The following is a 57,671-nucleotide window of genomic DNA, read 5'->3' on the forward strand; positions in this document are numbered from 1 at the left end:
ACCGCGCTCAACGCGATGCTCCAGCAGATCGAGACGGCCGTCACCGAGAGCGAGCGGGCCACCGCCCAGTTGCGGCAGTTCATCGCGGACGCCTCGCACGAGCTGCGCACCCCGCTGGCGTCCGTGCGGGGCTATCTCCAGCTGTACGAGAGGGGCATGCTGCAGGCGGACGAGAAGGAGCGGGCGCTGAGCCGGGTCTCCTCGGAGGCCGAGCGGATGAGCCGGCTGGTCGACGAACTCCTCGCGCTGGCACGGCTCGACGACCGGCCCGCGCTCACCCGGGAGCCGGTCGACCTGTGCTGCCTGGTGCGGGAGGCGGCCGCGGACCTGTCGGCGCAGCAGCCCGAGCGGCCGCTGAGCCTGAGACTGCCGGAGCACGCGGGCGGCTGCCGGTACGTGCTCGGGGACGAGGCCGGGCTGCGGCAGGTCGTGGGCAACCTGCTGGGCAACGTGCGGGTGCACACCCCGGCGGAGTCGCCGGTGACGGTGGAGGTCGCCGAGGACGAGCGGGGCGAGACGGCGCTGCGGGTCAGCGACACGGGCCCCGGTCTCAGTGACGAGGACGCGGCACGGGCGTTCGACCGGTTCTTCCGCGCCGACCCGCAGCGCTCCCGGGACACAGGCGGGGCCGGGCTCGGCATGTCCATCGTGCAGGCCGTCGTCAAGGCGCACGGCGGTGCGGTCGCCCTGACGCCCACGGCGCCCGGCCGCGGCCTGACCGTCACCGTCCGCCTGCCGAGCGCGCGGCGGGAGCCGGTGCCGCGGTAGGGGAACGCGCGGGCTCCGAACGGGTGGACTCGCCCGTCCGCGAGCCCGCCGAGGGCCCGGGCGGGCGGTCGCGGTGGTGATGTTGCCCCGCTGCCCCCGACCGGAAGAGGTGCCCTGACATGCGAGGAATCTCCCGCCGCCGGCTGACGGCCGCCGCGCTCCTGGCGGCGTCCGTCCTGGTCCCGGCGACCGCGGCACCCGCGGCGCCCGCGGTTACGGCCACGGCCACGGCCGGGAGCGGCGCCGCCCTCCGTCCCGCCGCCCTCCGTCCCGCGGATGTACGTGCCGCGGACGTGCGTGCCGTTCACGTCGACCCGGGCGGGCGGTGCGCCGGGGACGACTGCCCGCACAGCAGCCTCGGCCCCGGGCTGACCGCCCGTCTGGACCAGGCGATCGCGGACGTCCTCGGGCAGGCGCACATCCCCGGCGCCGTCGTCGGGCTGTGGATGCCCGGCCGGGGCAGCTACGTCCGCGCGAGCGGGGCGGCCGACACGGCCACCGGCGCGCCGATGAGGGCCGACTCCTTCGTCCGGATCGGCAGCGAGACGAAGACCTTCACCGTCACCGCGCTGCTCCAGCTCGTCGACGAGCACCGGGTCCGGCTGGACGATCCGATCTCCGCGTACGTCGCGGGCGTGCCGGGCGGCCGCGTCATCACGCTGCGCGAACTCGCCGAGATGCGCAGCGGCCTGTTCCCGTACACCTCGGACCCGGACTTCATCCACACCCTGCTGAGCGACCCGCGGCGCACCTTCACCCCGCGCGAGGTGCTCGCGTACGGGTTCAGGCACGCCAACACGTTCGCGCCGGCCGCGCGGTTCCAGTACTCCAACACCAACCTCGTGCTGCTGGGCCTGGTGATCGAGAAGGTCACCGGCCGGCCGCTCGGCGACGTCATCCGCGACCGGGTGCTGCGCCCGGCCGGGCTGCCCGGCACGGAGTTCCCGCACTCGGCCGCGCTCCCCGACCCGCATCCGCACGGCTACACCGACCAGACGCTGACCGGCGCGACCGCCGACGCCACCGACTGGAACCCGAGCTGGGCCTGGGCGGCCGGGGCGATGATCTCGGACCTGCACGACCTGCGGCGCTGGGCGGTGACCGTCGCCACCGGACGCCTGCTGAGCCCCGCCACCCAGGCGCAGCGGCTCGCGATGCTGCCGACCGGCATCGCCGGCCTCGGCTACGGCCTCGGCCTCTTCGAGACCAACGGCTGGATCGGGCACAACGGATCCATCCCGGGCTACGAGACGGTGACGGTGTATCTGCCGGAGACGAGGGCCACCCTCGTCCTCATGATCAACACCGACACGCAGACCGGCGGCCAGGAGCCCTCCACGCTGCTCGCCCGCGCGATCACCGGGATCGTCACGCCGGACCACGTCTACGACAGCGCGATCAGTCCGCGGTAGGGCGTTGCCCGGGGGGTCGGCCAGGACGGATCTAGGACGGATCAAGGACGATCGGAGGGCCCGCGTGCGTAGCCTCTCCACGTCTGCCGGGTCCGCTCCCAGGCCATGAGCCGGGAGCGCGGCAACGTGTGAGCCCGGCAGATGCGGGCTCAACGGCCCCGGACGGGGCGGGCAGTCGGGCACGCGTCACGCCAACCCATCAACTCAGGGGGAGTCGACACCATGCACTCGATGAAAGCCCTTGTCGCGGCCACCGCGGCCTTCGCCGCCGCACTGGGCGGCGGCCTGGTCATGGCGACCAGCGCGAACGCCACGGCCCCCAACGTGTGCCGGTCGGACACGAAGGGTGACCTCGCTCCGATCGCGACCAACCTGAAGATCGACTCCTGCTACCGCGAATGGACGGACGGAACGGTCAGCAGCGTCTTCGGATTCGCCAACTCCACCGGCCTGACCGTCACCTACTGCGCACACGCCATCGACGCCCTCAACCCCGGCGGCCCCTGGGCCTGGGACTTCGGGTGCAGTACGCCGACTCCGGCCTCGAACGGCACCGCCAACCCGGGCACCTACTACGCGCCGCCCAACGGCGGCCAGACCTTCGCTCCGCCGACGGGCGACCCGTACGTGATCTCCGCCGGTGCCTGGGTGAACGGCACCTACGTCGGCGACGTGGAGAGCCCGCGGTTCTACTGAACCCCCCGCTGAGACGGTTCCGCCGCGGCCGGCGCCCCGTCCGCGGCCGGCACCGCGTCCTCGATCGGGCGGGCGCCGCGCACGCCCGGTGCCGCGGCCGTGCCCAGGCATGCGGCGGCGACGAGCGCCGCGCAGACGTACAGCGGGGCCGGGGTGCCCACGGCGTGCGCGGCGACCGGCGCGAGCGCGTACCCGAGAGGCATCGCGGCCAGCGACAGCAGCCAGTCGTAGGACGTGACACGGGCGAGGACACCGGGCGGGATGGACGCGTAGACGTACGTCTCCCAGACCGGGGTGAGGAAGCCGAGCGCGCCCAGCGCCACGCCGTAGGAGACGACGAGCAGCCAGCCGGGCGCGTCGGCGCCCAGCAGGAGCAGCGGCGCCGCGTAGGTGGCCAGGCCCAGGTTGGCGGTGAGGATGGGCCGCTTGAGGCGGGCGCGGGAGGCGAGCAGCGAGCCGAGCAGCAGGCCGACCGACCCCGCCTCCAGCACCGCGACCCACAGGCCGTCGCCGCCTCTGCGGCCGTGCACCACGAGCGGGCCGAGGGTGGCGAGCACGGCCGCCGTGCCGTTCCACACGCAGTGCGCGATCAGGCTGGACCAGTACCAGTCGCGGGTGCGCACCTCGCTCCAGCCCTCGACGAGGTCGGCGCGCAACGACCGCGGGGGGATCGGGGTGCGCGGCACGCGGATCACCGCGAGCATGCTCGCGCTGGCCGCGAACGAGGCCGCGTCGAGAACGAACGCCCAGCCGGGGCCCGCGGTGAAGATCAGCAGGCCGGCGACGGCCGGTCCGGCCAGCCGGGTGGCGCTGGCGGCCGAGGCCATCAGCGCGTTGGCCCGCAGCATCCCGTCGGCGGGCGCGGTGCCGCTGACCAGGGGGCCGGTCGTCGGCAGGGCGAACGCCGAGGCGATGCCGCCGACCGCCTCGGCGATCGCGATGTCGGCCAACCGCGGTGACCCGCCGATGAGTTCGGCGCCGACGAGCAGCTGGGCGGCGCACCGCACCAGGTCGGTGGCGAGCGCGACCTTGCGGGCGTCGAACCGGTCGGCGGCGACCCCGCCGAGGGGGAGCAGCAGCAGCCGGGGCACCATCGCGCAGCCCAGCACGAGGGCGAGCGCGAAGGCGGAGCCGTCGGCCCGGGTGATCGCGATGGCCAGCGCGGCGGGCACCACGGCGTCGCCGAGGGCGGACAGGGTGCGGCCGGTGAACAGGAGGCGGAAGGCGCGGACGCGCAGGGGATGCGGCACGCCCGCAGAGTATTTCGGCACCGAACTTTTCGTCAACGAATATTTCGCTGACGATGCGTAGGGTGCCCGCTGGCTAGAATCGGGTGCCATGAGCAGTTCCGAACCACTCGCGCGCGACTGGACCGACGATCATGTCGAGCGCTGGCTGCCGGTGCTGCCGGACCTCGACCCCGACGTCGAGGGCGCCACCACCCGCGCGAAGGTCCTCACCGACCACCTGCGCCGGGTCCGCGAACGGTCGCTGGCCGACTTCGACCTGCACAAGCACGAGTACGACACCCTCCACACCCTCGCCGGGCGCGGCGGCCGCGCCACCCCCTCGCAGCTCGCCGCCGACCTGCAGATGGCGCCCGCGTCCATCACCGGCCGCCTCGACGGCCTCGAACGCCGCGGCTACGTCCACCGCGCGCCCTCACCCGAGGACCGCCGCCGGGTCGACGTCGAACTCACCCCCGAGGGCCGCGCCGTCTGGTTCGGCGCCATGGACGTCGTCGGCCACGAGGAGAACCGCCTCCTGTCCGTCCTCACCCCCGCCGAACGCCGCACCCTCTCCGACCTCCTGCGCCGCGTCCTCCTCGAAGCCGAACGCTGACGCCCCGCCGGGCGGGCACGGCGGCCGGGGGTGCCGCTTGCGTTGGAGCGGACTCCACCTCGTAGCGTCGTGGGCATGACGCAGCACGGAGATCCCGCACCCCGGACCACCCCGACCGACGGCCGCTACGAGCGCGGCATGGCCGCCCTCGCACAGGTCACCGGGACCGAGCACCCCGCGGTCCTCGATCCGGTGGCGGAGATCGCGCCCGACCTGGCGCGGTTCACCGTGGAGTTCGGGTACGGGGACGTCTGGTCGCGGCCCGGTCTGAGCCCGCGGCAGCGGCAGATCGCCACCGTCGCGGCGCTCGCGGCGATGGGCAACGCGGCACCGCAGCTGCGCTTCCACATCGGCGGTGCGCTCAACGTGGGCTGCACCCGGCGGGAGATCGTCGAGACCTTCATCCACGCCACCGTGTACGCGGGGTTCCCCGCCGCGCTCAACGCGCTCTCCGCGGCCCGCGAGGTGTTCGCCGGCAGGCCCGAGGAGGAGAGCGGCGCGGACGGCGGCGACGACCTGCCGTCCGCGCCGGCCGGTGACGACCGGTACGCGCGGGGGCTGGAGACGCTGCGGGCCGTGGACGGGCCGGCCGGCGAGCACGTCGTGCACGCGCTCGACGACATCGCCCCGGACCTCGGCCGGTACCTCGTCGAGTACGTCTTCGGCGACGTGTACGCCCGCACCGGGCTCGACCTGCACACCCGCGAGCTGGCGTCCGTCGCGATGTGCACCGCCCTCGGCACGGCCGCGCCCCAACTCCGCGTCCACCTGCGGGCGTTCCTCAGGGCCGGCGGCACCCGCGAGGAGGTCGTCGAGCTGATGACGCAGATGGCCGGGTACGCCGGCTTCCCGGCCGCGCTCAACGGCCTCGCCGCGGCCCGCGAGATCTTCGCCGAGCAGGACGCCGGCTGACCTCCCCCGGGCACGCGGAAGGGCCCGCACCATCGGTGCGGGCCCCTGCGTGGTGCAGCGTGTGCGGCCTCAGAAGCGGCGGGTGATCAGCGCCCGCTTCACTTCCTGGATCGCCTTGGTGACCTCGATACCGCGCGGGCAGGCGTCCGTGCAGTTGAACGTGGTGCGGCACCGCCACACGCCGTCCTTGTCGTTGAGGATCTCCAGGCGCTGCTCGCCGCCCTCGTCGCGCGAGTCGAAGATGAAGCGGTGCGCGTTGACGATGGCGGCCGGACCGAAGTACTGGCCGTCGTTCCAGAAGACCGGGCAGGACGACGTGCACGCGGCGCACAGGATGCACTTGGTGGTGTCGTCGAACCGCTCACGGTCGGCCGCGGACTGCAGCCGCTCGCGGGTCGGCTCGTTGCCCTTGGTGATCAGGAAGGGCATCACGTCACGGTAGGCCTGGAAGAACGGCTCCATGTCGACCACGAGGTCCTTGAGCACGGTCAGGCCCTTGATGGGCTCGACGGTGATCGGCTTCTCGGGGTTGATGTCCTTGATCAGCGTCTTGCAGGCCAGCCGGTTCTTGCCGTTGATCCGCATCGCGTCGGAACCGCACACGCCGTGCGCGCACGAGCGGCGGAACGTCAGCGTGCCGTCGATCTCCCACTTGACCTTGTGGAGGGCGTCGAGCACGCGCTCCTTCGGGTCGATCGGAAGCTGGTAGTCGACCCAGTCGGCCTCCGCCGCGACCTCCGGGTTGAACCGGCGGATCCGCAGGGTGACGGTGATCAGGTGCGACGTTCCCTGCTCGGCCTCGTCCAGCGCGGACGAGTGCTCGTCGATCGTCGGGGTGCTCATCAGTACTTACGCTCCATCGGCTGGTAGCGGGTCTGCACGACCGGCTTGTAGTCGAGGCGGATCGACTCGGTGCCGTTGGCGTCCACCTCGCGGTAGGCCATCGTGTGCCGCATGAAGTTGACGTCGTCGCGGCTGGGGAAGTCCTCGCGGTAGTGGCCGCCGCGGGACTCCTTGCGCGCCAGGGCGGACACCGCCATGACCTCGGCCAGGTCCAGCAGGTTGCCCAGCTCGACGGCCTCCAGCAGGTCGGTGTTGAACCGCTTGCCCTTGTCCTGGATGGCGACGTTCCGGTAACGGTCGCGCAGCTCGCCGATCTTCTCGACCGCGGTCTTGATGGTCTGCTCGGTGCGGAACACCATCACGTTGGCGTCCATCGTCTCCTGCAGCTCGGTGCGGATGTCGGACACCCGCTCGCCGCCCGTGGAGTCACGCAGCCGCTCGATCATCTCGACGACCAGCGCCGCCGGGTTCTCCGGCAGCTCGACGAAGTCGTTGGCGTGCGCGTACTCGGCCGCCGCGATGCCCGACCGGCGCCCGAAGACGTTGATGTCGAGCAGCGAGTTGGTGCCGAGGCGGTTGGCGCCGTGCACCGAGACGCAGGCCACCTCGCCGGCCGCGTACAGGCCGGGCACCACCGTGGTGTTGTCCGACAGCACCTCGCCCTGGACGTTGGTGGGGATGCCGCCCATCGCGTAGTGCGCGGTCGGCTGGATCGGGATCGGGTCCGTGTACGGCTCGATGCCCAGGTACGTCCGCGCGAACTCGGTGATGTCCGGCAGCTTGGCGTCCAGCTGCTCCGGCGGCAGGTGCGTGAGGTCCAGGTACACGTGGTCGCCGTCGGGGCCGCAGCCGCGGCCCTCGCGGATCTCCGTGTAGATCGCCCGGGAGACGACGTCGCGGGAGGCGAGGTCCTTCATGACGGGCGCGTACTTCTCCATGAAGCGCTCGCCGTCCTTGTTGCGGAGGATGCCGCCCTCACCACGGGCGCCCTCCGTCAGCAGGATGCCCATCCGCCAGATGCCCGTCGGGTGGAACTGGAAGAACTCCATGTCCTCCAGCGGCAGTCCGCGCCGGTACACCGCGGCCTGGCCGTCGCCGGTCAGGGTGTGCGCGTTGGACGTCACCTTGAAGAACTTGCCGGTGCCGCCGGACGCGTAGATCACGGCCTTCGCCTGGAAGACGTGGATCTCGCCGGTGGCCAGCTCGTACGCGACCACGCCGGCCGACCGCTTGACGCCGTCGACCTCGGTGATCAGCTGGTCCAGGACGTAGAACTCGTTGAAGAACTCCACACCCTCCTTGACGCAGTTCTGGTACAGCGTCTGGAGGATCATGTGGCCGGTGCGGTCCGCGGCGTAGCAGGCGCGGCGCACCGCGGCCTCGCCGTGGTTGCGGGTGTGGCCGCCGAACCGGCGCTGGTCGATCCGGCCCTCGGGCGTCCGGTTGAACGGCAGGCCCATCTTCTCCAGGTCGAGGACCGCGTCGATGGCCTCCTTCGCCAGGATCTCGGCGGCGTCCTGGTCGACCAGGTAGTCACCGCCCTTGATCGTGTCGAAGGTGTGCCACTCCCAGTTGTCCTCCTCGACGTTCGCGAGGGCGGCGGCCATGCCGCCCTGCGCGGCGCCGGTGTGGGACCGGGTCGGGTAGAGCTTGGTCAGGACGGCGGTGCGGCTGCGCTTGGTGGCCTCGATGGCGGCGCGCATGCCGGCGCCACCCGCGCCGACGATGACGGTGTCGTACTTGTGGATCTGCATGGGGGTCGCTTCCCTGTCCGGCCCTGGCCTAGCGGATGTTCGGGTCGAAGGTGAAGATCACCAGCGAACCGAGCACGATGGTGAACGCCACAGCGGCGAACAGCAGTGTCTTCAGCCAGAAGCGGGTGTTCGCCTGCTCGGCGTAGTCGTTGATCACGGTGCGCAGGCCGTTGCCGCCGTGCAGCATCGCCAGCCACAGCATGACCAGGTCCCAGCCCTGCCAGAACGGCGAGGCCCAGCGGCCCGCGACGAACGCGAACCCGACCTTGGTGACACCGCCGTCCAGCACGAGCTGGATCAGCAGGTGGCCGATGACCAGCACCACGAGCACGACGCCGGACAGCCGCATGAACAGCCAGCCGTACAGCTCGAAGTTGGTGCGGGTGCTGCGCGGGGTGCGCTTGGTGCGGGCGCGCGGCGGCTCGATGACCGGAGCCGGGTTCTCGGGGCTGTAGGTGACGCTGGAGCCGGTCAGCTCCACCTCGTCAACCGGGGTGACTTCAGTGGCCATGGTCGATCAGCTCCCGAACAGGACTCGTGCGGCGTGGCCGAGGACCGGGTAGATCGCGCCGAGCATCAGCACGACCCACAGGCCCATGACCGTCCAGAACATCTGCTTCTGGTAGCGGGGACCCTGGGTCCAGTAGTCGACCGCGATGATCCGCAGGCCGTTCAGCGCGTGGAAGAGGATCGCGGCGACGAGGCCGTACTCCAGCAGGCTGACGATCGGTGTCTTGTAGGTCGCGACGACCTTGTCGTAGTCCTCGGGGGAGACGCGCACCAGCGCGGTGTCGAGGACGTGGACGAACAGGAAGAAGAAAATGAGGACACCGGTGACTCGATGAGCCACCCAGGACCACATGCCTTCCCGGCCGCGGTACAGCGTTCCAGCCGGCACGGAAAATACCCTCCGGGAGCGGGACGAGGGGTGCCGGCTGTTTCCTTGCCTAGTCGGTCACGCCCGGCCGGGTACGGTCCACCGGCCCCGGCCATCGTAGCGACGCGATGTCGGCTCGGTACCACGGGGTAGGCCAGGTGTGATCGATCCCGCACGGTCGGGTGAACGGGCGAGCCGGATCAAGCGGAGCCGGGCGGTCCGGCGGAGCTGTTCCGCGGTCGTCACCGCCTCCTCGTCCTCGTCGTGGCCGAGGCGCTGGCGCAGCGAGGCGAGGGTCTGGTCGAGGGCCCGGCCCGGGTCACCCGCTTCCCCGTCCTCGCCCTCGTCCAGGGCCAGCACGAACGCGTGCCCGAACTTCGCCTCGTAGGCGGCGTGCGCGGCGCGCAGCGCGGTGTGCACGGTGAGGCTGCCGCGGTCCGGCAGCGGGGTGGTGGCCTCGCCGGCCAGCGCCTCGGCCAGGTCACCGGAGGTCAGGTCGTAGGCCGCCTCGTCCGCGGCGGCCAGCAGTGCCTCCAGGGTCGGGTACGGGCGGTGCGCGGCCATCCGCCGGGCCCAGCGGTGCGAGCCGCAGCACGCGCGGAAGGCGTTCTCGGCGGCCACGGACGGCAACACGTTGAGCTGGCTCAGCCCCGGGGACGGGGTGTCGCTGGACAGCGGACTGCTCCTGGGGACGCGCGGGGACGGCGGGGGGATCAACCCGCGGGGGACGGACGGCGGGTCACTCAACTGTACGGGGCGGCACGGCGGATGGGGCCGCGGTGGCCGCTGTGGCGGCAGGGTTCACTCGTACGGGACTCAGAGGCGTGCGCGGGTTGACGTGCGGGGCGCGGGCGCGTTGAGCTGGTCCCCGAGCGGCGCCCGCGGCGGGCACTCCTGCCGGAGGGATGCCCGCGCGGGCCGAACGCCGCACGAGGTGCGGCGCTGAGCTGTGACGACGGCCGGGGTCCGCCTCCCCCCACAGGAGCGTCCCCGGCCGCCACTTGTACGGCGTACCGCCGTCCGAAAGTGTCACCGGCCGGCATGAGGCAGGATGGGACGGTGCACGAAGGGGTGGGGCCGGACGTGGATCTCGATACCGCGGTGAGCCGCGCGCAGGGCGGTGACGAGACCGCCTTCCGCGTCGTGTACCGGGCTGTGCAGCCGCAGTTGCTGCAGTACGTCCGGAGCCTGGTCGGGCCGGTGGACGCCGAGGACGTCGCGTCCGAGGCATGGCTGCAGATCGCCCGCGACCTCCCGTCGTTCCGCGGCGACGGCACGTCGATCCGCGGCTGGGCCGCGCGCATCGCCCGCAACCGGGCGCTGGACCACATCCGGGCCCGCAGCCGCCGCCCCGTCGCCGGTGGCGGCGTGGACGAACTCGTGCAGCTGCCGGACCGGGCCGACACCGCGGGCGAGGCGCTCGACGCGGTCGCCACCGACCGGGCCCTGGCCGCGATCGCCGCGCTGCCGCGCGAGCAGGCCGAGGCGGTCATGCTGCGCGTGGTGATGGGCCTGGACTCCACCAGCGCGGCCCGGGTGCTCGGCAAGCGGGCCGGATCGGTGCGGATGGCCACCCACCGCGGGCTGCGCAGGCTCGCCGAACTGCTGGAGCAGGAGGCGCAGGCCGAGCAGGAGCGGGCCGGCGCGGGAGTGCGGGCGCCCTCCGGTGAAGCAGCGGCCGCGCGCCGCTCCAGGGGCGCGCACGGTGCCGCGGACTCCACCGGCCCGGCGGACGCGGGCGGCGGCGCGGGGCCGGCCGGCGGCGCCCGGCAGAACCGCGGCGGCCAGCCGGCCGAGCGGGCGTGCGACACCCGGAAGGGGACCGCCCGGCGTGCCGATGTGACGTTTTCCGCGTCCCGGGCGCTGTGAGGAATTGACATGACCGACAACCCACGCCACGACGGCGCCCCACCGCTGCCCGGGCCCCGCTCGCAACGGGTCGCCCCCACGTCCCGGCCCGGGAACCGCCCCTCCCCGCGTACGGCCCGCGCCGACTGGCTCACCGGGCAGACGGCGGAACTGCTGCTGTCCGGCGGCCGCGTGCGGCCCGAGGACGTCACCGACGCCGCCGAGGCCGCCGCCGCGGACCGGCTGGCACGCCTGCTGTCCGCGGCCGCCGGCCGGCCCGCGCCCTACGCCGCGGAAGACCCGCTGGCCGGGCCCGGGTTCGTGCTGGACCCCGACCGCGAGGAGGCCGCCCTCGCGGCCTTCCGCGCCGCCCGCGCGACCGCCCCCGCCGCCGTGCCCGCGCGGCGCGACCGCACGCCCGGCCGGACGGCACGCCTGCGGCTGCCCGGCATGCGGTCGGTCCGCGTGGCGACCGCGGCGATGGCCGCGGTGCTCGCGCTCGGCGGGGTGGCCGCCGCGGTCGCGGCCGGCACCGGCCGGCTGCCGCTGCCCGGCGGCGGCTCGGGCGCGCCCGCGGTCAGCACCACGCCCGGCGCGGGCGGCCACGGCGGGGGCGAGGCGCCCGCCACCACCGCGCCGCCGCGGCGCGGCGCCGGCGGCGCGCACGGCACGTCCCCGTCCGCGCCGTCCCGGCGCTGCGCCACCGGGCCCCAGCAGGACACCGACCGCTGGTACGGGCGGCCGGGGCTCGGCGCGCCCTGCGCCGGCGACCGCTCCGGCAACGGCAACGGCAAGGACCGCTCGCAGGACGGGCGCGACAGCACGGGCCAGTCGAACGGCGAAGGCCAGGCCAACGGGCAGGCCAACGGCCAGGGCAACGGGCAGTCCAACGGCAAGGGCGGCAACGAGGGGAAGGGCGAGGGCAAGGCGAACGGCGAGAGCGACGGGAAGAGCGACGCCGCCGGCAACGGCGAGGTCAAGAGCGACGTCAAGAGCGCCGTCAAGGGATCGAGCGGCGCCACCGCGGACCCCGCCGCCCCCGACGGCGCGGCCGCCGCGGTGAAGGACGACGGCAAGGCGGCCGGCGGCCCGCACGGCGCCGGACCGGGCGGCTCCGCCCAGTCGTCCGGGACGGTCCGCCGGGGCGGCACGGGCGGCCCCCGCACCACCGCGGCCCGCCCCGGACACGGGAGAAAAGCGGGCACATCGGCACAGAAAGCCGCCCGGGGAACGGCAGTCGGGCCCGTCCCGCGGCCGAGCCCGGCACCGGCTCCCGCAACGTCCTGACAAGGCACGTCGGCCGCCGGGTGACACTTCCGGCGGCCGATGCGCTGTAGGTAGTGAACCGACTGGTCATCGGTTCGGTGGACGCCGGTTCTCCCCGTACCGGCGTCCACGTACAGAGAGCGCGGCCGGGCGCATTCCCCCTGCCCGGCCGCGCTCGTACGTCGGGCAGTGCGTCGTGACGGCGCCTTCGGTCCGCCGTCGGTGCGTCAGCGCCCCGCGGCGCCCGCGGACGTCACCAGTAGACGACGACCTTGTCGCCGACCTTCACCTCGTCGAAGAGCCGGGCGATCGCCGCCCGGTCCCTGACGTTGACGCAGCCGTGCGAGGCACCCGCGTAGCCGCGGGCCGCGAAGTCCGCGGAGTAGTGCACGGCTTCACCCCCGCTGAAGAACATCGCGTACGGCATCGCCGTGTGGTAGAGCGTCGACACGTGGTCGCGGCTCTTGAACGTGACGTGGAAGAGGCCCTCGCGGGTCGGCGTGTACTGCGAGCCGAACCGCACGTCCATGGTGGCCTGCACCTTGCCGTCGACGACCCAGGACAGCGTCCGGGTGGTCTTGCTGATGCACATCGCGTGGCCGGTCATGCAGCGCGGGTCGAGCTTGGCCACCGGCTTCGGCGCGACCGGCGGGTACATCTCCCGGTGGGTCGGCGGCCGCGTCAGCGAGCGCAGCCTCGTCCAGGTCGTCGACGTCACCGTGCCGCTCTCGCGCAGGCCGTGCCGCTCCTGGAAGTCGGTCACCGCGTGCACGGTGACGGTGCCGTAGTAGCCGGTCGGCGTGCGGCTGAACAGGTGCAGCTGGCCGAGCCTGGCCTGCAGTTCGCGCACCTGGGCGCTGGTGGTGCCGGAGGCCATCACCACGGGCTCGGCCGGCGGCCTGGTCGTGGGCGGTGCCGCCGGCTTCGTCGTGGCCGGCGTGGCGGCGGGCGTGGTCGTCGCCGCGGCCGTCGGATCACCGGACGGTGCGGCCGGGGCGCTGGTCGAGGGCGTCCCGGTGGCGGTGGCCGGCGCCGACGGCTTGCCGTCGGCGGCGTTCCCGGTCGGCCCGCAGGCCGTGAGGACGGCCGCGGACAGCGCGGCTGTCGCCGCCGCCATCGCCAGGGCCGCCGGAGGTCTTCTGCGCACGGCTGTCACCTTCCCCGCTCTTGCCGTGGTGCGTGGTCTGTCACCCCGTAGACACCGAATCCCGCCTGCGCGGTTGCGACCCGTTCGGGGAAGACTGTGAGGAAGGTCCCAGCCCGTCGCACTGCACGGCCAGCACGGCCGCCACTACAGTCCGTGGCTGATCCCACCCGTCAGTACTTCAGCGGAGGCGTGAGCATGGCGCGCGAGTCGGAATCCGGTCTGCCGATCGAACCGGTCTACGGTCCCGACGCCCTGGACGGGTGGGACCCCGACAGCAGACTCGGCGCGCCCGGCGGCTACCCGTTCACCCGCGGCGTCTACCCGTCGATGTACACCGGCCGGCCCTGGACGATGCGCCAGTACGCCGGGTTCGGCACCGCGACCGAGTCCAACGCCCGCTACCAGCAGCTCATCGCCAACGGCACCATGGGCCTGTCGGTCGCCTTCGACCTGCCGACGCAGATGGGCCACGACTCCGACGCGCCGATCGCGCACGGCGAGGTCGGCAAGGTCGGCGTGGCCATCGACTCGGTCGAGGACATGAAGGTGCTGTTCGGCGGCATCCCGCTGGACAAGGTCTCCACCTCGATGACCATCAACGCCCCCGCCGCGCTGCTGCTGCTCCTCTACCAGCTCGTCGGCGAGGAGCAGGGCGTGCCCGCCGACCAGCTCACCGGCACCATCCAGAACGACGTGCTGAAGGAGTACATCGCCCGCGGCACGTACATCTTCCCGCCCAAGCCCAGCCTGCGGCTGATCGCCGACATCTTCGCGTACTGCAGGGCCGAGATCCCCAAGTGGAACACCATCTCGATCTCCGGCTACCACATGGCGGAGGCCGGCGCCTCGCCCGCGCAGGAGATCGCGTTCACCCTGGCCGACGGCATCGAGTACGTGCGGACCGCGATCGCCGCGGGCATGGACGTGGACGACTTCGCGCCCCGGCTGTCGTTCTTCTTCGTCTCCCGCACCACGATCCTGGAGGAGGTCGCGAAGTTCCGCGCGGCCCGCCGGATCTGGGCACGGGTGATGCGCGACGAGTTCGGCGCGAAGAACCCCAAGTCGCAGATGCTGCGCTTCCACACCCAGACCGCGGGCGTGCAGCTGACGGCCCAGCAGCCCGAGGTCAACCTGGTGCGGGTCGCCGTCCAGGGCCTGGCCGCGGTGCTCGGCGGCACGCAGTCGCTGCACACCAACAGCTTCGACGAGGCCATCGCGCTGCCCACCGACAAGTCCGCGCGCCTGGCGCTGCGCACCCAGCAGGTGCTGGCCTACGAGACCGACGTCACCGCGACCGTCGACCCGTTCGCCGGGTCCTACGTGGTCGAGAAGATGACCGACGAGGTCGAGGCGGCCGCGCTGGAGCTGATGGCCAAGGTCGAGGAGCTCGGCGGCGCGGTCACCGCGATCGAGCACGGCTTCCAGAAGTCCGAGATCGAGCGGAACGCCTACCGCATCGCGCTGGAGACGGAGGCCGGCGACCGGACCGTGGTCGGCGTCAACCGCTTCAAGCTGGACGAGGAGGAGCCGTACGAGCCGCTGCGGGTCGACCCGGCGATCGAGGCGCAGCAGGCGCAGCGGCTCGCCGACCTGCGGGCCGGCCGCGACCAGGCCGCGGTCGACACGGCGCTCGACGCGCTGCGCAAGGCCGCCGAGGGCACGGACAACGTCCTGTACCCGATGAAGGACGCGCTGCGCGCCCGCGCGACCGTCGGCGAGGTGTGCAACGCGCTGCGCGAGGTGTGGGGGACGTACGTCCCGTCCGACGTGTTCTGAGCCGGGCGGCCGGGGGATCGGCGGCCGGTCCGGCGGGCGTCAGCGGGTGGCGTAGCCCAGGACGCGGTCGCTGAGCAGCGACTCCAGGGTGTCCAGGAGGGCGAGGGCCGCCTCGGCGATCGTGCCGGGCGCCTCACTCGCCGAGCTGCGGCGGCCGATCTCGCGGAACACCTCGCTCTGCACCCAGCCGAGCTGGGCGGCGACCAGACGCGGCGTCGGATCGCCGTCGGCGGCGCCGGTCTCCTCGGCGAGCACGGCGGCCAGCGCATCGACCATCTCCCGGGCTATCGCGTCCAGCCGCACCGCGAGCGCCGGCTCGGCCCGGGCCATCTCCAGGAACCGCCCGAACCCGTGGGTCAGCCCGGCCATCCGGTCGCGCTGCCGCATCTCGCCGCGCAGCGCGGCCAGCACCGCGGCGGCGGCGGACACGCCGGGAACCCGGTCGGCCACCATCTGGACCATCCGCTGCGCCGAGGCCTCCTCGGGGTAGCAGACGAGGTCCTCCTTGGACGGGAAGTAGGTGTAGACCGTGTTGACCGAGACCTCCGCGGTCCTCGCCACCTCCGCGATCGTCACCTGGGCGAAGCCGTGGTCGAGGAAGAGGCCGGTCGCGACCTCGGCGATGTGCCGCCGGGTCCGCCTCCTCTTCTCGTCGCGCAGCCCGACCGCGTGGATCTCCTCCGCGCGGGTCGGACGGCCGCGCACGCTGCCGTGGGTGATGTCGGTCACGCTTCCATCGTAAGGCAGCGTTGTCAGCGGCCGGAGCGCGCGCGGCGGCGCCACGACCGGCCCGGGCCCGCCCGCGACGCGGTGTGCGGCACCCGTCCCAAGACGGCCCGGAACGACGGGCGTTCACCCTGCCGCAGTCCAGGCTTCGCCTTCCGGCCCGGTCGGCGTCGTCCGGCTCCGCTGTGATGGGCCACCACCCGTGCGGTGCCACGCCCAACGGGTCACGCGCGTTCAGGCGCGGTACGCACCCCCTCCCGGAGGACCCGTGTCCCCAGCAGCCAAGGCCGCCCCCGACCAGGGCAACCCCGCGAGCACGGCAGGGGAGCAGCGGCCGCCGACCGGCGACGGGCGGACGCGAGGCCTCCAGGGCGCCGGCGCGTGGCTCCTGGCCCGCGCCCGGCACAGCGCCCCGGTGCACGCCGGACTGGCCGCCGCCGTGCTGGCCTGCGTCGTCTTCTGCCTCGGCGGCCTGCTGGCCGGCACCTACCCGCTCGGCTCGCACACCCGCAACATCGTGGACCTCGGCAACCAGTACCTGCCGTACCACGCCTACTGGCGCACGATGCTGCTCGGCCACGCCGACGGCGACCTGTTCGTGAACTGGAACTCCGGGTTCGGCTCGAACTTCCTCGGCGACTTCGGCACCTACCTGAGCAGCCCCTTCGACCTGCTGGTGGTGTTCTTCCCGGCCGACAAGGTCGAGCTGGCGCTGTACGTCATCACCACGCTGAAGATCACCGCGGCCGCCGCCGCGATGGCCGTGCTGCTGCTGCGGCTGCGCCGCGGGCCCTGGCAGGTCGCCGCGGTGCTGGGCACGGCGTACGCGCTGTCCGGCTGGACGCTCGACAACGGCGCCACGGTCCCGATGTGGCTCGACGGCCTGATCGCGTTCCCGCTGCTGTGCCTGGTGGGCGAGTGGGCCCGCACCGCCCGGCGCCCGGTGCTGGGGCCCCTGATCGTCGGCCTGGCCTGGACGGCCAACTTCTACACCGCCTACATGGCCACCATCGGCGCGGCCCTCGTGCTGCTGATCCGGCTGTTCACCGCGGACGAGACGGCCAGACGCCGGCTCGCCGGCCTGCTGCACGCCGCCCGCGGCGTGCTCATCGGCATCGGCCTGGCCACGCCGCTGGTGCTGGTGATCTTCAAGGCCACCAAGGTCGCCGACCCCACGCCCCTGGTGCACTTCCAGCCGGCCGCCTGGCAGGACTTCGCCGCCCGGCTGCTGCCCGCCACCACCAGCACGGCGACGCCCGCGCTCTTCATCGGCACCCCGGCGCTCGTGCTGGCCCTGACGCTGCCCTTCAACCGGGCGGTGGCCGCCCGTACCCGGGCCGTGTGGTCGGCCGCCCTGGTGCTGGTGGCGCTGTCGCTCAACTGGGAGCCCACGCACCTGATCTGGCACGCGGGCGCCTCGCCCAACGGCATCCCGTTCCGGCAGACGTTCGTGCTGTGCGGCCTGCTGGTCATCGCGGCGTGGCTGTCCACCGCCGACGGGCTGCCCGCCCTGCCCGCGCTCGGCGCCGGCGTGGTGCTGGTCCTGGCGCTGGGCGCGGCCGGCCACGGCCGCGAGGTCGTCGACCGGTGGTCCTACCCCGGCTTCGCCGTCGCACTGCTCGTCGGGCTGCTGGCCGCGGCCGCGCTGCTGCTCGCGAAACGCCGGGTCCCCGGCGCGCGGGCGCTGCCGGTGGTGGCGCTCGCGCTGTTCGTCCTCGCCCAGGGCGGCGAGACCGTGGTGACCGGGATGCGTACCGCCGAGCTGCAGCTGAAGGAAGTGTCCTGGTCGCCACGGCTCGGCCCGGCCCAGTACGACATGGCGAAGGCGGTCGCCGCCAAGGACGACTGGCCGCGGTCGCGCACCGACCCCGGCAACGTGCCCGGCGGCAACGACGAGATGGTCGTCGGCGGGCAGGGCGCGGAGTACTACAGCAGCCTGACCGCGGACGACATGTCGTGGATGCTGTCCGAACTGGGCTTCGGCTACTACGCCAAGGGACGGCACACCATGTCCCTCGACAACCCGGTGACCGACGCGATCTTCTCCATCGGCACCCGGATGCACTCCCAGCCGCTCGCCCCGCCGCAGACCGACCAGGTGCCGCGGGCCGTCACCACGTCGACCACCTCCGCGGTGCCGCCGCTGGTGACCGTGCGCAGCGGTCTCGACCTCGCGCACGCCCCGCAGCGCTGGGACGCCTCCGCGTTCGTCAACCAGGAGATGGTGCTGGGCGCCAGGGTCTACGACCCGGCCGCCCGGATCGTGCGGGCCAATCCCGCCAAGGGCGCCGCGGTCCTGACCACCACCTGCACCCCGGGCGCCCAGGTCTACTTCTGGGGACCGCAGTACACCGGCACCGCCACCCTGGACGGCGGCCGGCCGGTCGCCTTCGACGGCCACCTGCCCGCGGTCCGCGGCTCGATGCAGGCCGTCGGCACCGTCCCGGCGTCGGGCACCGTGAAGGTCGCGCTGAGCTTCTTCGGCCACCTGCGGCTGCCGCAGCAGTCGATCGGCTGCCTCGTCAGGAGCCGGCTGGACGCGGCGGTCAAGCAGCTGACCGCGACCGGCGCGACCGACGTGCGGGTCGGCGGGCACACCCTCAGCGCCGACCTGCCGGCCGGCAGCACCGGCACCGCCGTCGTCGCCGTGCCGCGGATCAGCGGCTGGCGGTGCTCGGCCGGTGACGGGCACGCCACGTCCGCCCGCACCTACCTCGGCCTGATCGCCGTGCCGCTCGACGGTAAGGCCACCTCGATCAGCTGCTCCTTCCAGCCGCCCGGGCTCACACTCGGCGGCGCGGTGGGCGTGGCCGCGCTCATCTGCCTGATCGCGACCGGCTGGTGGTACCGCAGGGCCGAGCGGCGGGCCGACGCGCGCGCGGAGGCCGCCGTCGCCTGACGGCACCCCAGCCCAGCCCAGCCCAGCCCCGTCCCTGCCCGGGCCCGCCGACCGACGGCGGCCCGGGCAGGTCCCGTTCTCTCTCCCGCCGTCCGACGACGCGTCCGGCCGTCCCCGCGCCTCCCGCCGCCTTTCGTGCGGAGCCCGAAACGGCGGAACGCCGGCCGGTGGAAGGCGCGTTCGCCTTCCACCGGCCGGCGTTCCGGGCCGCCGGCTTGCGGGCCCGCGGGCCCGCGGGCCTCAGCCGATCGTGGCCTTCTTCAGCGCGCGGGCCCGGCGCGCCACCCGGCGCACCGTGCGGTTGCGCGGCACGAACGCCAGGCGGGCCGGGATCGCGCCCGGCAGACCGAGCGTCGTCAGCCGGCGCTTCTTGAAGTACGGCCAGGTCTCCGCGGTCAGTTCGGTGCTCAGCCAGGCCACGGCCTCGTCGCGCAGCCCCGGGTACGCCTTGGACTGCATGCAGTACCCGACGGTGTGTAGCAGCGGCGTCAGGTCCGCCGCCACGCTCTGCGGCGACGGCGGCGTCCACGCGCGGACGGCGGCCGCGTCGTCGAGGTCCGGCAGCATCGCGTGGACGATCGTCACCGGGATCCGGTTGCTGTTCTGGTACGGCGCCAGGCGCTCCAGGAGCAGCCGGGTGCCGGTGCGCGCCACCGGGATGTCGTAGAGCACGGACGCGGTGAGCAGCGCGGTGGAGAAGCAGCCGACGACCAGCGCGGGACGCATCTTCTGGTAGACGACCTCCGCCAGCACCGGCGTGTTCAGCACCGTCAACTCGGCGCCCAGCCGCCGTGCTTCGACCTTGAGCGGCTCCAGCCAGTGCGCGGGCGCCGTGGGGTGCGGCTTGAAGACGATCTGCCGGTGCCCGAGCGCGACGGCGCCGCGCACCATGGACAGGTGGAGCCGCTCCTCCTCCTCGGCGCTGAGGATGTTCAGCGCCGACAGGTACTGGCCGAGCAGCAGCGCCGAGTCCCGCGGCATCTCCTGCAGGCCCTCGACCTCGGAGACGCCGGCGGCCGCGGCCACCTCGGCGAGCACCTTGGTGAACTCGGCGGTCGGCACGACCTCGGAGGGCACCCCGAACTCGCTGAGCAGCATGGGCTCCAGGCCCGGCACGAGGTCCAGGTGCAGCAGCTTGTCGATCCGGGTGTCGACCAGCAGGCCGAGCTTGTTGCGGGTCGGGCCGTACGACATCAGGCCGTCGGCGTAGACCGTGAGCGGGGCGTCGAGGAAGACCTGGGCGACCGACAGGGCCGGCGGCACCTGAAGGGACTCCACGATCAGCTGGACGTCGCTCTCGCCCAGGTGCCAGAGCATCCGCAGGTGCCGCTCCCACATGGGGATCTCGTTGGTCCGCGGGGTCCAGCCGCCGGGGTGCAGCGGGTGGATGACCTCGTTCCAGGACACCAGGCGGTCGAAGCGGCCGCGCAGGGGTTCGAAGCCCGGCGCCTGGTCCAGGCTCGGGCTGGTCTCCGGGACCGAGGCGTTGTTGCAGACCACCAGGATGCGGCGGTCCGCGGAGGGGATCGAGCCGGCGTCCATCGCGGCGGCCAGCGTGGCGGCGCCGTAGAGGGTGGACGCGAGGAAGATCTGAGTCGTGGCCATCAGGCGACCGCCGATCCGTTGTTGTCGCGGGCATCAGGGTCGTCGTCGTCCAGCGCGGCGGCGGCCGTGGCCGCGCCGGCGGCCTGCCGGGGCAGTTCGGCGGGGTCGGAGCCGTCGGGGCGGGCGCCGATGCGCCGGCGCAGCCGGCGGATCCGCGTGCTGCGCTCGATGTCCATCGAGTCGAGCACGTCGTTGAGCACGTCCTTGGGCACGCGGGAGAGCAGGGCGGCGCAGTTGGACTTCAGACGGCGGGCCATGGCCGGCTCGAACCGGTCGATCTGGTCCAGGTGGAAGACGACCAGCGCGCAGAACTGGCGGACGGCCTTCGGCAGGAAGCGGTCGCCGTCCCGGTCCTTGGCCAGCATGTCGAAGACCATCTCGCACGAGCGGATGAAGTCCAGCTGGCGTTCGTCGCCGATCTGCGTCAGGGACGTCGACACGCTGCGGCGGTAGTGCATGCCCATCAGCCCGACGACACCGACCGATTCGGCCTCCAGGTGCATCCGCCACGACCACAGCCGGTCCTCGGCGGTGCGCAGCGTCTCGGGCATGCGCATCAGACCGCGCTCCACCGCGCGCCGGTGGTACGCGCCGAACGGCAGGTTGGGGTAGTCGACGAGAGAAGGGCGGTCGGCGGGCAGAATGCACGCGCGCGGGTCGAGCGCGACATTGCGGCGGCCCTGCGGAACGCGGATGATCTCGCGCTGGGCGCCGGTGGCCTTGATGTGGTCGGTGCGCAGGAAATCGACGTCGAGGTCGTCCATCGCCTTGACCATCTGCGGCAGATAGCCCGGCGCCATCCAGTCGTCGCCGTCCATGAAGGTGAGGTATTCGCCTTCGGAGGCGTCCAGACCGGCGTTGCGCAGCCTGGACACCCCGGCGTGCTCCTGGAGCAGCACCCTGGCGCCCGGCAGCGTGCGCGCGCCCTCCTCCAGGAGGCGGGGCGTCTGGTCCGTCGACCCGTCGTCCATGAGCAGGAACTCGAAGTCCGAGCGGGCATTGGCCCGGAGGCTGCGGAGAGCGTCGGGAACGTATTGCTGCACGTTGTAGAACGTCACGATGACGGAGAGCTTGACCACTCGCAGAATCCTATGGTCTCGGCGGGCGGTCCGATTGGCGGGCGGGGAACGGTTGGGTTAACGGAGTATGGCCAGAAGATGGTCTACGCGAATTGGCGCCGCGTTGCGAACTGGCGGCATTTTGTTTACCTCTTGTTGGCCCAGGATTAGCCCCTCGAACCCAACTGCTTCCTACCGTCTCCATCGTGCCAAAACGCAAGTCCGACCCGCTGCGGGTCACGGTGATCGCCGATTCGGACACCCGGTGGAAGTGGGGTGCGCTGACCGCGCGCCGAATCGACCCCGAGGCCCGCGTCGACGCGCGCCTGCTGCGCGGCCGGGCCACTCCCACGGCACGGCAGCTCGCCGAACTGGGCATACCTGCCGACTCCATGGTCGAGGCGACCGCCGCCGAGATCCTCGCCGGGACGAACGACGACACCTGTGACGTCGTCGTCATCTCGTGCGTGGGCGGCACGGTCCAGGCCCTGCTGCACGGCTTCAACCGCGCGTGGGAGGGCCGCGCCGGCCGTCCCGTCGTCGTGGCCGGCTACGTCGGCGTCGTCTACGAGAAGCTCGCGGACGGCCTGCTGCTGCGGGCCGGCGCCGACGTCGTCCTCGCCAACAGCGCCGACGACGCACGGCGGTTCGCCGCGGTCTACGAGGGCGTCGGCCACCCGGTCGACGCGATCGTGGAGACCGCCCTGCCGTTCCTCGGCGGCGACCGCTACCGCCCGGACCCCGGCCGCCGGTTCACCGTGACGTTCGCCGTCCAGCCGTCCGCCCCCGAAGGGCGCGCCGACCGGATGCACCTGCTGCGCCGGACCGTCGAGCACGCCCGCCGGCACCCCGAGCGCGACGTGCTGGTGAAGCTGCGCAGCAAGCCGGGCGAGCACACCACGCACATCGAGGAGCACCCCTACCAGAAGCTGGTCTCCGGCCTGAACCCGCCGGACAACGTCAGCCTGGTCTACGGCAACATGGCCGAGGTCCTCGACCGCACCGACCTGCTGGTGACCGTCAGTTCCACCGCGGCGCTCGAGTCCCTGCACCGCGGCATCCCCACCGCCGTGCTCACCGACCTCGGCATCCGCGAGGCGCTCGGCAACCACCACTTCCTCGGCTCGGGCTGCTACGCCTCCTGGGACGAACTCGACGACGGCCACCTGCCGCAGGCCGACCCGGACTGGACGGCGTCGCACGGCGTCGCCAGCGCCGACCCCTACGCGGCGCTGCGCGCGCGGGTCGACGCCCTGCTCGCCGCCCCTCGACTGCCGCGGCTCGCGCCCTACTACACCCCGCGCACCGCACCCGGGTACCTGCCCGGCGTCCTCGCCCGGCACGGCCTGAACCTCAAGGGCGAGCCGGCCGCCGGACTCGCGACCGCCGAACCGGGCCCGGTCCGGCGCGCGGTGCGCGACCTCGTCCGCAACTCCGCGCGCACGGCCTACCGCCAGGGCGTGCAGCGCGTCGCCCCGGCCATCCGCCGCTGGGGCCAGCTGTGAGGCGCGCGCACCCCGACCTCCGCCGGTCCTCCGGCGGTGACAGCAACCGTCCCTCCGGGGCGGTGACGACCTGCGGCCCGCGCCGGACCGGTCGCGCCGGCGGCACGTCCCGGACGGAGTCCGGGGGACCCCGCGCCCGCCGCAGGACGCAGCCCGGCGCCGGAACGGCGACGCGAGAAGTGACAGGAGCCACCCCATGACCGACAAGCCGTCAGCGGCGAAACCCAGCGTTCTCGCCGTCATTCCCGCACGCGGGGGCTCCAAGGGCGTGCCCGGCAAGAACCTCGCGCCGGTGGGCGGTGTGCCGCTCGTCGCCCGCGCCATACAGGCGTGCACCGGCGCCCTGCGCGTGACCGCCGTCGTGGTGTCGACCGACGACCCGTCCATCGCCGAGGTCGCCCGCTCCGCCGGCGCCGAAGTGGTGCTGCGCCCCGCCGCGATCGCCGGCGACACCGCCACCAGCGAGGCCGCGGTGCTGCACGCCATGGACGCCCACGCGGCCATGTCCGGCACGCCCAGCGACGTCGTCGTGCTGGTGCAGTGCACCAGCCCGTTCATCACCAGCGAGGAGATCGACGGCGTGGTCGCCGCGGTCACCGAGGACGGCGCCGACACCGCGCACACCGTCGCGCCGTTCCACGGCTTCATCTGGCGCGAGACCGGCGAGGCCGGCGGCGGCGTGGGCGTCAACCACGACAAGGCCACCCGGCCGCGCCGTCAGGACCGCCCGCAGGACCTGCTGGAGACCGGCGCCGCCTACGCGATGCGCGCCGACGGCTTCCGCGCCGCCAGCCACCGCTTCTTCGGCCGCACCGCGCTGGTCCGCACCGACCCGGCCCGGGTGCTGGAGATCGACGAGCCCGCCGACCTCGACCGCGCCCGCGCCCTCGCACCGCTGCTCGACCCGCGCGCGGCCACCCCGACCGCCGACGACGTCGACGCGGTCGTCCTCGACTTCGACGGCACCCAGACCGACGACCGGGTGCTGATCGACTCGGACGGCCACGAGGCCGTCACCGTGCACCGCGGCGACGGGCTCGGGATCGCGGCCCTGCGCCGCGCGGGACTGCCCGTCCTGATCCTGTCCACCGAGACCAACCCGGTCGTCGCCGCACGCGCCCGCAAGCTGCAGGTCCCCGTGCTCCACGGCATCGACCGCAAGGACCTCGCACTCAAGCAGTGGTGCGAGGAGAACGGCATCACTCCGGAGCGGGTGCTCTACGCCGGCAACGACGTCAACGACCTGCCGTGCTTCGGCCTGGTCGGCTGGCCCGTCGCCGTCGCCGGCGCCCACGACGTGGTGCGCGCCGCCGCGCGCGCCGTCACCACGGCGCACGGCGGCCACGGCGCGATCCGCGAGATCGCGGCCTGGCTGCTCGGCCCGAACCTGGCCCGCTGACCATCCCCGTCGCTCCTCCCCTCTCTCTTCCCCCTCTGCCCGTCCCGGCTCTCACCGAGCAGTACACGTCCCGACCACGAAGGACCTCCCCCGTGACCTCTTCGCAGAACACCCTGCCTGCCAACCTCCGTCCGGTTGGCTCCCGCCACATCGGCAACGGCCAGCCCGTGTACATCACCGGCGAGATCGGCATCAACCACAACGGCGAGCTGGAGAACGCGTTCGCGCTGATCGACGCTGCGGTCGCCGCGGGCTGCGACGCGGTCAAGTTCCAGAAGCGCACCCCGGAGATCTGCACCCCGCGCGACCAGTGGGAGATCGAGCGCGACACCCCGTGGGGCCGCATGACCTACATCGACTACCGCCACCGCGTGGAGTTCGACGAGAACGGCTACCGGGCGATCGACGAGTACTGCCGCAAGCGGGGCATCGACTGGTTCGCGTCGCCGTGGGACGTCGAGTCCGTCGCGTTCCTGGAGAAGTTCGACGTGCCGGCCCACAAGGTGGCCTCCGCCTGCCTGACCGACGACGACCTGCTGCGCGCCCTGCGCGCCACCGGCCGCACGGTGATCCTGTCCACCGGCATGTCGACGCCGAGGCAGATCCGTCACGCGGTCGAGGTCCTCGGCAGCGACAACATCGTGCTGTGCCACGCCACGTCGACGTACCCGGCGAAGCACGAGGAGCTCAACCTCCGCATGATCAACACCCTGCAGTCCGAGTACCCGAACGTGCCGGTCGGCTACTCCGGTCACGAGGTCGGCCTGCAGACGACCCTCGCCGCGGTCGCGCTCGGCGCGGTCTTCGTCGAGCGCCACATCACCCTGGACCGCGCCATGTGGGGCTCGGACCAGGCCGCGTCGGTGGAGTCGCAGGGCCTGGAGCGCCTGGTCCGCGACATCCGCATCATCGAGACCTCCCTCGGTGACGGCGTCAAGCGCGTCTACGAGGGCGAGCTGGGCCCGATGAAGAAGCTGCGCCGCGTCCCCGGCATCGTCGCCGAGGCCGAGGCCGAGGCCGCCGCGGAGACCGCGGACGCGACCGCCGGCGTCTGATCCGCCACGCGGCGGCCGGCCGGGGAACCACCCGCCCGGCCGCCGCGGCCGCGCCACCGGCGGCGGCACCGACCAGCAGAACCGAGCACACCGCAGCAGCGCAGCACCGACCGGCTGCACCCGGCACGGCCCGCCCGGCGGGCGGACCGGCACGAAAACTTCACGGACGAGGAAACGGGGCCACCGATGACCGAGGGTGCCACGCCGCCGGCCGGCGGACGCCGGCCCGCACCGGGGGCCGCCGTCGCCCTGGTGGAGTCTCCCGTCCAGCTGCTCAACGTCCTGGAATGGGCGCACGTCCACCTGACGTCCGGCCCGGCGATCCCCGCGGCTCGCGCCGGCTCCGCGAGCGAGGCCGAACGGCCCGGGGCAGAGGCCGACGGGGCCGACGGATCCGCCCCGGCTCAGGTTCCCTGCCTGCCCGCCGCGGCCGAGCCCGCCGTGACCCCCGCGCCGCTGCCGCTCACCGTGGTGGTGCTCTCGCCGTCCGACCCGACGAGCCGCGGCCAGCTGCGCCGGATGACCGAACTCGCCCGCGACGAGGGCGCCACGGTCCGCTGGTTCGAGGCCCGCGGCGGACGTGGCGGACTGCTCCGCACCGCGCTGGCCCTGGCCCCGCAACTCCTGCGGGTGCGGCGGCTGGTGATCGGCGACCCGTTCTCCCGGCTGGTGCAGGTGCTGCTGCCGCTGTGCCGCTCGGTCAAGGACATCACCGTCGTCGACGACGGCACCGCCACCATGGAGTTCACCGAGATCCTCACCCGCGGCGGCCGTCTCGTGCGCTGGCACCGCAGCGGGCGCCGGATGTCCCCGGTGGACGTCGCGTTCGGCCTGTTCGCGTCCGCGGCCCGGCGCCGGCTGACGCCCGGCGGACGGCACCGCGTCGAGCTGTTCAGCGCGATGCCCGCGACCCCGCCGTCCGGCATGACGCTCCGCACCAACCGGTTCACCTGGACCCGCAGCCGCTTCGGGCCGCCGCGGACCCTGAGCGGCACCGACCTGATCGGCACCTCGCTGGTCGAGACCGGCGTCGTCGATCCCGAGCGCTACTTCGCGGTGGTCGGCTCGCTCGCCGAACGGCACGGTGCCAAGCGCTACTTCGCGCACCGCAGGGAGGCCGCCGACAAGCTGCACCGGCTGGCCGCGGAGACCGGCCTGGAGATCGTCCGCCCCGACCTGCCGCTCGAACTGGTCGCCCGGCGCGGCCCGATCGGCCGCTCGGTGCTGTCCTTCCCGTCGACCGTCGTGCACACCCTGCCCCTGGCGCTGGCCGGCACCGGCGTGCACATCGTCGTCTGCGACATCGACCAGGAGTGGCTGACGGCCTCCGCCTCGCCGCGTGCCCACACCTTCCTCACCGGGATCACGCACTCCGCCCGCGACCTGCACGGACTCAACGCGGCCGACGAGCCCAGCCCCGCCCAGCTCCTGCCGGACGCGGCCCGCCTGCCCGCACGCCCTCCCGGGCCGTAAGGGCGGAACGGTCGAAACACGGCCCCCTCAGGGGTAGTTCGCCGTCAGGCCAGGCATACTTAACCCTTTGATCAACTGCATAGGGTTGGGTACGGGAATGGCGGGGACTTTACGCGGCTCAGCGCGCGTGGCGGTCGTGTCGGGCGGAGTTCTCGACAGTGACTCACGCGCCCTGCGAGTGGCCGCTGCGGCTCGGGCGGCCGGCTACGAGGTGACACTGATCGGGCGCGCGCCGGCGACGGCGGTGCCCGAGGGCGTCGCGGTGCGCCGCGTGTCCGTGGCGGACGTGATCGGCAGCCACCGCAGGGTGCGCCCCCGGCCCGGCCTGCGCTGGCCGCTGGCCTACCGCAGCGCCGAGGCGTACACGCACCGCACCACCCTCATCGAGGCGCGCCGCGCGCTGCTCGCCACCCGGGGGGCCGAACTCGCCCTGGTGCACCGGCCGTTGCCGCTGCGCGCGATGGCCCGCTGCGGCTACGCGATGGACTGGATGCGGCACGGCGTGCGCGCCGCGTGGACCGGCGCGCGGGCGGCCCAGCACCGCGCCGCCGTCCACCGCAGGGAGCGCCCCGACGCCCGGCTGGACAACGTCGTGACCGAACTGGCCCGGCTGCTCCTGGGCCGCCGCGCCTGGCGCGTGCTGGAACCGGGCCTGCTCGACGAGGAGGTCGCGTACGGACCGGTGCTGGAGTCGGTGCGGCCGCACCTCATCCACGCGCTGGGCCACCGCACGCTGGGGGTGGCGATCCGCGCGGCCCTGCGCTCCGAGGCGGCCGGGCACCGTATCGAGGTGGTGTGGGACGCGCCGCCGCAGGTGCCCGCGGCCAGCCGCAGGTCCACCGTCGCCGCCGACGCCCACGCGCGGACGTTCGCCGCCGAGGCCGACGCGGTGGTGACCGTCGGCGATCGGCTGGCCCACGAACTGCGCGCCCGGCACGGCCTGTCGGCCACGCCGACGGTGTGCCGGAACGCCCCGCCGCTGACCGCCGCGCCCAGCCGTCCCGGGGGCGTCCGCACCGTCTGCCACCTGTCCGAGGACACGCCGCTGCTCGTCCACATCGGCAAGCTGCTGCCCGATCGCGGGCCGGCCACCGTCATCGAGGCGCTGCCCAAGCTGTACGACCTGCACGCGGCCTTCGTGGTGCCCGACGCCGACGACCCGTATCTGGCGGAACTCCGCGACCGGGCCGCCCAGTTGGGTGTCCATGCCCGGCTCCACGTGCTGCCGTACGTGCCGGTGGACGAGATCGCCGGCTTCCTGTCGTCCGCCGACATAGGCGTGCTGCCGGTCCACCAACTGCCGCACCACCAGGCGGTGCTGGCCTCGCGCTACTTCGAGTACGCGCACGCCCGGCTGCCGGTCGTGGTCAGCGACGTGCGGGCGATGGCCGCGGCCACCCTGGAGCTCGGCAACGGCGAGGTGTTCCGGGCCGGCGACACCGCCGACTTCGTCCGCGCCGTCGGCGCGGTGCTCACCAACCCCAAGCGCTACCGCAAGGCGTACGACCGCGACGACGTGCTGCGCCAGTGGTCCTGGCAGACCGAGTCGGCGCCGCTGCTCGACCTCTACGCCCGCCTGCTGGGCCCCCGGCACTGACGACGCGGCGGGGCCGCCGGGAGACGGTGCGCTCCCGGCGGCCCCGCGTGGGGTGCTCCCGTGGGGGGAGGTCAGGTCAGGAGTTCCAGACCTGGAACTCCGAGAGCTGGCCGGCCGGCCAGCCGCTGTTGGCGGTGAACGTCGCCCGGACGTAGCGCTCCGACGCCGCCGGGAAGGTGATCGTGACGGTGTTCTGGTTGGCGCTCGGGTCGAACGAGTAGGACGCGGACGCCTTCAGGGTGGTGAAGCTCGACCCGTCGGTGCTGCCCGACAGGCTGAGCGTCTGGCTGCGCGCGCCCCACGACGCGGGCAGCGTGAGCACGACCTTGGAGACGCTCTGCGCCGACCCGAGGTCCACCTGCACCCACTGCGGGAAGGCGTTGTTGGCGCTCTCCCAGTAGGTGTTCTGGTCCCCGTCGGTGACGTGCGACGACGGGTACACGTCGTTGTGGCTGGACTCGCTGGTGGCCTTGCCGGCCGCGAGGTTGGTGCTGGTCGAGCCGCTGCCGGTGCCGGTCAGGGCGATCGTCAGCGGGTTGTTGGACGCGTTGCCGCTGACCGTCAGGGTGCCCGTGCGGGTGCCGGCGGCGGTCGGCTTGAAGGTGACGCTGACCGTGCAGCTCGCGCCGGCCGCGATCGACGACCCGCAGGTGTTGGTCTGCGCGAAGTCACCGGTCACCGCGACCCCGGACACCGACGCGGCGGCCGTGCCGGTGTTGGACACGGTCACCGTCTGGGCGGCGCTGGTGGTGCCGGGCGCCTGCGCGGCGAACGTCAGGGACGACGGGGCGGCGGACAGCGTCGCGGAGGTGGTGCCGCCGCTGCCGCTGGGGAACACCTCGAAGTCCGAGAGCTGCGCGGCGCTCCAGCCGGAGTTGGCGGTGACGTTCACCCGCACGTACCGCGCGGTGGCGGACGCGAAGGTGATGGTCACCGTGTTGTTGTTGGCGTTCGGGTCGAAGGTGTAGGCCGCCGAGCCGACGATGGTGGAGAACGAGGAGCCGTCGGTCGAGCCCTGTACCGACAGCGTCTCCTGCCGGGTCGCCCACGCCGTGGACGGCGGCAGCTTCAGCACCACCTTGCCGACACCGTAGTTCTGGCCGAGGTCGACCTGCGCCCACTGCGGGAAGGCGCCGTTGGCGCTCTCCCAGTAGGTCGTGGCGTCGGAGTCGGTCAGGTTCGCCGGGATGTACGTGCCGTTGCTGGAACTGGCGGTGGCGTTCGCGCCGGCCGCGATGTTGGTGGAGCTGTCGATGCCGGTGCCGCTGAGGGCCACGGTGGTCGGGCTGTTGTTGGCGTTGCTGGTGACGGTCAGGGTGCCGTTGCGGGCGCCGCCGGCCGTCGGCTTGAACGACACGGTCACCGCGCAGGACGCGCCGACCGCGACGGACGAGCAGTTGTTGGTCTGGGTGAAGTCACCGGTCGCGGAGACCGCGGAGACGGTGGCCGCCGAGGTGCCGGAGTTGGTGAGGGTCACCGTCTGCGCGGTGGCCGTCGCGCCGACGACCGTGCCGGCGAAGGACAGCGACGCCGGGTTGGGGTTCAGCACCGGGCCGGGCGCGGTGCCGGTGCCGGAGAGGCTGACCGTGCTGGTGGTGCCGCCCGCGTTCACCGTCAGTGTCCCGGTGCGGCTGCCGGTGGCGGTGGGCTTGAACGTCACGCTGACCGTGCAGGAGCCGTTCGCCGGGATCGACGAGCCGCAGGTGTTGGTCTGCGCGAAGTCCCCGCCGGCCGCGATCGAGGAGACGGCAGCCGCCGAGCCGGTCGGGTTGGTGACCGTCACGGACTGCGCGGGGCTGGTCGAACCGGTGGCCACCGAACCGAAGTTGAGCGCGCTCGGACTGGCCGACACGCCCTCGTTCGGGTACGGCGGGAAGACCGGGGTGGGCCAGGGGCCGCACACCGGGGTACCGGTGATGCCGGAGTTGCCGCCGCCGTCGGTGACCACGAAGTTGGAGCCCTCGCAGCTGTACACCGGGGAGGAGGCCCCGATGCCGGTGGCGGTGACGTTCGTGAACTTCGCCGCGCCGCCGGTCTGCTCCTGCAGGGCGAAGGTGCCGGCGCCGGCGATCGTCACGTTGCTGAGGTTGACGCCGCTGACGGTGCCCTCGACCCACTGCACGGCCTCGTACGGGCTCTGCTCGATCAGCGCGTTGCTCACGTTGATCGGGCCGGTGATCGCGCCCTGGCTGCCGTCGAACCACAACGCGCCGACGCCGAACTGCCAGTTCGGGTCGAGGCTGCCGTCGCGGATCAGCGTGTTGTCCGAGATGGTGGTGGTGCCGACCGGCGTGGAGGTGAAGCGCTGGCCGACGTGGATGCCGCCGCCCTGCGCGAGACCGGTGTCCTTGACGAGGTTGCCGCTGACGGTGTTGTCGTGGCCGCCGTAGATCGCGATGCCGTTGGCGAGGATCTGCAGGCTCACCGTGTTGTTGGAGATGGTGTCGTTGGCGTCGGCGCCGAGGCCGGAGTCCGCCCAGGTGGCGACGCCGTCGTCTCCGGTGTTGCGGATGTCGCTGTTGGTCACCTTGGAGTTGGTGACCCCGCCGTGGAAGTTGATGCCGTCCGCGGTGGTGTCGCGGATGCGCATGCCGCTGAACGTCAGCCCGTCCATCGGGCCGTCCATCCACGCGCCGACCTTCATGTGGTCGATCCACAGGTTGGACACCGAGGAGCTGGACATCGCACCGCCGATGCCGTTGACCTGGGCGCTGTCGTCGCGCTCCTGGACGTCACCGAAGATCGCGAAGTTCTGCAGGTGCACGCCGGTGCTGGCGGACGGCGCGGAGTTGCCGTAGAAGCCGGGCGCGGAGCCGGTCACCGTCGAGTACCACATGCCGGCGCCGGCGACGGTGACGTTGTTGACCGCGATGTGCCCCGGCACCTTGAAGGTGCCCTGCGGGATCCACACAGTGCCGCCCGAACCGGCGGCGCTGATCGCGGCGTTGAAGGCGGCCGTGGAGTCGGCGGCACCGGTGGCGTCGGCGCCCTTGCTCGTCACCGACACCGAACCCGAGGGCTGGCTCAGTGCCGGGCCGACGTTCTCGAAGTCCGCGAAGTCCACGGTGGTGGCGGTGCCGCCGGAGGGCACCTGCAGGGTGAAGGTGGTGCCCGCCGGATACGTCTGCGACAGCAGGCGGTGCGCCTCGTCGTAGAAGTGGTGCGGGTTGCTGCCCGGCGAGTTGGTGAACGGGTAGCTGCCGTAGTACCAGCTGTAGGCGTTGGTCAGCGTGAAGTCGGACTGCGCGGCGCCGTTGATCGAGAACGACAGCGGCGCGGTGTAGACCGAGCCGCTGCCGGTGTCCGGGATGGAGTACCGGAAGTCGATCGAGTTGGTCGCCACGGGCGTGGTGAACGTGACGTACTTGCCGCTGCCCGACAGCGTGACCGCCTTGCGGTACGAGGCCTCGTCGGCGAGCTGGCCGGCCGCCCAACTCGGGCCGATGACCGTGCCGTTGGTGGCGGAGTTCTCCGCCTGGACCTCGACGTACGGCAAGCTCGCGCCGTTGCCGCCGGTGGCGGCGGCCATCGCCTGCGGCGCGGCGAGGGCGACCACGCCGACGGTCAGCAGAGCGGTGCCACCTCCCGCGGCGACCGCACGCCTGAGCCTTCTGAGTCTGGCGAACACGACTTGCTCCTCTCTGAGGTGGGGGGTGAGGGCGCGCCCGGGCACCACGGACCGCCCCGCCGGCTACCTCAGCAGGCGAGTGGCGAGACGTTCCGTGACGTGATTCGGGGACACCGGGTGGGGGGACGAGTGAGCGACTGCGCGAACACAAGTGGGGGGCTGGACGGTGCAGGTGGACCGTAGCCTCCTGGACACACGCGTGCAATATCCGTATCCACTTTCGTTGAATACAGACGCAACTCTGCAAAATCATGCGTGCGTTTACGGCGGTTGCCGATGTGGGCCCTGGGGCACCGCGGTCCCGGCGCGCACGGCGCCCGGGCCGCCGGCCGGGGCGATGCGGGCAGTAGCCTCACGCCATGGACGCGCCGGGGTACTGGGATCCGATGCCGGAGGCGCGGCGCGTGGTCGCCGCGTGGACGGGAGAGCCGAACCCGCCGTCCATCGGCGAGGGCCGGTGGGAGGAACTCAACTGGCGCAACGTGCCGGGCCCGTTCTACGCGGGGGAGACCGACACCTGCCTGAGCGGGCCGCTCGCCGCACCCGCCAACGTGCTCGGCGACGAGGACGGCACCGAGTTCGTCTTCCGCCAGCCGCGCGACCCCGCCGAGGTGACCGCCGTCCTGCGCGCCGCCTGGGACGAGGTGCTCGGCGGGTACGCCTGGGACGGCGACACGCGCTGGACCCCCGAGGGCGTCCGCGCCTGGTGGTCGCAGGCGGCCCGGGTGCGCGCGTGGGCGGCCGGCTTCTCCGCCCGGATCGCCGCGGCGTCATCCTCCGCGTCCGCCCCGCCTGCCTCGTCACCCCCGTCTGCCTTGTCCTCCTCGGGCGCCCTGGACGCCTCGCAGCTCCCCGCCGTCCGCGCGTACGAAGCGTCCTTCGACGGCGAACTGCCCGCCTATCTGCGGGCCTACGTCTTCTTCCTCAGCGAGGGCCGCGCCCCGCGCCCCGGCGAACTCCTCCCGGACCTCTGACGCGCCGCCGCGGGCCGGTCACCCCGGCGGGCGGCGGAAGAGCGCGGTCCACAGGAAGGACTCGCCGAAGGAGACCGAATCCGGAGGCTGTTCGCGCATGCGGCGCGAGGCGCGTTCGGTGAACGAGGAGAAGATCGCGCGCAGGGACGCGGGGGAGTAGGCGAGGCCGCCGTGCAGGCGGGCGTCGCGGTAGAAGGCGGCGTCGGGGAGTTCGGAGCCCATCGCGCCGGCGGCGAAGCACGTCAGCGCGAGATGGCCACCGGGCGCCAGGACCCGGTCCAGCAGCGCGAGATAGCTGACGCGGCGGTGCGGCGGCAGGTGGTGGAAGCAGCCCGAGTCGCAGACCAGGTCGTACGGGCCCGCCGCTCCGAGCCCTTCCAGCGCGAACGCGTTGCCGCGGTGGAAGCGGACGCGGTCCGCGACGCCGGCCTCGCCGGCCCGCTCACGCGCCCACGCGACCGCCGCGGGGGACAGGTCGACGGCGTCCACCTCGAAGCCCCGCGAGGCCAGGTGGACGGTGTTGCGTCCCGGCCCGCACCCCAGGTCCAGGGCCCGCCCGCCGGAGGCGACCAGCCCGCTGTCCAGGTACTCCACGAGGTTCTCGTCCGGCGTGCCGACGAAGAACGGCACCCCCTTCGTGCGGTCGGCGTAGAAGCCGTCCCACCACGTGCTCCCGCCGTGCTCCGTCCAGCGGTCGGCCTCGGGCGCGAACAGCCCGTCCAGCAGCTCCAGTACGTCCTCGACGGTGCGGATCGACCGGTCCGGCTCCATCCCGTCCCCCTCTCACGCGGTGCCGTCACGCTACCGCCCGCGCAGAGAAAAGCCCAGGTCAGCCGGTATGTGCTGCGGCCGTGAGCGGGTCACTGCGGGCCCGCCGCGACGGATCCGGTCGCCTCACCCGCGCCCCGCGCCCCCCGCGCGCGACGACCCCGCCCAGAGCCCGCCAAAGGCCCATTCCGCGGCGCTCAGCCCCCGGAAATCGCGGCGGTCACCGCTTCCAGCTCCGGACCGCGCAGGCCCACGCAGTCCAGCGCCCAGAACGTCTCGGCGTATACGAACGTCCCCGTCATCCACTCCTCGTACGCCGCCAGCGCGGCCACCTGGAACGCGCCCGGCGGATACCGCAACGTCGGCGCGCGGAAGCCGAGTTCCTCGGCCGGACGGAAGCCGCGGGCGCGGTAGTAGCGCGGCGAGCCCTCCAGGAAGACCAGGGGGACGCGGCGCTCGTCGGCAGCGGCGAGCGCGTGCGCGATCAGCCGCGTCCCGATTCCGCGCCCCTGCGCGTCCGGGTGCACGCCGAGCGGAGAGAGCGAGTACACGTCGACCAGCCGCGGCAGCGCGTCCAGCCGGCACGCGCTCAGCATCACGTGCCCGACGATCCGCCCGCCCGCCTCGGCCACGAACGACAGCGGCGGCAGCGCCGCCGGCGCCGCCCGTAACGCGTCCACCAGCCCCGGCACCCGGTCCTCGTCCCCGAACGCCGCGGCCTGCAGCGCGCGGACCTCCCGTTCTTCGCCGGGCCGTTCGTCCCGGATCGACACCTCGGGCACGGTCTCCGCCTCACCTGTCGCCATGCCCGCGCACGGTACGCGGCCCCCGGTCCCGCGGCCATCCATTTCCGGCCCGCGACGGGCCGCGCCTCACCCGGTCAGCTCGCCCCAGACGACCTTGCCCGGCCCCTGCCGCGCGGTCACCCCCCACCGCCCCCCGGTGACCGCCTCCACCAGCGCCAGCCCGCGCCCGTGCTCGGAGTCGTGCGCGGGCGACCGCAGTTCGGGCTTGCCGTCCGCGCAGTCGTGCACCTCGATGCGTAAGCCGTGCACCTGCCGGACGAACCGCGTCCCGATGCCGCGGCCGGACACGTGCCCGTGCCGCACGGCGTTCGTCATCAACTCCGACAGCACCAGCGCGGCGCTGTCCGCGAGCCCGCCCAACTCCCATGCGTCCAGGGCCGCGAGGAGCGTGTGCCGCGCCCGGTGCACGCTGTGAGGTGTGGCCGGCCACAACGTGACGGGCCCGGCTGACGCCTGTTCCATGGGGGTGCCTTTCGATTCCGGGCACGGCGGTGCCGCGATCTGCGCCTCGGGGATGAGCGCACGCGAGGGCCGGCCTCCGGCCACGGATGGCGACGACGCCGCTGCGCAATGTGAGCAACTGTCGGTAAGCGTGGCAGCGTTCGGGCTACGGTGACACCGGTCAGCAGAATTCGGATCGCCAAACTTCGACGCCGGATTCCGCGGGTGAACGGCAGTCCCTGCCCGTGAGCGGGAGCTCCCGCGCTGGCGCAGAAGTTCCTTGCCGCAACAGAACGTCCCTCGACACACTGGACCTTGCGCAGAGGAGAAGCAGATGATCACGGACGTGGAGGCGGCCACCCCCGCCCTCTGCCGGCTCCAACTCGCCAATGAACTACGCCAACTCCGCTTAGCCTCCGGCCTCAAAGGAGCCCAGGTGGTGACGAAGATGCGGTGGAGCCCTTCCAAACTCACGCGTCTGGAGACGGGCGAGAACTCCGAGGTGCATCCGGAGGACGTGGCCGCCCTCTGCGAGATCTACCGGGCGGAGCCCGAGACGCGCGCCCGGCTGATCGCCTACGCGACCGTGACCAAGACGCGGCGGGACTGGTGGCTGTCGCCCGAATACCGCCCCGTGATCGGCCCCGGGTTCAAGGCGTTCCTGGACCTGGAGGCGAGTGCGAGCGCGCTGCAGAACTACGAGTCCGAGTTCGTGCCGGGCCTGCTGCAGACCGGCGCTTACGTCCGGATCATCCACCAGCGCGCCCACCAGGGACTCCCGGCGGAGGACATCGACCGCCTGGTCGCGCTGCGCACGACGCGGCAGGACGTCCTCAGCCGCCCGGAGTCGCCGCTGAAGTACACGGCGATCCTCAACGAGGCGGTACTCCGGCGGCAGGTGGGGTCGTCGGCGCTGATGCGCGACCAACTCACCCACATCGTCGAGGTCGTGGAGTCCCGACCGAACGTCCGCGTCCAGGTCGTGCCGTTCCGACTCGGCGCGCACGCGGGGATGAACGGCTCGTTCGTGGTCCTCCAGTTCCCGGACCAAGTGGCCTTGAAGCCCATGGTCTACATGGAGAACCTCACCGAGGCGCTGGTTCGGCGTGGTGACAAGGACGTCGAACGGTACTCGGATGCCTTCACCGACCTTCAGGCACTCGCTCCGGGGCCGCAGGAGTCCCTGAGCCTGATCAAGGAAGCGATCAAGGAGCAGTGATAGCGATGACCGTCATGGCTGACGCACTCAACGGAACCTGGTTCAAGTCGAGTTACAGCAACGATCAGGGCGGGAACTGTGTCGAGGCGGCCCGGCTGACCGGGGCGGAGTGGGCCAAGTCGACATACAGCGACAACCAGGGCGGAGCCTGCGTCGAGGCGGCCCGACTGGGGGCCGGGGTCATGGCCGTCCGGGACTCGAAGGACCCGCACGGTCCGGCCCTCGTGTTCACGGCGGGCGCCTGGTCCGCCTTCACCGCGGCGGTGCGGGGCGGTGAGATACCGGGCGCGTAGCGGGCGCGGCTCAGGGGGACGCGGAGGGCGGCGGGTAGTGCGGGTGGAGCTTGCCCGACAGCGGGGCGAGGTCCTTGCACATGGACGTCGGGAAGTCCGGCGCCTTGCGCTGCACCACCGCGCAGCCGCCGGCCGCGCCCTCGGCGATCGGCACCCAACCGGACGTCTCCGCCCGGAAGAAGTACCGGTCGCCCAGGGCGGACGAGCACGCGGGGAGGCTGGTCTCGCCCGAACACGCGGGTCCCGTACGCCAGGTGTAGGCCATGACCATCCACGTGCCGCGGCAGTCCGTGTCGCCCCGGAGGGTGTGCTCCGGTGCGCCGACGGCCAGCAGGGCCTGGTCGTAGGAGCCGGGGGTGCAGCCCGTGGGCGCCGGGTCGCAGCCCAGCTGGCCGCACAGCCGCAGGGCGGGCGGCTTCGCGCCGTCGGCCGTGAAGACGGTGTGGTCGTCGACGACGAGCTGGTTGTCGCCGAGGGGTGCGGGCAGGGTGACGCGGGTCTGCGCGCCGCGCTCCTTGGTGCAGCCCGAACGGCGGTCCCCCGAGGGGGAGCTGTACGTGACCTGGACGTGCACGGTGCCGGGCACGGCGCCGTAGGCGGCGTCCGTGTCGACGGCCTTCAGGTCCCGCACGCAGGGCCGCGGCCCGTCCGCCACCTGGACGTCGAGCGTCACCGTGCGGTGATCGGCGCCGAGTCGGGCGCCCGTGACGAACGAGGGCTCACCCACGACCCACGGAATCGGCCCGGTCGCCGTCTCCGTCGGCACCGTCGTCCCCGTTCCGACCTGCGTCCCGCACCCCGCGAGCAGCACCCCCACGGCGACCGCCACCACGGCAGCCGCCACCCCTCCACCGCGCATCCGCGCCCAACTCCCCCTCGCAAGACCCACCTTGACCGCCACCCACGCTCATCTCCCACGTGCGTACGCGACGGTGCCTCATCGTCGCACTCCCGCATGCGCCGGTGCTCCCCGCGCCGGGCTTCGAAGGTGGGCGGGTCGATCGTCACGACCGAATGTGCCCGATCATGTCGTCTTTTCTCCGCACGAACGAGTGAATCTGCCCAAGCAGGACCGTTTTTGCGCACACATGCCTGCTTACGCTCTCCTCATGGTCAGTTCATCGCACGAGGCGATGCACCGGATCTTCCAGGAAGATCCCGGCATCTTCGCCCGTACCTTCGAGCGCCTCGGCATTCCCTTCACGGAACCCGTGGCGGTCTCCCTGCTCCCCACCGATCTCACCGAGATCAAGCCGCTGGAGCGCCGGTTGGACACCCTGCTCCAGGTGGAGACGGCCGACGGCGGGAGTTACCTCCTGGCCGTCGAGGCGCAGGGCAGGAAGGACCCCGACAAGCACAGCAGTTGGGCGTACTACCTGTCGTACCTGTATGCCAAGTACCGCTTACCGCCCCTGCTTCTCATCGTCTGCCAGGACGAGGCGACCGCGCAGTGGGCCACGATCCCTTTCCACCTCGGGACACCGATGTGGCGCACGCTCACCCTGCGGCCGCTGGTCCTGGGGCCACACAACGTTCCGATCGTCGCCGACGTGGCGTCCGCGGCCGAGGACATTCCCGTGGCGGTCTTCTCCGTGCTCACCCACAGTAGACATCCGCAGGCGGATACGATGTTGAGGGCACTGTCCGGGGCTCTCAGGAAGGCCGATCCCGACACGGCCGACCTCTTCAAGGAACTCACCGAACTCGGTCTGGGCACGAGCCCGGCAGCAGCGATCTGGAGGGATCTCATGGCCATCCCCACCTCCTTCTTCCGTTCCGAGACGGCGGAGAAGGTCCGTGAAGAGGGCCGTGTTCAGAGCCGGGCGGAAGACACGCTGACTGTCCTGGAGAAGCGCGGGCTTTCCGTCAGTGGCGAGGTGCGCGAGCGGATTCTCGGGTGCACGGATGCCGAGGTCGTCCGGCGGTGGTTCGACCTGGCCATCACGGTCGAATGCGCCGAGGACGTGTTCGGCGACGAGTGACGTGCCGGCGGACGGGCCCGGGGGAGCGCGCTCCCGGGCCCGGCCGCCGGGCCGTTCAGCTCAGGCGGTCCAGCACGCGGAAGCGTTCGAGGACGACGGGGGTGGCGTCGGTGACGGTGAAGCCGGGGTCGCCCAGGATCTCGCGCATGGGCGCGCTGGTGAAGAAGCGTTCGTGGCCCGCGCGCCACGTCTCCAGGGACGTGTCGCCCTCGCCCTCGTCGACCGCGTGCGCGAGGTCCACCTCGCCGATCGGGACCACCCGCACCTCGGTCGTCTCGATCACGGCCACCGGCCGCCCCGCCGAGTCGATCACGGCGAACCGCGCGCCGGCCTCGGGCAACGCCTCGCCCTCCGCCTCGTAGGCGGCCAGCAACCCCGTCGTCGACGTCTTCGCGCCGCTCAGGATCGCCCCCACCAGCTTGTCCCGCAGCGGCCCCGGGAATGCGAACTCGGCCACGGGCAGCCCCGCGATGTCCTCACTCATGTGGGGGACTCTAGGCGCCCCGATCGCGCCGGCTCCACGCGTTTCCGTCAGGGCGTCAGGGCGTCACGCCGCCGTGGTCAGCAGGACATCGGGCTCGAGGCGGTTGCGTTCGTCCAGCCACACCGTCATGCCCGCACACACGAGGAAGGCGTCGGGCTCGCCTTCGGCTGGAGCGGCGATCAACTGGGACTTCAGGCGGCTGTGCCACAACCGCTGGGGACCCCGCAGGACCAGCGAGCCGTCCAGTACCTCGATGTGACGTGGGGCGTCGGGGAGTCGGTCCAGGTCACCGGCCCGCCAACCGTCCGGGCGGGGCGGCGGAGTCCACAGGTGCGGGCTGAGCACGGGCCGTACGGCAGCGGCCGCGGCGCGGGCGCCCGCGGCTCTTCGCCACGGCGGCGTAACACCGGGGTCGTAGGGTGGGCCCCTGCAGCACCGCGGCAGACGGCCACTCCATTGCCGTACCGCCGAGCGGAGCGGCCCCGCGTTGCCTCGCGACGCGGCGCTCGTTGAGCGACTATGGGTGTCAACAGGCCCGGACCCCAAAAGGGTGGGCATACCCCCGAGGAAGATCCGGTATGCGCCGATCGGGCGACTTCTTCTCCTCCCGCAGCATCTATTTTTTCCGATCATGTAAGAGGAGCCGCTCGTGGGGCATACCCTGACTGAGGTGAACGACTCACCCGCAGCGCCGTCCGAAGATCCTTCCGGCGGGCCGGCCGAGGTCACGCGCGAGGTCATCGCGCGCAGCGCCGCCGCGCCAGGCAAGGCCGCCCGCAGCGCGGGCCGGCCGAGCGGAATCCGGACGGACCCGAGCGCCGACCCCGTCCCGGCAGGCGAGAGCGCGACCGCACCCGGCGGCGTCCCCGCCCCGGAGGGCACGCCCGCCCTGCCCGACCCCCTCCGCGCCGAGCTCGTCGCGTTCCGCCGCGACCTGCACCGCCACCCCGAACTCGGCCGCCAGGAGTTCCGGACCACCGAGAAGGTCAGGGCACGGCTGGCCGAGGCGGGGCTGGAACCGCGCGTGCTGCCGAACGGGACCGGACTCGTGTGCGACATCGGCGCCGACGACCCGGCCCGCGGCCGGCTCGCGCTGCGCGCCGACCTGGACGCGCTCCCGGTCCCGGACACCAAGCAGGTCGAGTACCGCTCCACCGTCGAGGGCCGCGCCCACGCCTGCGGGCACGACGTGCACACCAGCATCGTGCTGGGCGCCGGCCTGGTGCTCGCCGAGCTCGCGGCGCAGGGGCGGCTGCCCCGGCCCGTCCGCCTGGTCTTCCAGGCGGCCGAGGAGGTCATGCCGGGCGGTGCGCTCGACGCGGTGAAGGCCGGTGTGCTGGACGGGGTGGAACGTATCCTCGCCCTGCACTGCGACCCCAAGGTGGACGTCGGCAGGATCGGCCTGCGCCACGGCCCCATCACCTCGGCGGCCGACAAGCTCAAGCTCGCGCTGGACGGCCCCGGCGGGCACAGCGCCCGCCCGCACCTGACGACCGATCTGGTGATGGCCGCGGCCAAGCTCGCCACCGAGCTGCCGGCCGCGCTGAGCCGCCGGGTCGACCCGCGCTCGGGACTGAGCGTGGTCTGGGGCCGGATCGAGGCCGGGCACGCGGCGAACGTCATCCCGCAGCACGCCGAACTGGAGGGCACGGTCCGCTGCCTGGAGCTCGGGGCGTGGCACGACGCGCCGGACCTGGTGCACGAGGTGATCGACCAGATCGCGTCGATCTACCGGGCCAAGTGCGAGATCACGTACCAGCGCGGGGTGCCGCCGGTGGTCAACGAGGGCACGTCGACGGAACTGCTGCGGGACGCGATGACCGCCCGGTTCGGGGCGCACGCCATCGAGGACACCGAGCAGAGCCTGGGCGGCGAGGACTTCTCGTGGTACCTGGAGCACGTGCCCGGCGCGCTGGCCCGCCTCGGGGTGCGCCCGGTCGGCGACACCGCCAAGCGGGACCTGCACCAGGGCGACTTCGACGTGGACGAGGGCGCCATCGCGGTGGGCGTGGAGCTCCTGACAGCGGCCGCGCTGCTGTCGTGAACGGGAGCCGAAGCCGGTTCTGAGCCGGGGTCGAACCCGGGTCAGAACCGGAGCCGCATCCGGAGCCGCACCCGGGCCCAACCCGGAGTCGCACCGCAGCCGGCCGCACCCCCCCGGAGGGGCGTGCGGCCGGCGCATGTGACGGACGTTGCAGCGCTGTTGTGGCCGGAGTGGCGGCACCGCGGTCCCGGACGTGGCACCTTTGTCGTGACGGAGATGCCCCCCGCTCGGGTGGGCTGAGCAGCCCTCCTGACCGGCGTCGTCGCGGCTCGCGGACGCCGGGTGACGCACCGACCACGGGTGCTTCACCTGGCCGAAATGCGTCGATCCGATAACGGGTCTTCATTCGGTCTTTACCTGACATCTACGCGCGTTAAGCTCCGGGCTTAGCCAGCGCCGGACGGGGCGCTTCCGACTGAAGGGGACCCTCTTGCGCCGGGTATCCAAGATCGCTGCCGCGGGCGTGGTGTCCGCGGCCCTCGCGATGACCGCCACCGCGTGCGGCAGCAGCTCCAGCTCCGACAGCAGCAGCGGCGGCAACAAGGGCGTCGGCATGGCCTTCGACGTCGGCGGTCGCGGCGACCACTCCTTCAACGACTCCGCCGCGCGCGGCATGGACAAGGCCGACAAGGAGTTCAACCTCGGCCACAAGGAGCAGACCGCCAGCAACGGCGAGACCGAGTCCGACCGCGAGCAGCGGCTGGACCTGCTGGCGGGTGCGGGCTACAACCCGGTCGTCGCGGTCGGCTTCACCTACGGCGACGCGGTGAAGAAGATCGCCGCGAAGTACCCCAAGACCACCTTCGGCATCGTCGACTCCGTGGTCGACGCGCCGAACGCCGACAGCATGGTGTTCTCCACCGAGCAGAGCTCCTACCTCGCCGGTGTGGCCGCGGCCCTGAAGTCCAAGACCGGCAAGGTCGGCTTCATCGGCGGTGTGCACAACACCCTGATCGGCACCTTCCAGGCCGGCTTCGACCAGGGCGTGAAGGACACCAAGCCGTCCGACACGGTCACCGACCAGTACCTGTACGAGACCGACACCAAGGGCTTCAACGACCCGACGTCGGCGCAGGGCAAGGCCCAGGGCATGCTCGACAACGGCGTGGACGTCATCTACACCGCGGCGGGCCTCTCCGGTGACGGCTCGATCCAGGCGGTGGCGGGCAAGCCCGGCGCCTGGGCGATCGGTGTCGACTCCGACCAGTACCAGGACGCGGCGCTGGCGAAGTACAAGAACAGCATCCTCACCTCGGCCGTCAAGAACGTCGACGTGGCCGTGTACGACCTGATCAAGTCGGTCCACGACGGCAAGCCGAAGGCCGGCACCAACGCCTACGACCTGAAGACCGGCGGTGTGTCGCTGGCCACCTCCGGCGGGTTCACCACCGACATCCAGGCGCAGATCGACGCCGCCAAGGCGAAGATCGTCTCCGGTGAGATCAAGGTCAAGTCGACCCCGTGACCCGGAGTTGAGTGAACAGGTGTGACCGAGAGGCTCGGCGGGGGTGGCTGAAGCACCCCCGCCGAGCCTCCGCTTGCGTGGCGATCGGATCACGCTACGCGCGTAGAGACACCTTTCCGCGATACCTTCACCCCCACCGCCAGAACCACCCCGCCCCGAGCCTTTCCCCCGAGGAGAGTGCGCCATCAACGCGTCCACGAGTCCACCCGCCGTCGAACTGCGCGGCATCACCAAGCGCTTCCCCGGCGTCGTCGCCAACCACGACATCGAGATCACCGTGCGCAGCGGCACCGTGCACGCTCTCGTGGGCGAGAACGGCGCCGGCAAGTCCACGCTGATGAAGATCCTCTACGGCATGCAGAAGCCGGACGAGGGCACCATCGCCGTCAACGGCGAACAGGTGACCTTCGGCGACCCCGGTGACGCCATCGCCCGCGGCATCGGCATGGTCCACCAGCACTTCATGCTGGCCGACAACCTGACCGTGCTGGAGAACGTCGTCCTGGGCAGCGAGAAGCTGTACGGGATCGGCTCCAGGGCGCGGGCGAAGATCCAGGAGATATCCGACGCCTACGGCCTCGGAGTCCGCCCCGACCTGCTGGTCGAGGACCTCGGCGTCGCCGACCGGCAGCGCGTGGAGATCCTCAAGGTCCTCTACCGGGGCGCGCGGATCCTCATCCTCGACGAGCCGACCGCCGTGCTCGTCCCGCAGGAGGTCGACGCGCTCTTCGACAACCTGCGCGAGCTCAAGGCCGAGGGCCTGACCGTCATCTTCATCTCGCACAAGCTCGGCGAGGTGCTGTCGGTCGCCGACGAGATCACCGTCATCCGGCGCGGCACCACCGTCGGCAACGCCGACCCGGAGCACACCACCACCAAGCAGCTCGCCGAGCTGATGGTCGGCAGCGAGCTCCCGTCGCCGGAGACCCGCGAATCGACCGTCACCACCGAGCGGATGCTCACCGTCGACGGGCTGCGGCTCGCCGAGGTGGACCTCGACGGCGTCGAGCGCATCGTGCTCGACGCCATCGGCTTCACCATCCACAAGGGCGAGGTGCTCGGCATCGCCGGTGTGGAGGGCAACGGCCAGGCGGAACTGGTCGAGACGATCATGGGCATGCGCGTGCCGGACGGCGGCACCGTCGTCCTGGACGGCGAGGACATCTCCCGCGTCCCCACGCGCAAGCGCCGCGAGGACGGCATCGGCTACATACCCGAGGACCGCCACCGGCACGGGCTGCTGCTGGAAGCGCCGCTGTGGGAGAACCGCATCCTCGGCCACGTCACCGAGCGGCCCAACAGTAAGGGCTTCCTCATCGACACCGCGGCCGCGCGCCGCGACACCGAGCGGATCGTCGCCGAGTACGACGTGCGCACGCCCGGCATCGAGGTCACCGCGGCCTCGCTGTCCGGCGGCAACCAGCAGAAGCTCATCGTCGGGCGGGAGATGAGCCACCTGCCCAAGCTGCTGATCGCCGCCCACCCCACCCGCGGTGTGGACGTCGGCGCGCAGGCGCAGATCTGGGACCAGATCCGCCAGGCGCGCCGCGAGGGCCTGGCCGTGCTGCTGATCTCCGCCGACCTCGACGAGCTGATCGGGCTGTCCGACACCCTGCGGGTCATGTACCGGGGCAGGCTCGTCGCGGACGCCGACCCGGCGACCATCACCCCCGAGGAGCTGGGCTCCGCCATGACCGGCGCGGCCACCGGCCACCTGGAACACGACCAGCACGCTGAGAACGCTGCGACCGCCGCGACCGCCGAGAACGCCGCAGACTCCGACAACGGCGACGGGACCGGCACCCTGTCCGCCGCGTCCGGGGGAGAGGACCGATGAAGAAGTTCGACAAGGACCGGGTGGTCCTCGGTGTGGCCGCCCCGGTGCTCGCCGTGGTCGGTGCGCTGATCGTCACCGCCCTGGTGATCCTGGCCACCGGCAAGGAGCCGTTCACGGCCTTCCGGGTCATGATCGACTACGGCGACAAGACCGACAGCCAGGTCTACATCCTCAACAAGGCCACCACGTACTACCTCGCGGGTCTCGCGGTCGCGGTCGGCTTCCGGATGAACCTGTTCAACATCGGCGTGGACGGCCAGTACCGCCTCGCGGCGTTCTTCGCCGCCGCGGTCGGCGGCGCGATGTCCCTCCCCGGCGTCATCCAGTTGCCCGTCGTGATCCTGACCGCCATGGCGGTCGGCGCGCTGTGGGCCGCGATCGCCGGCGTCCTCAAGGTGACCCGGGGCGTCAGCGAGGTCATCTCCACGATCATGCTGAACTCGATCGCGGGCATCGTGATCGGCTACTTCCTGCAGGGCGGCAGACTCGGCGTGCTCGACAAGAGCGCCAACATGGTCTCCACCAAGCCGCTGCCGTCCTCCAGCCACCTGTTCAACTTCAGCACCAGCGGCGGCGCGGTCGACGGCTTCATCATCTTCGCGGTGCTGGCCGGCGTCCTGTACTGGTACGGCCTGTCCCGCACCCGCTTCGGCTTCGACCTGCGCGCGGTCGGCCGCTCGCAGTCCGCGGCCGAGGCGTCCGGCGTCAACGTCAAGCGCATGGTCGTCACCAGCATGCTGATCTCCGGCGCGATGGCCGGCCTGGTCGGCATGCCGACGCTGCTGAACGAGTCCTACGACTACGGCACCGACTTCCCCGTCGGCATCGGCTTCACGGGCATCGCGGTCGCCCTGCTCGGCCGCAACAACCCGGTCGGCGTGGCCGTCGGCGCCCTGCTCTGGGCCTTCCTGGAGCGCGCCTCCAACGGCCTGGAGTTCGAGGGCTACGACAAGGAGATCGTCGGCGTCATCCAGGGCGTCATCGTCCTGGCCGTCGTGATCGCCTACGAGGTCGTCCGCCGCTACGGCATCACCCGCCAGCAACGCCAGGTCGGCGCGGAACTCGCGGCCGCCGGCATTCCGAAGCAGCAGGAGGTCGCGGCGTGAGCGACGCACGCGAGGCCACCGGCCTTGGGACGGACGGAAACCGGCACCTTCGCCTCGCGGGCGGAGAAGCGAACGAGGAGACGCTGTGAGCGCCACGCAGACCCAGACTCCGCCGCCGGCCGCCGCGCCGCGTGTCGGCAAGCCCCAGACGAGGCGGCTGAGGTTCACCCCGAGCGTGGTCCTGCTGGTCATCGCCGCGGGCCTGGTCCTCGTGGCCGCGGTCCGCGCGATCACCGGCGCCAACGACGTCACCTCCGCCGGGCAGATCGCCGGCGCCCTGTCGAGCGCGGTGCCGATCGGCCTGGCCGGCCTCGCCGGCCTGTGGTCGGAGCGGGCCGGCGTGGTCAACATCGGCCTCGAGGGCATGATGATCCTCGGCACCTTCTTCGGTGCCTGGGCCGGCTGGCAGACCGACCCGTGGGTGGCCGTCCTGGCGGGCGTCCTCGGCGGCGCGGCAGGCGGCCTGGTGCACGCGATCGTCACCGTCACCTTCGGCGTCGACCACATCATCGCCGGTGTCGCGATGAACATCCTGGCCGCGGGCGTCACCGCCTACCTGGCCAAGAAGCTGTTCACCGGCGGCGAGGCCGCACAGAAGGGCGGGACGCCCAAGCAGTCCCCGCCGATGGACGACATCAAGCACTTCACGGTGCCAGGACTGTCGGACTGGCTGAACAGCGTCGAGAAGCACCACTGGTTCCTGGTGTCCGACCTCGCCGGCATCATCGGCGGCTTCGTCACCAACATCTCGTCGCTGACGCTGCTGGCCATCCTGCTGTTCGCCGGCACGTTCTTCGTGCTGTGGCGGACCTCGTTCGGGCTGCGCCTGCGGTCCTGCGGCGAGAACCCCGTCGCGGCCGAGTCCCTCGGCGTCAACGTCTACCTGTACAAGTACCTGGCCGTGATCATCTCCGGCGCGCTGGCCGGCCTCGGCGGTGTCTTCCTGGCCATCCAGACGCACTTCTACCTGGCCGGGCAGACCGGCGGCCGCGGCTACATCGGCCTCGCCGCGATGATCTTCGGCAACTGGCGGCCCGGCGGCCTGGCCATGGGCGCCGGCCTGTTCGGCTACGCCGACAGCCTCCAGCTGCGCAACGGCGGCTCCTCCGTGCACGCCCTGCTCCTGCTGTTGGCGGTCCTGCTGCTCGGCATGGCGATCTGGAAGTTCCTGCGCGGCGCCCGGATCAGCGCGGTCGTCGCGCTGGCCTTCGCCGTCCTGCTGGCGGTCTGGTACATGACCACCGACGTGGTGCCGGACGAAGTCGTGCAGGCCACCCCGTATGTGGCGACACTTCTGGTGATGGGCCTGTCCGCCCAGCGGCTGCGGATGCCGAAGGCGGACGGCCTGCCGTACCGGAAGGGAGCAGGCGGGTGAGCGATCCCGCTGCCGTGGACTGGGAGGCGCTGCGCCGCGCCGCCCGGGAGGTGATGGAGCGGGCCTACGCGCCCTACTCCCGCTTCCCGGTCGGCGCGGCCGCGCTGGCCGACGACGGCCGCGTCGTCGTCGGCTGCAACGTCGAGAACGCGGCCTACGGCGTCGCGCTGTGCGCCGAGTGCGGCCTGGTCTCCGCGCTGCACGCCTCGGGCGGCGGCCGCCTGGTCGCCTTCACCTGCGTCGACCTGCGGGGCAACACCCTGATGCCGTGCGGGCGCTGCCGGCAGCTGCTGTGGGAGCACGGCGGCCCCGGCCTGCTGGTCGACACGGTGCGCGGTGTGCGCACGATGAACGAGGTGCTGCCCGACGCCTTCGGGCCGGACGACCTCGACCGCTGACGTTCACCCCGCGGGCGGCAGAGGGGGCCGGGCCCGGCCTTCCGGGGCCGGGGGCCCGCCCGGGCCTCCGGGCCTCCGCCCGCGGGGGGCGCGCCCTGATCCACCGTGCCGCCCGCGGGCGGCCGAACCGCCTACGATGACCGGCCACGCCGACCGGCGGAGCCGACCGCCGACCGCCGACCGCGATAACCCGAGGAACTGCCTTTCATGGACGCCATCTCCGTCATCCGAACCAAGCGCGACCGCGGCCGCCTCAGCGACGAGCAGATCGACTGGGTCATCGACGCGTACACCCGCGGCGCGGTCGCCGACGAGCAGATGTCGGCGCTCGCCATGGCGATCCTGCTCAACGGCATGGACCGGGCCGAGATCGCCCGCTGGACCGCCGCGATGATCGCCTCCGGCGAGCGGATGGACTTCTCCCGCCTGACCCGCCCCACCGCCGACAAGCACTCCACCGGCGGCGTCGGCGACAAGATCACCCTGCCGCTGGCGCCGCTCGTGGCCGCGTGCGGCGCGGCCGTGCCGCAGCTGTCCGGCCGCGGCCTCGGCCACACCGGCGGCACCCTCGACAAGCTGGAGTCCATCCCCGGCTGGCGCGCGACCCTCTCCAACGAGGAGATGCTGTCCGTCCTCGACGAGGTCGGCGCGGTCGTCTGCGCGGCCGGCGACGGGCTCGCCCCCGCCGACAAGAAGCTGTACGCGCTCCGTGACGTCACCGGAACGGTCGAGGCCATCCCGCTGATCGCCTCGTCGATCATGTCCAAGAAGATCGCCGAGGGCACCGGCTCGCTCGTGCTCGACGTCAAGGTCGGCTCCGGCGCGTTCATGAAGTCCCTGGAGGACGCGCGCGAGCTGGCCGCCACCATGGTCGGCCTCGGCACCGACCACGGCGTGCGGACGGTCGCGCTGCTCACCGACATGTCCGTGCCGCTCGGCCTCACCGCGGGCAACGCGCTCGAGGTCCGCGAGTCCGTCGAGGTGCTGGCCGGCGGCGGGCCGGCCGACGTCGTCGAGCTCACCCTCGCGCTCGCCCGCGAGATGCTGGACGCCGCCGGGCTCACCGACGCGGACCCCGCGAAGGCGCTGGCCGACGGCTCGGCGATGGACGTGTGGCGGCGCATGATCCGCGCGCAGGGCGGCGACCCGGACGCGGCGCTGCCGGTCGCGCGCGAGACGCACGTCGTCACCGCGCCCGCGTCCGGCGTGCTCACCGGACTCGACGCGTACGCCGTCGGGCTCGCGGCGTGGCGGCTCGGCGCCGGGCGGGCGCGCAAGGAGGACGCGGTCCAGGCGGGCGCGGGCGTGGAGCTCCACGCGAAGCCCGGCGCGACCGTCGTGCAGGGCGCGCCCCTGCTGACCCTCCACACGGACACGCCCGAGCTCTTCGCGTACGCGCTGGAGGCGCTGGACGGCGCGTTCACCATCGCGGCGGCCGGTTCCGGGTTCAGCGCGGGTCGGCTCATCCTCGACCGGATCGCCTGAGGCCCGCAGCCCCAGTCCCGGGCTGCCCGGGGCGGCCAACGGGGTGCCCCCGGGGCTGATTCGGCGTCTGACGGTTCGCCGTGGTTCCTCGCGCTGGGGGCACCTCCCGGCCGAAGGCTGGGGGACCTCGCGCCCCTGGCGGTGCAGGTTCGTGGGTGGGGTCAGGGGCCACTCCGGGAGTGTCTCCTCGAGCTTTGCATGGCGGCTTTTTCCGTCAGGGTGCCCGGGGCCTTGCAAAGCTCTGCGGGGACACACCCGGATCGTCCCCTTCCGCGCCGCCCCCGGGTGGCGGGGGGACACAGTGGTTGAGGTGAGGAAGGTGGAGAGGATGAGCGGGCGGATCGACCAGGAGCTGATCGAGGCGGCGGCGGAGGTCGCGCGGACCCGGTGCCGGGGCGACCAGCACACCATGGCGGCCGCGGCCCGGGCCCGGGACGGCCGGATCTTCACCGCGGTGAACGCCTACCACTTCACCGGGGGGCCGTGCGCCGAGCTCGTCGTCCTCGGCACGGCGGCCGCGCAGGGTGCCTACGAGCTGGACACGATCGTGGCCGTGGGCGACCGCGACCGCGGCGTCGTCCCGCCCTGCGGCCGCTGCCGCCAGGTCCTGCTGGACTACTTCCCGGACCTCCACGTCATCGTCGGCCCGGCGGACGTCCGGCCCGTCGCCGACCTGCTCCCCGCCACGTACGTCTGGTCCGACCACCAACTCCCGGAACAGGACACCTAGTTCGGCCCGTGGTGGGTATACGGCACCCGTGGCCGGGTCACCGGTCTTTGAGGGGGCAGGCGTGGACGGGTCGGACGTGGTGCGCGGGAGCCGGGGCATCGGGCGCCAGCAGCGCAGGGATCAGCGGACCGAGGAGCGGGGCCGGCGCAGAGCCGCGGCCCGGACCGTGGCGAAGTGGACCGGGCGGGCCGCACCGCTCGGGGCCACCTACGACGGCGCGGGCACCAACTTCGCGCTGTACTCCAGCGTCGCGGACCGCGTGGAACTCTGCCTGATCGACGACGGCAGGCACGAGACCCGGGTGGAGCTCACGGAAGTGGACGGCTTCATCTGGCACGCCTACCTGCCCGGTGTGGGCCCCGGGCAGCGGTACGGCTACCGGGTGCACGGCCCGTACGATCCCGGCAGCGGTCACCGCTGCAACCCGGCGAAGCTGCTGCTGGACCCCTACGCCAAGGCGATCGAGGGCCAGGCCGACGGCCACGAGTCGCTGTTCGGCTACCAGTTCGCCGATCCCGGGGTCCGCAACACGGCGGACAGCAGGCCGCACGCCATGCTCTCCGTCGTCGCCGACGAGGAGTTCGACTGGGGCGGCGACCGGGCGCCGGGCCACTCGTACCACGAGTCCGTCATCTACGAGGCGCACGTACGGGGCCTCTCGATGCGCCACCCGGGCGTGCCGCCGGAGCAGCGCGGGACGTACGCGGGGCTGGCTCATCCGGAGGTGGTCGGTCATCTGACGCGACTGGGCGTCACCGCCGTCGAGTTGATGCCGATCCACCAGTTCGTGCAGGACGGGCACCTGCTGGACCGGGGACTGTCCAACTACTGGGGCTACAACACGGTCGGCTTCTTCGCGCCGCACAACGGGTACGCGTCGTCCGGCGGGCGCGGCGGGCAGGTCGCCGAGTTCAAGTCGATGGTCAAAACGCTGCACGCCGCCGGGATCGAGGTGATCCTCGACGTGGTCTACAACCACACCGCCGAGGGGAACCACCTGGGCCCCACCCTCTCCTTCCGCGGCATCGACAACCCCGCCTACTACCGGCTGGTGGACGACGACCCGGCGCACTACTTCGACACCACGGGCACCGGCAACAGCCTCCTGATGCGCAGTCCGCACGTGCTGCAGCTGATCATGGACAGCCTGCGGTACTGGGTGACCGAGATGCACGTGGACGGCTTCCGCTTCGACCTGGCGGCCACGCTGGCACGGCAGTTCCACGAGGTGGACCGGCTGTCCGCGTTCTTCGACCTGGTCCAGCAGGACCCGGTGGTGAGCCGGGTCAAGCTGATCGCCGAGCCGTGGGACGTCGGCGAGGGCGGGTACCAGGTGGGCAACTTCCCCCCGCTGTGGAGCGAGTGGAACGGACGCTACCGGGACACCGTGCGCGACTTCTGGCGGACCTCCGGCTCCGTCCTGCCCGACCTGGCCTCGCGGATCGCCGGTTCCTCCGACCTGTACCAGGACGACAGCCGCCGGCCCCGCGCCTCGGTCAACTTCGTCACCTGCCACGACGGTTTCACCCTGCGCGACCTGGTCTCGTACAACGACAAGCACAACGAGGCCAACGGCGAGGGCAATCAGGACGGCGAGAGCCACAACCGGTCGTGGAACAGCGGCGCGGAGGGCGGAACCGAGGACGCCGAGGTGCTGGCGCTCAGGGCCCGCCAGCAGCGCAACCTGCTCACCACGCTGCTGCTCTCGCAAGGCGTGCCGATGATCTGCCACGGCGACGAGATGGGCCGCACCCAAGGCGGCAACAACAACGCCTACTGCCAGGACAACGAGGTGTCCTGGGTGGACTGGGACCTCGACGCCGACCGTCGCGGCCTGCTCGACTTCACCTGCCGGCTCATCGCGCTGCGCCGCAGCCATCCCGTCTTCCGGCGGCGCCGCTTCCTGCGGGGCGACCCGGACGGCACCGGGCGCGGGGACGCGGTGTGGCTCACTCCGGGCGGGCGGGGGATGCGCGACGAGGACTGGCAGCGGGCGGACGCCCACGCGGTCGCGCTGCTGCTCAACGGCGAAGCCGTGGCCGAACCGGGCCCGCGCGGTGAGCGGATCGTCGACGACTCGTTCCTCCTGCTGCTCAACTCCCACTGGGCGCCGGTGGACTTCGTCCTGCCCCACCGTGCCTACGGCGAGCGGTGGCGCGTCGTGGTGGACACCGCGGAGGAGCCGGACGCCGTGGACGAGGCCGAGATCAAGGCCGGCGGCACGGTCCCGGTGGCGGCCAGAACCGCCGTCCTGCTGACCCGGCCCCACGCCGGTACCGGCGGGCTGGCCCGCCGTGCGTGGGCGAACGCCGTCCGCAAGCGGCGCCCGGACCAGAGCGCGTCCCGGTGACGGGCCGGCCGGCCGACCGCCCGCCCGCTGCCGCCCGGCGAACCCTCAGCCGCGGCTCCGAAGAGCCGCGGGCGCGGCCAGCGCGAGGGCCGCGAAGGCGACCGCGGCCGCCGCGGGCCACCCGCCGTGGTGGTAGAAGGACGCGGCCGCACTGCCGCCGACGCTGTTGCCGACGTAGTACGCCGTCAGGTACAGCGCCGACGCCTGGGCGCGCCCGGCCGTCGCGGTGCGGCTGACCGCGCCGGAGGCGACCGAGTGGCCGGTGAAGAAGCCCGCCGTGATGAGGACGAGGCCGAGGAGGATCACGGGGAGGGGCGCGGCGAGGGTGAGGAGGAGGCCGCCGGCGCACAGGGCTAGGGCGACGGCGAACGCGCCGCGGCGGCCGATGCGGGCCTGCAGCGTGCCGGACGCCGCGGACGTCCCGGTGCCCACGAGGTAGACCAGGAACACCGCGCCGATCGCGGTCTGCGAGAGGTGGTACGGCGCCGCGGTCAGCCGGTAGCCGAGGACGGTGTAGACCGCGCCGAACACGGCCATGAACAGCAGGCCGAGCCCGTACAGCCGGCGCAGCCGCCCGTCGCCGAGGTGGCCGCGGACGGTGCGCCACAGGGCGGCGGGGTGGACGGGCCCGGGGGTGAAGTGGCGGGCGGGCGGGGCGAGCAGGCGGAACGCGACGGCGCAGGCGAGGGCGGTCAGGCCGACCGCGAGGAGGGCGGTCCGCCAGCCGTAGACCTGGGCGAGGGCGCCGCCGGCGACCCGGCTGCTCATGCCGCCGATGGAGTTGCCGGCCACGTACAGGCCGATCGCCGAGGGGACCGCGGAGGGGTGGACCTCCTCGGCGAGGTAGGCCATCGCCGTGGCCGGGAGGCCGGCCAGTGCCAGGCCCTGCGCGGCGCGCAGGACGACCAGGACCGTCAGGTTCGGGGCGAACGGCACCGCGAGCGCGAGCGCCGACGCGCCGAAGACGGAGGCGGTCATGACCGGGGTGCGCCCGTACTTCTCGCTGAGCGCGCTGATCGGCAGCAGCGCGACCGCCAGCGCGCCGGTGGACGCCGTGACGGTCAGGCTGGCCTGCGCGGGGGACAGGTGCAGGCCGGTGGACAGGGCCGGCAGCAGGGCCTGCGTGGAGTAGAGCAGCGCGAAGGTGGCCAGTCCCGCGGCGAACAGCGCCAGATTGGCCCGGCGGTAGGCCGACGTCCCGGCGCGCAGCCGGGTGTCGGCGTCGGCTCGGGTGCCGGCGCGGGTTCGGGCGGCGTCGCGGCGGGTGGGCGAGGCCGCTCCGGTACTGGCGGAGGTCATGTCCCGACCGTAGGACGGCCTCTTCCATGCGTCCAATGCATGAGGGCGGCATGATTGATGCGGACAGGTATGAGGCGAGGTGACGAGGGGTTCCCTGGTGGACGACGAGACGGCACGGACCGGCGCGGAGCTGGCCCCGGACGCCTGGGCCGCGCTGCTCGCGCCGCGCCTGGCGCAGTTCGCGGCGGTCGCACGGCACGAGCATGTGACGCGTGCCGCACAGCAGTTGGGCATGCCGCAGCCGACGCTGAGCCGGTCGCTGGCCCGGCTGGAGGCCGACCTGGGAGTGGCGCTGTTCGCCCGGCAGGGGCGCGCGGTGCGGCTGACCCGGGCGGGGGTCGCGTTCCGCGACGCGGTGGAGCGGGCCCTCGCGGAGGTGGAGCGCGCCGCCGAGTCCGTGCGGTTGGAGGCCGATCCGGGATCCGGGCGGATCGCGTTCGGCTTCCTGCACACGCTCGGCTGGGAGACGGTGCCGGGGCTGCTGCGGGAGTTCCGCGCCGATCATCCGCGCGTGCGGTTCCAGCTGGTGCAGACGTACGGGGAGGCGATGCTGGAGCGGCTCCGGGCGGGCGCGCTCGACCTGTGCCTGACGTCGCCGCTGCCCGACGAGCCCGGGCTGGTGGTGCGGCGCCTGGACGAGCAGCGGCTGCGGCTGGTGGTGCCGGCCGGGCACCGGCTGGCCGGGCGGCGCAGGGCCCGGCTGGCGGAGGTGGCGTCGGACCCGTTCGTGACGCTCGAACCCGGCTACGGGCTCCGGCGGATCACCGACACCCTCTGCGCGGAGGCGGGGTTCGCGCCGCGGATCGCGTTCGAGGGCGAGGAGGCGGAGACGCTGCGCGGCCTGGTGGCCGCGGGTCTGGGCGTCTCGCTGCTCCCACCGCCCGCGGTGCCGCGCCGCGGGGTGACGGAGCTCGACGTCGTCGGCCAGCGCGCGGTGCGGGAGATCGGGCTGGCCTGGCTCGACGGTCAGCCGGACGCGGCGCCCGTCGCCGCGTTCAAACGCTTTTTGCTGTCGCGTGCGGGCCGGTTGCTGCTCGGCGCCCAGGGGGGCGCATCCTGAGCCGTCCACCGGCCGGTGGGTGTTCTCGGCCGGCGGGGTGCCCCGCGCTGCGCGCTGCCGTCTGCGGGTCTCGTCGTGGTTGTTCGCGTTGGGGGCACCTCCCGGCCGAAGGCTGGGGGACCTCGCGCCCCTGGTGTGCGTGCCCTTTGTCCGTGGGGTCGGGGGCGCTCCGGAAGCGTCTCCTCGGAAATGTGCATACGGGTTCGTACGTATCGGCACCCGGGGGCCGCGCACATTTCTCTGCGGGGAGCACTTCCTCCCCACCCCCTCACCTCACACACCGTGCGGCGGGGGACATGGACACAGCCAATGTCCTCCCGCAGACGGGGACGGGCCGGAGGGGGACGATCCGGGTGTGTCCCCGCAGAGCTTTGCAAGGCCCCGGGCACCCTGACGGAAAAAGCCGCCATGCAAAGGTCGAGGAGACACTCCCGGAGTGGCCCCTGACCCCACCCACGAACGTGCACCGCCAGGGGCGCGGGGAACTGCGCGAGCAACCACGACGAGACCGGCAGACGGCAGCGCGCAGCGCGGGGCACCCCGGATGCCGCAGGGGCGCGGGGTCCCCCAGCCTTCGGCCGGGAGGTGCCCCCAACGCGAGCGACCACGACGAGACCGGCAGACGGCGACGGCGAGCAAGGGGCTGGGCGAGTCCGGATGCGCCAGGCCGGCGTCAGCGTAGCTTCAAGCGCGAAGGGAGCGGCCGAAGCCGGAGGCGAGCGGCATGCGGAGGCCGAGGGGAGGGGGGGCCGCGAGCGCGTCGGCGACGGGGCGGGCGAAGGGGCGGTCCAGGAGGTTGCCGAGGACGAAGTCCGTGGTGAGGGCGAAGACCTCGGCGCGGTGCTGGTGCAGGCCGTGCCCGTCCGAGTGGACCTCGAACCTGCACACCTCCCGGTTGACCTTCTTGATCCGCTCGGCGAGGCGGTACGAGAGCTCCGGCACCGTCGAGTCGTCCTCGGTGCCGTGCGCGATCAGCACCTTGCGGCCGATCAGCTGCTTGACCGGCTCCGGTTCGGGACCGCCCGGCAGCCACGGCGCGAGCGCCACCACCGAGGTGACGGCGGGGTGCGCGGCCGCGTGCAGGGCCGCCCGCGCGCCCATGTCGACGCCGACCAGGCACACCGGCACGTCCCCGTACCGGCGCACGGCCTCGCCGACCGCCCACTCGGCATCCTCCGCGGGGTGGGCGTGCCCGCCGTTCCACCCGCGGAAGCGGTAGTGGACGACGTGCGCGGCCAGTCCGTCCTCGTGACCCTCGCGCACCAGGTGCCGGGCCAGCGGCCAGATCGTGGCCGCGGCCAGCGGTGAGCGCCGCCGGGTGCTCAGCGCGTCGCCCCCGGGCAGCGCCAGCACCACCGCGCGCACCGTCGCTCCGGTGTGCGCGTCACGCTGTCGGGGCCCGGGCACCAGACCGGCGGCCACCTGCCGCCCCAGTCGCGCGCCACGCGCCGGTAATGCTTGCGAAGCCATGTCGCAACCTTGGCAGAAGAGTGGGTGTGCACTGTATGGCCCTGCGGAAAATAGTCGGCACGTACGCGATATCTACGCGCGTAGGCGCTATCGTTCGAGCATGCAGAACCCGACTCCGAGCGTCCCCACCGCCGAACAGATCCGCCGCGCACCCAAGGCGCTGCTGCACGACCACCTCGACGGCGGGCTGCGCCCCGGCACCATCGTCGACATCGCGCGCACGACCGGATACACCGAGTTGCCGGAGACCGACCCGGACAGGCTCGGCGCGTGGTTCCGCGAGGCCGCGGACTCCGGCTCGCTGGAGCGCTACCTGGAGACGTTCGCGCACACCTGCGCGGTGATGCAGACCCGGGACGCGCTGGTGCGGGTGGCCGCCGAGTGCGCCGAGGACCTCGCCGCCGACGGCGTGGTGTACGCGGAGGTGCGCTACGCGCCCGAGCAGCACCTGGAGGCCGGACTGACCCTGGAAGAGGTCGTCGAGGCCGTCAACGAGGGCTTCCGGCAGGGCGAGCAGCGGGCCCGCGACAACGGCCACCGCATCCGGGTCGGCGCCCTGCTCACGGCGATGCGGCACGCCGCCCGGTCCAAGGAGATCGCCGAACTCGCCAACCGCTACCGGGACTCCGGCGTCGTCGGGTTCGACATCGCGGGCGCCGAGGCCGGCTACCCGCCCACCCGGCACCTGGACGCGTTCGACTACCTCAAGCGCGAGAACAACCACTTCACGATCCACGCGGGCGAGGCGTTCGGCCTGCCGTCCATCTGGCAGGCGCTGCAGTGGTGCGGCGCCGACCGGCTGGGCCACGGCGTGCGGATCATCGACGACATCGAGCAGAAGGACGGCGAGGTCTCCCTCGGCCGGCTCGCGGCCTACGTGCGGGACAAGCGCGTGCCGCTGGAGATGTGCCCGACGTCCAACCTCCAGACGGGTGCGGCCGAGTCGTACCGGGAGCACCCGATCGGCCTGCTCCGCCGGCTGCACTTCCGCGTCACCGTCAACACCGACAACCGCCTGATGTCCGGCACCACGATGAGCCGCGAGTTCGGGCACCTGGTCGAGGCGTTCGGCTACACGCTCGACGACATGCAGTGGTTCACCGTCAATGCGATGAAGTCGGCGTTCATTCCTTTTGACGAACGTCTCGCCATGATCAACGAGGTGATCAAGCCCGGCTACGCCGAGCTCAAGGCCGAGTGGCTGTTCGCGCCCGGCGCCGGAACACCCCCTGTGGCCAGCGGATCCGCCGCCTCCGGCAGCTGATCCCGGGCCGCGGCACACGCGCCGGGACGGCCTGTCCCGGCGCGCCACGCCGGTTGCACGGGTGGTGAGTTGCTGACTACGTTCCGCAGTTATGCAGACCCGAACCAAGAAGACCCTCACCACGGCTGCCCTCGGACTGGCGGCCGTGGCCGCCGCCGCGGGCTCCGCCTCCGCCGCCGACCTCACCGGTGCCACCAGCGCCCTGGGCGGCCTGCCCGTCGGCCAGGCCACCGGCCTGGTGCCCGGTGCCGCCGACTCCACGGCCGGCGCCCAGCAGGCGGTCAGCAACGGCACCGCCGCGCTGCCCACCAAGGGCCTGCTCCCGTCGGGCAACCACCTGTCGGGCAACCAGGTCGCGCCCGTCTCCGGACTGCTCGGCGGCCTGCCGGCCGGCGGTGGCATCCTCGGCGGCTGACCCGTACCCGACCGTTCTTCCTCCGGGCCGCGCCGTGCGGCGTACGGGACCCCGCGCGGGCGCCCCGTACCAGTACGGCGCGGCCCGACCGCGTCAGTGACGGGGCCCGGGCCCTACGGCACGAGGCTCGCGGGCGCCGGGGCGGGACGTGGCGCGGGGGCGGCGGGCGCGCGGTGCCGCAGGCGGCGCCGGGCGGCCGGCACGACCAGCAGGTGCGCCAGGGCCACGCCCGCGGTGTTGAGCAGCAGCGCGTCGACGTCGAAGAGCTGGCCGGGCACCACGGTCTGGGTGAACTCCAGCGACAGCGACACCATCAGCCC

The 57,671-nt window shown here is 72.8% G+C and carries 50 protein-coding genes (2 of these 50 running past the window's edge); 30 read left to right on the forward strand and 20 right to left on the reverse strand.

The features are described from left to right. The 3 genes from BMW99_RS20030 to BMW99_RS20040 form a co-directional block, all read left to right on the forward strand. Positions 1-768, forward strand: partial view of a sensor histidine kinase gene (locus tag BMW99_RS20030; protein ID WP_075017262.1) — the 3' portion only. 750 nt of this gene lie to the left of the window's left edge; only the last 768 of its 1,518 coding nucleotides appear in the window; its start codon lies off the left edge, out of view; the stop codon is at positions 766-768. 119 nt (positions 769-887) lie between these two features. Next, on the forward strand, positions 888-2,180 hold the full coding sequence (locus BMW99_RS20035) for a serine hydrolase domain-containing protein (RefSeq protein WP_075017263.1): 1,293 nt from the start codon (positions 888-890) through the stop codon (positions 2,178-2,180). 231 nt (positions 2,181-2,411) lie between these two features. Continuing rightward, a complete protein-coding gene (locus BMW99_RS20040; protein WP_141726199.1) occupies positions 2,412-2,876 on the forward strand; it encodes a hypothetical protein in 465 nt (154 codons plus the stop codon). Here BMW99_RS20040 and BMW99_RS20045 read toward each other — a convergent pair. After that, entirely contained in the window at positions 2,870-4,126 is a 1,257-nt protein-coding gene (locus BMW99_RS20045; RefSeq protein ID WP_075017264.1) for an MFS transporter, read from the reverse strand. The genes BMW99_RS20040 and BMW99_RS20045 overlap by 7 nt on opposite strands. A gap of 88 nt (positions 4,127-4,214) precedes the next feature. On the opposite strand from BMW99_RS20045, the gene BMW99_RS20050 reads away from it, so the two are divergent. Then, positions 4,215-4,718, forward strand: coding sequence for a MarR family winged helix-turn-helix transcriptional regulator (locus BMW99_RS20050; RefSeq protein WP_069464364.1), 504 nt, complete (start codon positions 4,215-4,217; stop codon positions 4,716-4,718). 75 nt (positions 4,719-4,793) lie between these two features. Further along, positions 4,794-5,630, forward strand: a complete 837-nt coding sequence (locus tag BMW99_RS20055; protein WP_069464369.1) for a carboxymuconolactone decarboxylase family protein — start codon at positions 4,794-4,796, stop codon at positions 5,628-5,630. A 69-nt stretch (positions 5,631-5,699) separates the two neighbouring features. Here the strand turns inward: BMW99_RS20055 and BMW99_RS20060 are convergent, their stop codons facing one another. From BMW99_RS20060 to BMW99_RS20080, 5 genes are read right to left on the reverse strand one after another with little or no spacing between them, the layout of a single operon-like run. After that, positions 5,700-6,473 carry a succinate dehydrogenase iron-sulfur subunit gene (locus BMW99_RS20060; RefSeq protein WP_069464363.1) on the reverse strand — a complete coding sequence of 258 codons (774 nt, stop codon included), beginning with the start codon at positions 6,471-6,473 and terminating at the stop codon, positions 5,700-5,702. Then, entirely contained in the window at positions 6,473-8,227 is a 1,755-nt protein-coding gene (sdhA, locus tag BMW99_RS20065) for a succinate dehydrogenase flavoprotein subunit (RefSeq protein ID WP_069464362.1), read from the reverse strand. Before sdhA ends, BMW99_RS20060 begins: the two co-directional genes overlap by 1 nt. A gap of 28 nt (positions 8,228-8,255) precedes the next feature. After that, the gene (locus BMW99_RS20070; protein ID WP_069464361.1) at positions 8,256-8,738 is read right to left on the reverse strand and encodes a succinate dehydrogenase hydrophobic membrane anchor subunit; all 483 of its coding nucleotides are present in this window, start codon (positions 8,736-8,738) and stop codon (positions 8,256-8,258) included. Between the two features lie 6 nt (positions 8,739-8,744). Further along, the gene (sdhC, locus tag BMW99_RS20075) at positions 8,745-9,125 is read right to left on the reverse strand and encodes a succinate dehydrogenase, cytochrome b556 subunit (RefSeq protein ID WP_075017265.1); all 381 of its coding nucleotides are present in this window, start codon (positions 9,123-9,125) and stop codon (positions 8,745-8,747) included. Positions 9,126-9,182: 57 nt separating this feature from the next. Then, positions 9,183-9,851 (reverse strand): 2-oxo-4-hydroxy-4-carboxy-5-ureidoimidazoline decarboxylase, encoded by a 669-nt coding sequence (locus tag BMW99_RS20080; RefSeq protein WP_177226087.1) that lies wholly within the window; start codon positions 9,849-9,851, stop codon positions 9,183-9,185. Positions 9,852-10,145: 294 nt separating this feature from the next. Between BMW99_RS20080 and BMW99_RS20085 the strand changes: the two genes are divergently transcribed. Both BMW99_RS20085 and BMW99_RS20090 read left to right on the forward strand, forming a co-directional pair. Next, a complete protein-coding gene (locus BMW99_RS20085; protein WP_079139110.1) occupies positions 10,146-10,973 on the forward strand; it encodes an RNA polymerase sigma factor in 828 nt (275 codons plus the stop codon). A gap of 9 nt (positions 10,974-10,982) precedes the next feature. Beyond that, the gene (locus BMW99_RS20090; RefSeq protein ID WP_075017267.1) at positions 10,983-12,239 is read left to right on the forward strand and encodes a hypothetical protein; all 1,257 of its coding nucleotides are present in this window, start codon (positions 10,983-10,985) and stop codon (positions 12,237-12,239) included. 232 nt (positions 12,240-12,471) lie between these two features. On the opposite strand, the gene BMW99_RS20095 is transcribed toward BMW99_RS20090, so the two are convergent. Then, positions 12,472-13,365 (reverse strand): L,D-transpeptidase family protein, encoded by an 894-nt coding sequence (locus tag BMW99_RS20095; RefSeq protein WP_407640303.1) that lies wholly within the window; start codon positions 13,363-13,365, stop codon positions 12,472-12,474. 195 nt (positions 13,366-13,560) lie between these two features. Here BMW99_RS20095 and BMW99_RS20100 point away from each other — a divergent pair, with 195 nt between their 5' ends. Further along, positions 13,561-15,141 (forward strand): acyl-CoA mutase large subunit family protein, encoded by a 1,581-nt coding sequence (locus BMW99_RS20100; RefSeq protein ID WP_069467080.1) that lies wholly within the window; start codon positions 13,561-13,563, stop codon positions 15,139-15,141. Positions 15,142-15,180: 39 nt separating this feature from the next. Here the strand turns inward: BMW99_RS20100 and BMW99_RS20105 are convergent, their stop codons facing one another. Then, a complete protein-coding gene (locus tag BMW99_RS20105; RefSeq protein ID WP_245791551.1) occupies positions 15,181-15,870 on the reverse strand; it encodes a TetR/AcrR family transcriptional regulator in 690 nt (229 codons plus the stop codon). 265 nt (positions 15,871-16,135) lie between these two features. On the opposite strand from BMW99_RS20105, the gene BMW99_RS20110 reads away from it, so the two are divergent. Continuing rightward, positions 16,136-18,766: a YfhO family protein gene (locus BMW99_RS20110; RefSeq protein ID WP_075017268.1), complete on the forward strand. Its 2,631-nt coding sequence runs from the start codon at positions 16,136-16,138 to the stop codon at positions 18,764-18,766. 240 nt (positions 18,767-19,006) lie between these two features. Here the strand turns inward: BMW99_RS20110 and BMW99_RS20115 are convergent, their stop codons facing one another. Further along, complete coding sequence (locus BMW99_RS20115) at positions 19,007-20,371, reverse strand: polysialyltransferase family glycosyltransferase (RefSeq protein ID WP_075017269.1); 1,365 nt, start codon at positions 20,369-20,371, stop codon at positions 19,007-19,009. After that, a complete protein-coding gene (locus tag BMW99_RS20120; RefSeq protein WP_069464896.1) occupies positions 20,371-21,450 on the reverse strand; it encodes a glycosyltransferase family 2 protein in 1,080 nt (359 codons plus the stop codon). The genes BMW99_RS20115 and BMW99_RS20120 overlap by 1 nt, the downstream gene beginning before the upstream one ends. A gap of 185 nt (positions 21,451-21,635) precedes the next feature. Between BMW99_RS20120 and BMW99_RS20125 the strand changes: the two genes are divergently transcribed. The 5 genes from BMW99_RS20125 (at position 21,636) to BMW99_RS20145 (ending at position 28,458) form a co-directional block, all read left to right on the forward strand. Next, complete coding sequence (locus BMW99_RS20125) at positions 21,636-22,934, forward strand: DUF6716 putative glycosyltransferase (RefSeq protein ID WP_069464897.1); 1,299 nt, start codon at positions 21,636-21,638, stop codon at positions 22,932-22,934. Positions 22,935-23,130: 196 nt separating this feature from the next. Continuing rightward, positions 23,131-24,333 carry an acylneuraminate cytidylyltransferase gene (locus tag BMW99_RS20130; protein ID WP_075017270.1) on the forward strand — a complete coding sequence of 401 codons (1,203 nt, stop codon included), beginning with the start codon at positions 23,131-23,133 and terminating at the stop codon, positions 24,331-24,333. A gap of 92 nt (positions 24,334-24,425) precedes the next feature. Continuing rightward, a complete protein-coding gene (locus tag BMW99_RS20135) occupies positions 24,426-25,388 on the forward strand; it encodes an N-acetylneuraminate synthase family protein (RefSeq protein WP_069466928.1) in 963 nt (320 codons plus the stop codon). Positions 25,389-25,574: 186 nt separating this feature from the next. Then, entirely contained in the window at positions 25,575-26,861 is a 1,287-nt protein-coding gene (locus BMW99_RS20140) for a hypothetical protein (protein ID WP_069465461.1), read from the forward strand. A gap of 178 nt (positions 26,862-27,039) precedes the next feature. After that, a complete protein-coding gene (locus tag BMW99_RS20145; protein ID WP_245791552.1) occupies positions 27,040-28,458 on the forward strand; it encodes a glycosyltransferase family 4 protein in 1,419 nt (472 codons plus the stop codon). A 76-nt stretch (positions 28,459-28,534) separates the two neighbouring features. Here BMW99_RS20145 and BMW99_RS20150 read toward each other — a convergent pair whose 3' ends face one another. Further along, on the reverse strand, positions 28,535-32,086 hold the full coding sequence (locus tag BMW99_RS20150; protein WP_069465463.1) for a choice-of-anchor D domain-containing protein: 3,552 nt from the start codon (positions 32,084-32,086) through the stop codon (positions 28,535-28,537). A 359-nt stretch (positions 32,087-32,445) separates the two neighbouring features. Here BMW99_RS20150 and BMW99_RS20155 point away from each other — a divergent pair, with 359 nt between their 5' ends. Beyond that, on the forward strand, positions 32,446-33,060 hold the full coding sequence (locus tag BMW99_RS20155; RefSeq protein WP_079176120.1) for a hypothetical protein: 615 nt from the start codon (positions 32,446-32,448) through the stop codon (positions 33,058-33,060). Positions 33,061-33,078: 18 nt separating this feature from the next. Here the strand turns inward: BMW99_RS20155 and BMW99_RS20160 are convergent, their stop codons facing one another. From BMW99_RS20160 to BMW99_RS20170, 3 genes are all read right to left on the reverse strand, one after another. Further along, a complete protein-coding gene (locus BMW99_RS20160; protein WP_069465464.1) occupies positions 33,079-33,831 on the reverse strand; it encodes a class I SAM-dependent methyltransferase in 753 nt (250 codons plus the stop codon). A 194-nt stretch (positions 33,832-34,025) separates the two neighbouring features. Then, on the reverse strand, positions 34,026-34,634 hold the full coding sequence (locus BMW99_RS20165; RefSeq protein ID WP_079176121.1) for a GNAT family N-acetyltransferase: 609 nt from the start codon (positions 34,632-34,634) through the stop codon (positions 34,026-34,028). 66 nt (positions 34,635-34,700) lie between these two features. Next, a complete protein-coding gene (locus BMW99_RS20170; RefSeq protein ID WP_075017271.1) occupies positions 34,701-35,096 on the reverse strand; it encodes an ATP-binding protein in 396 nt (131 codons plus the stop codon). Between the two features lie 313 nt (positions 35,097-35,409). Here BMW99_RS20170 and BMW99_RS20175 point away from each other — a divergent pair, with 313 nt between their 5' ends. Further along, positions 35,410-36,294, forward strand: coding sequence for a helix-turn-helix domain-containing protein (locus tag BMW99_RS20175; RefSeq protein WP_069461921.1), 885 nt, complete (start codon positions 35,410-35,412; stop codon positions 36,292-36,294). Between the two features lie 5 nt (positions 36,295-36,299). Beyond that, on the forward strand, positions 36,300-36,587 hold the full coding sequence (locus BMW99_RS20180) for a DUF397 domain-containing protein (protein WP_322899517.1): 288 nt from the start codon (positions 36,300-36,302) through the stop codon (positions 36,585-36,587). 10 nt (positions 36,588-36,597) lie between these two features. Here the strand turns inward: BMW99_RS20180 and BMW99_RS20185 are convergent, their stop codons facing one another. Next, a complete protein-coding gene (locus BMW99_RS20185; protein WP_245791553.1) occupies positions 36,598-37,446 on the reverse strand; it encodes a hypothetical protein in 849 nt (282 codons plus the stop codon). A gap of 250 nt (positions 37,447-37,696) precedes the next feature. Between BMW99_RS20185 and BMW99_RS20190 the strand changes: the two genes are divergently transcribed. Continuing rightward, positions 37,697-38,569, forward strand: a complete 873-nt coding sequence (locus tag BMW99_RS20190) for a hypothetical protein (RefSeq protein WP_069461923.1) — start codon at positions 37,697-37,699, stop codon at positions 38,567-38,569. 55 nt (positions 38,570-38,624) lie between these two features. Here BMW99_RS20190 and BMW99_RS20195 read toward each other — a convergent pair whose 3' ends face one another. Next, on the reverse strand, positions 38,625-39,053 hold the full coding sequence (locus BMW99_RS20195) for an ASCH domain-containing protein (protein ID WP_069461920.1): 429 nt from the start codon (positions 39,051-39,053) through the stop codon (positions 38,625-38,627). Between the two features lie 63 nt (positions 39,054-39,116). Next, a complete protein-coding gene (locus tag BMW99_RS20200; RefSeq protein WP_069461919.1) occupies positions 39,117-39,398 on the reverse strand; it encodes a PDDEXK family nuclease in 282 nt (93 codons plus the stop codon). Between the two features lie 544 nt (positions 39,399-39,942). On the opposite strand from BMW99_RS20200, the gene BMW99_RS20205 reads away from it, so the two are divergent. The 9 genes from BMW99_RS20205 (at position 39,943) to glgX (ending at position 51,843) form a co-directional block, all read left to right on the forward strand. Further along, complete coding sequence (locus BMW99_RS20205) at positions 39,943-41,097, forward strand: M20 family metallopeptidase (RefSeq protein ID WP_075017282.1); 1,155 nt, start codon at positions 39,943-39,945, stop codon at positions 41,095-41,097. 430 nt (positions 41,098-41,527) lie between these two features. Beyond that, positions 41,528-42,562 carry a BMP family lipoprotein gene (locus BMW99_RS20210; RefSeq protein ID WP_075017272.1) on the forward strand — a complete coding sequence of 345 codons (1,035 nt, stop codon included), beginning with the start codon at positions 41,528-41,530 and terminating at the stop codon, positions 42,560-42,562. 184 nt (positions 42,563-42,746) lie between these two features. Beyond that, positions 42,747-44,399, forward strand: a complete 1,653-nt coding sequence (locus tag BMW99_RS20215; protein WP_069464806.1) for an ABC transporter ATP-binding protein — start codon at positions 42,747-42,749, stop codon at positions 44,397-44,399. Continuing rightward, the gene (locus BMW99_RS20220; protein ID WP_069464804.1) at positions 44,396-45,505 is read left to right on the forward strand and encodes an ABC transporter permease; all 1,110 of its coding nucleotides are present in this window, start codon (positions 44,396-44,398) and stop codon (positions 45,503-45,505) included. The genes BMW99_RS20215 and BMW99_RS20220 overlap by 4 nt, the downstream gene beginning before the upstream one ends. 85 nt (positions 45,506-45,590) lie before the next feature. Continuing rightward, on the forward strand, positions 45,591-46,880 hold the full coding sequence (locus BMW99_RS41790) for an ABC transporter permease (protein WP_069464803.1): 1,290 nt from the start codon (positions 45,591-45,593) through the stop codon (positions 46,878-46,880). Further along, positions 46,877-47,278 (forward strand): cytidine deaminase, encoded by a 402-nt coding sequence (locus tag BMW99_RS20230; RefSeq protein ID WP_075017273.1) that lies wholly within the window; start codon positions 46,877-46,879, stop codon positions 47,276-47,278. The genes BMW99_RS41790 and BMW99_RS20230 overlap by 4 nt, the downstream gene beginning before the upstream one ends. A 207-nt stretch (positions 47,279-47,485) precedes the next feature. Beyond that, positions 47,486-48,763 carry a thymidine phosphorylase gene (locus tag BMW99_RS20235; RefSeq protein ID WP_069464802.1) on the forward strand — a complete coding sequence of 426 codons (1,278 nt, stop codon included), beginning with the start codon at positions 47,486-47,488 and terminating at the stop codon, positions 48,761-48,763. Positions 48,764-49,091: 328 nt separating this feature from the next. Next, positions 49,092-49,493: a cytidine/deoxycytidylate deaminase family protein gene (locus BMW99_RS20240; protein WP_069465629.1), complete on the forward strand. Its 402-nt coding sequence runs from the start codon at positions 49,092-49,094 to the stop codon at positions 49,491-49,493. Between the two features lie 166 nt (positions 49,494-49,659). Further along, positions 49,660-51,843 carry a glycogen debranching protein GlgX gene (gene glgX / locus BMW99_RS20245; protein ID WP_079138753.1) on the forward strand — a complete coding sequence of 728 codons (2,184 nt, stop codon included), beginning with the start codon at positions 49,660-49,662 and terminating at the stop codon, positions 51,841-51,843. Between the two features lie 45 nt (positions 51,844-51,888). Here glgX and BMW99_RS20250 read toward each other — a convergent pair whose 3' ends face one another. Beyond that, complete coding sequence (locus BMW99_RS20250) at positions 51,889-53,142, reverse strand: MFS transporter (protein WP_075017274.1); 1,254 nt, start codon at positions 53,140-53,142, stop codon at positions 51,889-51,891. A 79-nt stretch (positions 53,143-53,221) separates the two neighbouring features. Between BMW99_RS20250 and BMW99_RS20255 the strand changes: the two genes are divergently transcribed. After that, on the forward strand, positions 53,222-54,202 hold the full coding sequence (locus BMW99_RS20255; RefSeq protein ID WP_069465652.1) for a LysR family transcriptional regulator: 981 nt from the start codon (positions 53,222-53,224) through the stop codon (positions 54,200-54,202). Between the two features lie 684 nt (positions 54,203-54,886). Here the strand turns inward: BMW99_RS20255 and BMW99_RS20260 are convergent. After that, complete coding sequence (locus tag BMW99_RS20260) at positions 54,887-55,672, reverse strand: dienelactone hydrolase family protein (protein WP_075017275.1); 786 nt, start codon at positions 55,670-55,672, stop codon at positions 54,887-54,889. A 100-nt stretch (positions 55,673-55,772) separates the two neighbouring features. Here BMW99_RS20260 and BMW99_RS20265 point away from each other — a divergent pair, with 100 nt between their 5' ends. Next, positions 55,773-56,936, forward strand: coding sequence for an adenosine deaminase (locus tag BMW99_RS20265; protein WP_069465439.1), 1,164 nt, complete (start codon positions 55,773-55,775; stop codon positions 56,934-56,936). 91 nt (positions 56,937-57,027) lie between these two features. Further along, complete coding sequence (locus BMW99_RS20270; protein ID WP_069465440.1) at positions 57,028-57,351, forward strand: hypothetical protein; 324 nt, start codon at positions 57,028-57,030, stop codon at positions 57,349-57,351. Positions 57,352-57,464: 113 nt separating this feature from the next. Here the strand turns inward: BMW99_RS20270 and BMW99_RS20275 are convergent, their stop codons facing one another. After that, positions 57,465-57,671: the end of a VanZ family protein gene (locus BMW99_RS20275; RefSeq protein ID WP_069467697.1), read on the reverse strand. 279 nt of this gene lie beyond the right edge of the window; only the last 207 of its 486 coding nucleotides appear in the window; its start codon lies off the right edge, out of view; its stop codon occupies positions 57,465-57,467.

Origin of the sequence: Actinacidiphila rubida (genome assembly GCF_900110255.1) — a bacterium.
In the GTDB taxonomy this organism is placed as follows: domain Bacteria; phylum Actinomycetota; class Actinomycetes; order Streptomycetales; family Streptomycetaceae; genus Actinacidiphila; species Actinacidiphila rubida.

What these genes read in the sequence shown, in the direction of transcription:
- BMW99_RS20035 (WP_075017263.1), top strand. Translation starts at nt 888, where the DNA reads ATGCGAGGAATCTCCCGCCGCCGGCTGACGGCCGCCGCGCTCCTGGCG.
- BMW99_RS20040 (WP_141726199.1), top strand. Translation starts at nt 2,412, where the DNA reads ATGAAAGCCCTTGTCGCGGCCACCGCGGCCTTCGCCGCCGCACTGGGC.
- BMW99_RS20050 (WP_069464364.1), top strand. Translation starts at nt 4,215, where the DNA reads ATGAGCAGTTCCGAACCACTCGCGCGCGACTGGACCGACGATCATGTC.
- BMW99_RS20055 (WP_069464369.1), top strand. Translation starts at nt 4,794, where the DNA reads ATGACGCAGCACGGAGATCCCGCACCCCGGACCACCCCGACCGACGGC.
- BMW99_RS20060 (WP_069464363.1), bottom strand. Translation starts at nt 6,473, where the DNA reads ATGAGCACCCCGACGATCGACGAGCACTCGTCCGCGCTGGACGAGGCC.
- sdhA (WP_069464362.1), bottom strand. Translation starts at nt 8,227, where the DNA reads ATGCAGATCCACAAGTACGACACCGTCATCGTCGGCGCGGGTGGCGCC.
- BMW99_RS20070 (WP_069464361.1), bottom strand. Translation starts at nt 8,738, where the DNA reads ATGGCCACTGAAGTCACCCCGGTTGACGAGGTGGAGCTGACCGGCTCC.
- BMW99_RS20085 (WP_079139110.1), top strand. Translation starts at nt 10,146, where the DNA reads ATGAGGCAGGATGGGACGGTGCACGAAGGGGTGGGGCCGGACGTGGAT.
- BMW99_RS20090 (WP_075017267.1), top strand. Translation starts at nt 10,983, where the DNA reads ATGACCGACAACCCACGCCACGACGGCGCCCCACCGCTGCCCGGGCCC.
- BMW99_RS20100 (WP_069467080.1), top strand. Translation starts at nt 13,561, where the DNA reads ATGGCGCGCGAGTCGGAATCCGGTCTGCCGATCGAACCGGTCTACGGT.
- BMW99_RS20115 (WP_075017269.1), bottom strand. Translation starts at nt 20,371, where the DNA reads ATGGCCACGACTCAGATCTTCCTCGCGTCCACCCTCTACGGCGCCGCC.
- BMW99_RS20130 (WP_075017270.1), top strand. Translation starts at nt 23,131, where the DNA reads ATGACCGACAAGCCGTCAGCGGCGAAACCCAGCGTTCTCGCCGTCATT.
- BMW99_RS20140 (WP_069465461.1), top strand. Translation starts at nt 25,575, where the DNA reads ATGACCGAGGGTGCCACGCCGCCGGCCGGCGGACGCCGGCCCGCACCG.
- BMW99_RS20155 (WP_079176120.1), top strand. Translation starts at nt 32,446, where the DNA reads ATGGACGCGCCGGGGTACTGGGATCCGATGCCGGAGGCGCGGCGCGTG.
- BMW99_RS20160 (WP_069465464.1), bottom strand. Translation starts at nt 33,831, where the DNA reads ATGGAGCCGGACCGGTCGATCCGCACCGTCGAGGACGTACTGGAGCTG.
- BMW99_RS20165 (WP_079176121.1), bottom strand. Translation starts at nt 34,634, where the DNA reads ATGGCGACAGGTGAGGCGGAGACCGTGCCCGAGGTGTCGATCCGGGAC.
- BMW99_RS20170 (WP_075017271.1), bottom strand. Translation starts at nt 35,096, where the DNA reads ATGGAACAGGCGTCAGCCGGGCCCGTCACGTTGTGGCCGGCCACACCT.
- BMW99_RS20175 (WP_069461921.1), top strand. Translation starts at nt 35,410, where the DNA reads ATGATCACGGACGTGGAGGCGGCCACCCCCGCCCTCTGCCGGCTCCAA.
- BMW99_RS20180 (WP_322899517.1), top strand. Translation starts at nt 36,300, where the DNA reads ATGACCGTCATGGCTGACGCACTCAACGGAACCTGGTTCAAGTCGAGT.
- BMW99_RS20185 (WP_245791553.1), bottom strand. Translation starts at nt 37,446, where the DNA reads ATGCGCGGTGGAGGGGTGGCGGCTGCCGTGGTGGCGGTCGCCGTGGGG.
- BMW99_RS20190 (WP_069461923.1), top strand. Translation starts at nt 37,697, where the DNA reads ATGGTCAGTTCATCGCACGAGGCGATGCACCGGATCTTCCAGGAAGAT.
- BMW99_RS20195 (WP_069461920.1), bottom strand. Translation starts at nt 39,053, where the DNA reads ATGAGTGAGGACATCGCGGGGCTGCCCGTGGCCGAGTTCGCATTCCCG.
- BMW99_RS20220 (WP_069464804.1), top strand. Translation starts at nt 44,396, where the DNA reads ATGAAGAAGTTCGACAAGGACCGGGTGGTCCTCGGTGTGGCCGCCCCG.
- BMW99_RS20235 (WP_069464802.1), top strand. Translation starts at nt 47,486, where the DNA reads ATGGACGCCATCTCCGTCATCCGAACCAAGCGCGACCGCGGCCGCCTC.
- BMW99_RS20240 (WP_069465629.1), top strand. Translation starts at nt 49,092, where the DNA reads ATGAGCGGGCGGATCGACCAGGAGCTGATCGAGGCGGCGGCGGAGGTC.
- BMW99_RS20250 (WP_075017274.1), bottom strand. Translation starts at nt 53,142, where the DNA reads ATGACCTCCGCCAGTACCGGAGCGGCCTCGCCCACCCGCCGCGACGCC.
- BMW99_RS20260 (WP_075017275.1), bottom strand. Translation starts at nt 55,672, where the DNA reads ATGGCTTCGCAAGCATTACCGGCGCGTGGCGCGCGACTGGGGCGGCAG.
- BMW99_RS20265 (WP_069465439.1), top strand. Translation starts at nt 55,773, where the DNA reads ATGCAGAACCCGACTCCGAGCGTCCCCACCGCCGAACAGATCCGCCGC.
- BMW99_RS20270 (WP_069465440.1), top strand. Translation starts at nt 57,028, where the DNA reads ATGCAGACCCGAACCAAGAAGACCCTCACCACGGCTGCCCTCGGACTG.